Annotated in this window: 47 protein-coding genes and 3 pseudogenes; 13 read left to right on the top strand and 37 right to left on the bottom strand. The window is 63.1% G+C overall.

The genetic code is table 11. From position 1 onward, the window contains the following. Positions 1-29 precede the first annotated feature (29 nt). Positions 30-482: an Lrp/AsnC family transcriptional regulator gene (locus tag PM2_RS21175; RefSeq protein ID WP_016715700.1), complete on the top strand. Its 453-nt coding sequence runs from the start codon at positions 30-32 to the stop codon at positions 480-482. Between the two features lie 294 nt (positions 483-776). After that, positions 777-2,189 (top strand): purine-cytosine permease family protein, encoded by a 1,413-nt coding sequence (locus tag PM2_RS21170; RefSeq protein ID WP_028699612.1) that lies wholly within the window; start codon positions 777-779, stop codon positions 2,187-2,189. Between the two features lie 63 nt (positions 2,190-2,252). On the opposite strand, the pseudogene PM2_RS21165 reads toward PM2_RS21170, so the two are convergent. From PM2_RS21165 to glnT, 5 genes and pseudogenes are all read right to left on the bottom strand, one after another. Then, a pseudogene (locus PM2_RS21165) lies at positions 2,253-3,067 on the bottom strand (ammonium transporter). A gap of 57 nt (positions 3,068-3,124) precedes the next feature. After that, positions 3,125-4,450: an FMN-binding glutamate synthase family protein gene (locus tag PM2_RS21160; protein WP_028699613.1), complete on the bottom strand. Its 1,326-nt coding sequence runs from the start codon at positions 4,448-4,450 to the stop codon at positions 3,125-3,127. Positions 4,451-4,465: 15 nt separating this feature from the next. Beyond that, complete coding sequence (locus PM2_RS21155; RefSeq protein WP_025754498.1) at positions 4,466-5,140, bottom strand: GltB/FmdC/FwdC-like GXGXG domain-containing protein; 675 nt, start codon at positions 5,138-5,140, stop codon at positions 4,466-4,468. Positions 5,141-5,167: 27 nt separating this feature from the next. Continuing rightward, on the bottom strand, positions 5,168-6,073 hold the full coding sequence (locus PM2_RS21150) for a class II glutamine amidotransferase (protein WP_016715696.1): 906 nt from the start codon (positions 6,071-6,073) through the stop codon (positions 5,168-5,170). Positions 6,074-6,138: 65 nt separating this feature from the next. After that, positions 6,139-7,474 (bottom strand): annotated as a pseudogene (glnT, locus tag PM2_RS21145) (type III glutamate--ammonia ligase). Between the two features lie 346 nt (positions 7,475-7,820). Here glnT and PM2_RS21140 point away from each other — a divergent pair. After that, a complete protein-coding gene (locus PM2_RS21140; protein ID WP_016715694.1) occupies positions 7,821-8,414 on the top strand; it encodes a helix-turn-helix domain-containing protein in 594 nt (197 codons plus the stop codon). Between the two features lie 59 nt (positions 8,415-8,473). Continuing rightward, positions 8,474-8,779: a hypothetical protein gene (locus tag PM2_RS21135; protein WP_028699614.1), complete on the top strand. Its 306-nt coding sequence runs from the start codon at positions 8,474-8,476 to the stop codon at positions 8,777-8,779. A 100-nt stretch (positions 8,780-8,879) separates the two neighbouring features. Here the strand turns inward: PM2_RS21135 and PM2_RS30255 are convergent, their stop codons facing one another. From PM2_RS30255 to PM2_RS21130, 3 genes and pseudogenes are all read right to left on the bottom strand, one after another. After that, positions 8,880-9,485 carry a hypothetical protein gene (locus tag PM2_RS30255; protein ID WP_230852993.1) on the bottom strand — a complete coding sequence of 202 codons (606 nt, stop codon included), beginning with the start codon at positions 9,483-9,485 and terminating at the stop codon, positions 8,880-8,882. Between the two features lie 33 nt (positions 9,486-9,518). After that, positions 9,519-9,752 (bottom strand): annotated as a pseudogene (locus PM2_RS32115) (RHS repeat-associated core domain-containing protein); the annotation flags it as partial. A 207-nt stretch (positions 9,753-9,959) separates the two neighbouring features. Then, positions 9,960-10,835 (bottom strand): LysR family transcriptional regulator, encoded by an 876-nt coding sequence (locus PM2_RS21130; RefSeq protein WP_028699616.1) that lies wholly within the window; start codon positions 10,833-10,835, stop codon positions 9,960-9,962. A gap of 111 nt (positions 10,836-10,946) precedes the next feature. On the opposite strand from PM2_RS21130, the gene PM2_RS21125 reads away from it, so the two are divergent. Beyond that, complete coding sequence (locus PM2_RS21125) at positions 10,947-12,008, top strand: YeiH family protein (protein ID WP_016715693.1); 1,062 nt, start codon at positions 10,947-10,949, stop codon at positions 12,006-12,008. Positions 12,009-12,156: 148 nt separating this feature from the next. After that, positions 12,157-13,530, top strand: coding sequence for a nucleotide 5'-monophosphate nucleosidase PpnN (ppnN, locus tag PM2_RS21120; RefSeq protein ID WP_016715692.1), 1,374 nt, complete (start codon positions 12,157-12,159; stop codon positions 13,528-13,530). Positions 13,531-13,569: 39 nt separating this feature from the next. Here ppnN and PM2_RS21115 read toward each other — a convergent pair whose 3' ends face one another. Continuing rightward, the gene (locus tag PM2_RS21115; RefSeq protein ID WP_028699617.1) at positions 13,570-14,715 is read right to left on the bottom strand and encodes a GGDEF domain-containing protein; all 1,146 of its coding nucleotides are present in this window, start codon (positions 14,713-14,715) and stop codon (positions 13,570-13,572) included. A gap of 326 nt (positions 14,716-15,041) precedes the next feature. Beyond that, positions 15,042-16,370, bottom strand: a complete 1,329-nt coding sequence (gene pssA, locus PM2_RS21110) for a CDP-diacylglycerol--serine O-phosphatidyltransferase (RefSeq protein WP_028699618.1) — start codon at positions 16,368-16,370, stop codon at positions 15,042-15,044. 181 nt (positions 16,371-16,551) lie between these two features. Here pssA and cahR point away from each other — a divergent pair, with 181 nt between their 5' ends. Continuing rightward, on the top strand, positions 16,552-17,559 hold the full coding sequence (gene cahR / locus PM2_RS21105) for a transcriptional regulator CahA (protein ID WP_028699619.1): 1,008 nt from the start codon (positions 16,552-16,554) through the stop codon (positions 17,557-17,559). Between the two features lie 69 nt (positions 17,560-17,628). Here the strand turns inward: cahR and PM2_RS21100 are convergent, their stop codons facing one another. The 3 genes from PM2_RS21100 to katG all read right to left on the bottom strand — a co-directional run bounded on the left by PM2_RS21100 (position 17,629) and on the right by katG (position 22,702). Continuing rightward, entirely contained in the window at positions 17,629-18,963 is a 1,335-nt protein-coding gene (locus PM2_RS21100; protein WP_016715688.1) for an MFS transporter, read from the bottom strand. A 117-nt stretch (positions 18,964-19,080) separates the two neighbouring features. After that, a complete protein-coding gene (gene creA / locus PM2_RS21095) occupies positions 19,081-20,292 on the bottom strand; it encodes a creatinase (protein ID WP_016715687.1) in 1,212 nt (403 codons plus the stop codon). Between the two features lie 154 nt (positions 20,293-20,446). Next, complete coding sequence (gene katG, locus PM2_RS21090; RefSeq protein ID WP_016715686.1) at positions 20,447-22,702, bottom strand: catalase/peroxidase HPI; 2,256 nt, start codon at positions 22,700-22,702, stop codon at positions 20,447-20,449. Positions 22,703-23,050: 348 nt separating this feature from the next. Between katG and PM2_RS21085 the strand changes: the two genes are divergently transcribed. Further along, positions 23,051-23,953, top strand: a complete 903-nt coding sequence (locus PM2_RS21085) for a LysR family transcriptional regulator (protein WP_016715685.1) — start codon at positions 23,051-23,053, stop codon at positions 23,951-23,953. A gap of 42 nt (positions 23,954-23,995) precedes the next feature. Here the strand turns inward: PM2_RS21085 and PM2_RS21080 are convergent, their stop codons facing one another. Next, complete coding sequence (locus PM2_RS21080; protein WP_016715684.1) at positions 23,996-24,874, bottom strand: DMT family transporter; 879 nt, start codon at positions 24,872-24,874, stop codon at positions 23,996-23,998. A 247-nt stretch (positions 24,875-25,121) separates the two neighbouring features. On the opposite strand from PM2_RS21080, the gene PM2_RS21075 reads away from it, so the two are divergent. Then, positions 25,122-25,946 (top strand): aldo/keto reductase, encoded by an 825-nt coding sequence (locus tag PM2_RS21075; RefSeq protein WP_016715681.1) that lies wholly within the window; start codon positions 25,122-25,124, stop codon positions 25,944-25,946. Between the two features lie 97 nt (positions 25,947-26,043). On the opposite strand, the gene PM2_RS21070 is transcribed toward PM2_RS21075, so the two are convergent. From PM2_RS21070 to PM2_RS21050, 5 genes are all read right to left on the bottom strand, one after another. Then, positions 26,044-28,140, bottom strand: coding sequence for a putative bifunctional diguanylate cyclase/phosphodiesterase (locus PM2_RS21070; RefSeq protein ID WP_016715680.1), 2,097 nt, complete (start codon positions 28,138-28,140; stop codon positions 26,044-26,046). A gap of 163 nt (positions 28,141-28,303) precedes the next feature. After that, the gene (locus tag PM2_RS21065) at positions 28,304-28,798 is read right to left on the bottom strand and encodes a GNAT family N-acetyltransferase (RefSeq protein WP_016715679.1); all 495 of its coding nucleotides are present in this window, start codon (positions 28,796-28,798) and stop codon (positions 28,304-28,306) included. A gap of 116 nt (positions 28,799-28,914) precedes the next feature. Next, complete coding sequence (catA, locus tag PM2_RS21060; RefSeq protein ID WP_016715678.1) at positions 28,915-29,850, bottom strand: catechol 1,2-dioxygenase; 936 nt, start codon at positions 29,848-29,850, stop codon at positions 28,915-28,917. 43 nt (positions 29,851-29,893) lie between these two features. After that, on the bottom strand, positions 29,894-30,184 hold the full coding sequence (gene catC / locus PM2_RS21055) for a muconolactone Delta-isomerase (protein ID WP_016715677.1): 291 nt from the start codon (positions 30,182-30,184) through the stop codon (positions 29,894-29,896). 21 nt (positions 30,185-30,205) lie between these two features. After that, entirely contained in the window at positions 30,206-31,327 is a 1,122-nt protein-coding gene (locus PM2_RS21050; RefSeq protein WP_016715676.1) for a muconate cycloisomerase family protein, read from the bottom strand. A gap of 135 nt (positions 31,328-31,462) precedes the next feature. Between PM2_RS21050 and catR the strand changes: the two genes are divergently transcribed. Beyond that, complete coding sequence (gene catR, locus PM2_RS21045) at positions 31,463-32,335, top strand: HTH-type transcriptional regulator CatR (protein WP_016715675.1); 873 nt, start codon at positions 31,463-31,465, stop codon at positions 32,333-32,335. A 113-nt stretch (positions 32,336-32,448) separates the two neighbouring features. After that, positions 32,449-32,640, top strand: a complete 192-nt coding sequence (locus tag PM2_RS30795; RefSeq protein ID WP_028699620.1) for a hypothetical protein — start codon at positions 32,449-32,451, stop codon at positions 32,638-32,640. On the opposite strand, the gene PM2_RS21040 is transcribed toward PM2_RS30795, so the two are convergent. From PM2_RS21040 to PM2_RS20970, 15 genes are all read right to left on the bottom strand, one after another. After that, positions 32,637-33,470 (bottom strand): helix-turn-helix domain-containing protein, encoded by an 834-nt coding sequence (locus tag PM2_RS21040; RefSeq protein ID WP_016715672.1) that lies wholly within the window; start codon positions 33,468-33,470, stop codon positions 32,637-32,639. The two genes, PM2_RS30795 and PM2_RS21040, sit on opposite strands and share 4 nt — an antisense overlap. 53 nt (positions 33,471-33,523) lie before the next feature. Then, the gene (locus PM2_RS21035; protein ID WP_028699622.1) at positions 33,524-34,936 is read right to left on the bottom strand and encodes an aminotransferase; all 1,413 of its coding nucleotides are present in this window, start codon (positions 34,934-34,936) and stop codon (positions 33,524-33,526) included. A 34-nt stretch (positions 34,937-34,970) separates the two neighbouring features. Beyond that, complete coding sequence (locus tag PM2_RS21030) at positions 34,971-36,074, bottom strand: polyamine ABC transporter substrate-binding protein (protein ID WP_016715670.1); 1,104 nt, start codon at positions 36,072-36,074, stop codon at positions 34,971-34,973. A 116-nt stretch (positions 36,075-36,190) separates the two neighbouring features. Beyond that, positions 36,191-36,892, bottom strand: a complete 702-nt coding sequence (locus PM2_RS21025) for an NAD(P)H-dependent oxidoreductase (protein ID WP_016715669.1) — start codon at positions 36,890-36,892, stop codon at positions 36,191-36,193. Between the two features lie 43 nt (positions 36,893-36,935). After that, the gene (locus PM2_RS21020) at positions 36,936-38,114 is read right to left on the bottom strand and encodes a pyridoxal phosphate-dependent aminotransferase (RefSeq protein WP_016715668.1); all 1,179 of its coding nucleotides are present in this window, start codon (positions 38,112-38,114) and stop codon (positions 36,936-36,938) included. Between the two features lie 24 nt (positions 38,115-38,138). Then, positions 38,139-39,368, bottom strand: a complete 1,230-nt coding sequence (gene alr / locus PM2_RS21015; protein WP_016715667.1) for an alanine racemase — start codon at positions 39,366-39,368, stop codon at positions 38,139-38,141. Between the two features lie 34 nt (positions 39,369-39,402). Further along, positions 39,403-41,010, bottom strand: a complete 1,608-nt coding sequence (locus PM2_RS21010; protein WP_028699623.1) for a 5-guanidino-2-oxopentanoate decarboxylase — start codon at positions 41,008-41,010, stop codon at positions 39,403-39,405. Further along, positions 41,003-43,120: an acetate--CoA ligase family protein gene (locus PM2_RS21005; RefSeq protein WP_016715664.1), complete on the bottom strand. Its 2,118-nt coding sequence runs from the start codon at positions 43,118-43,120 to the stop codon at positions 41,003-41,005. The genes PM2_RS21010 and PM2_RS21005 overlap by 8 nt, the downstream gene beginning before the upstream one ends. An 18-nt stretch (positions 43,121-43,138) precedes the next feature. Further along, positions 43,139-44,299 carry an acyl-CoA dehydrogenase family protein gene (locus PM2_RS21000; protein WP_016715663.1) on the bottom strand — a complete coding sequence of 387 codons (1,161 nt, stop codon included), beginning with the start codon at positions 44,297-44,299 and terminating at the stop codon, positions 43,139-43,141. A 32-nt stretch (positions 44,300-44,331) separates the two neighbouring features. Continuing rightward, positions 44,332-45,126, bottom strand: a complete 795-nt coding sequence (locus PM2_RS20995) for an enoyl-CoA hydratase/isomerase family protein (RefSeq protein WP_028699624.1) — start codon at positions 45,124-45,126, stop codon at positions 44,332-44,334. Positions 45,127-45,286: 160 nt separating this feature from the next. Then, positions 45,287-46,693, bottom strand: a complete 1,407-nt coding sequence (locus PM2_RS20990) for an amino acid permease (protein WP_028699625.1) — start codon at positions 46,691-46,693, stop codon at positions 45,287-45,289. Positions 46,694-46,889: 196 nt separating this feature from the next. Next, positions 46,890-49,142: a hybrid sensor histidine kinase/response regulator gene (locus PM2_RS20985; protein WP_028699626.1), complete on the bottom strand. Its 2,253-nt coding sequence runs from the start codon at positions 49,140-49,142 to the stop codon at positions 46,890-46,892. Next, positions 49,139-49,915 carry a substrate-binding periplasmic protein gene (locus tag PM2_RS20980; protein ID WP_016715659.1) on the bottom strand — a complete coding sequence of 259 codons (777 nt, stop codon included), beginning with the start codon at positions 49,913-49,915 and terminating at the stop codon, positions 49,139-49,141. The genes PM2_RS20985 and PM2_RS20980 overlap by 4 nt, the downstream gene beginning before the upstream one ends. Next, entirely contained in the window at positions 49,912-50,628 is a 717-nt protein-coding gene (locus PM2_RS20975; protein WP_016715658.1) for a response regulator, read from the bottom strand. Before PM2_RS20975 ends, PM2_RS20980 begins: the two co-directional genes overlap by 4 nt. A 72-nt stretch (positions 50,629-50,700) precedes the next feature. Then, on the bottom strand, positions 50,701-51,345 hold the full coding sequence (locus PM2_RS20970) for a TetR family transcriptional regulator C-terminal domain-containing protein (protein ID WP_028699627.1): 645 nt from the start codon (positions 51,343-51,345) through the stop codon (positions 50,701-50,703). 102 nt (positions 51,346-51,447) lie between these two features. Here PM2_RS20970 and PM2_RS20965 point away from each other — a divergent pair, with 102 nt between their 5' ends. After that, complete coding sequence (locus tag PM2_RS20965) at positions 51,448-52,194, top strand: enoyl-CoA hydratase-related protein (RefSeq protein WP_016715656.1); 747 nt, start codon at positions 51,448-51,450, stop codon at positions 52,192-52,194. A gap of 11 nt (positions 52,195-52,205) precedes the next feature. Here the strand turns inward: PM2_RS20965 and PM2_RS20960 are convergent, their stop codons facing one another. Genes PM2_RS20960 through PM2_RS20950 form a run of 3 tightly spaced genes read right to left on the bottom strand, consistent with a single transcriptional unit; the run spans position 52,206 to position 56,360 of the window. Next, a complete protein-coding gene (locus PM2_RS20960; RefSeq protein WP_028699628.1) occupies positions 52,206-53,261 on the bottom strand; it encodes a lipocalin-like domain-containing protein in 1,056 nt (351 codons plus the stop codon). Beyond that, positions 53,251-55,695 carry an FtsX-like permease family protein gene (locus PM2_RS20955; RefSeq protein ID WP_028699629.1) on the bottom strand — a complete coding sequence of 815 codons (2,445 nt, stop codon included), beginning with the start codon at positions 55,693-55,695 and terminating at the stop codon, positions 53,251-53,253. The genes PM2_RS20960 and PM2_RS20955 overlap by 11 nt, the downstream gene beginning before the upstream one ends. After that, positions 55,695-56,360 carry an ABC transporter ATP-binding protein gene (locus PM2_RS20950; RefSeq protein WP_016715653.1) on the bottom strand — a complete coding sequence of 222 codons (666 nt, stop codon included), beginning with the start codon at positions 56,358-56,360 and terminating at the stop codon, positions 55,695-55,697. Before PM2_RS20950 ends, PM2_RS20955 begins: the two co-directional genes overlap by 1 nt. A 417-nt stretch (positions 56,361-56,777) precedes the next feature. Between PM2_RS20950 and icmH the strand changes: the two genes are divergently transcribed. Continuing rightward, positions 56,778-57,581 (top strand): type IVB secretion system protein IcmH/DotU, encoded by an 804-nt coding sequence (gene icmH, locus PM2_RS20945; RefSeq protein ID WP_042132377.1) that lies wholly within the window; start codon positions 56,778-56,780, stop codon positions 57,579-57,581. The last annotated feature ends 90 nt before the right edge of the window (positions 57,582-57,671 follow it).

The following is a 57,671-nucleotide window of genomic DNA, read 5'->3' as shown; positions in this document are numbered from 1 at the left end:
GTGGTTCAATTACTGGAAGATCCTTCTCAATGGACAGGACCGATCGAAAGATTCTTGCCGAGCTACAAAAAGACGGTCGCCTCTCGGTGACCGAACTGGCCGATCGCGTGGGGCTCAGCCTCTCGCCCTGCCATCGGCGCCTGAAGGCACTGGAGGCGTCCGGGGCGATTCTGGGCTATCACGCCCGCCTGGCGCCGAGCGCTGTGGGGCTGAACTTTGCCGCGCTGGTATTCGTGACCCTGCGCGAAGTCACCCGCCAGCCGGTGGCGGACTTTGAAGCGGCAGTGGCCGAGATCCCGCAGATTGTCGAGGCGCAGCGGCTGTTTGGTGACCCGGACTACCTGCTGCACGTGGTGGCAAAGGACTTGCCGGCGTTTCAGAAGCTGTATGACGAGAAGCTGACCAGCATTCCCAATGTGAAGCGGTTAAGTTCGACCTTGGTGATGAAAGAGGTGATTCAGGATCGGTTGTTGCCGATGTAGCTGTTTTGCCTGCGCCCTGAAAACGGGCGCAGCGCACCAGCACAGCCCACTAAAATCAGCCCGCCAGACCACAAACCCCTCTACTACAAGCCCTCCCGCCAACTGGCACCCTCCTTGCTACCGTCCACCGCTTAAGCTTTTGTCAGCCTTAGGTTTTTTAAGGTTTATGGGTACATATTTACTAATTTCTCGTTATCCCCGCGCCCCGCATCATCCCTCCAACAAGAACGCGTCGCCCTTCGCCGGCACGCCCCCGGGCAGTTCCCGATGCCCTACCTTGCCTTGGAGTCAGTCATGACCAGTGCAGCCAATTCGGCACCCCTCATAGAAAAACACACGATCGGCTACGTACCGCCGCAAGACCGCCACGGAAAGGTAAGGGATCTGTTCACACTGTGGTTCGGCGGCAACATCGCGCCGCTGCCCATCGTTACCGGCGCGCTGGGCGTGCAGTTGTTCCACCTGAACCTGGTGTGGGGCATCATCGCCATCCTGGTCGGCCACCTGGTTGGTGGTGTGTTGATGGCACTGCACTCGGCCCAGGGCCCGCAAATGGGCATCCCGCAGATGATCCAGAGCCGCGCCCAGTTCGGTACCCTTGGCGCGCTGCTGGTGGTGGTGATCTCCGGGGTCATGTATATCGGTTTCTTCGCCTCCAACATCGTGCTCGCCGGCAAGTCGCTGCATGGCGTGGTCGACGCCGTGCCGGTACCGGTGGGCATCGTCATCGGTGCGCTGGGCTCGGGCATCATCGGCATCATCGGCTACCGCTTCATCCACGTGCTCAACCGTATCGGCACCTGGGTGCTGGGCATCGGCATCGTGGTGGGCTTCGGTTACATCTTCACCCACGTGCAAAGCGACGACTTCCTCACCCGCGGCGGCTTCAACCTGGCCGGCTGGCTGGCCACCGTGTCGCTCGCGGCGCTGTGGCAGATCGCCTTTGCGCCCTATGTGTCGGACTACTCACGCTACCTGCCGGCGGATGTGAAAGTCAGCTCGACCTTCTGGACCACCTACCTGGGCTCAGCCCTGGGTTCGAGCCTGTCGTTCATCTTCGGCGCCGTGGCGGTACTGGCGATCCCGGCCGGCATGGACACCATGGACGCGGTCAAGCTGGCCACCGGCACCCTTGGCCCGGTCATGCTGGTGCTGTTCCTGCTCAGTGTCATCAGCCACAACGCCCTCAACCTGTATGGTGCTGTGCTGTCGATCATCACCCTGGTGCAAACCTTCGCCTACCGCTGGATCCCAACCGCCAAGAGCCGCGCGATACTTTCGCTGATCGTGCTGTCGGCCTGCTGTGTGGTGGCGGTGTTCGCCTCGGCAGACTTCATCGGCCACTTCGTCGACATGGTGCTGGTGCTGTTGGTGGTGCTGGTGCCATGGACGGCGATCAACCTGATCGACTTCTACGCGATTCACAAGGGGGACTACGACATCCAGTCGATCTTCCAGGTCGATGGCGGTATCTACGGCCGTTACAACCCGCAGGCGCTGATCGCCTATGCCGTGGGCATCGTGGTGCAGACCCCGTTCATGAACACGCCGCTGTATGTCGGGCCGATTTCCGAGCACATCAACGGGGCTGACCTGTCCTGGCTGGTGGGCTTGGCGATTACCTCGCCGCTGTACTGGTGGCTGGCTTCGCGTGACAGTGCCTACCGTCGTCGGCAGATGAGTGCAAAGTTGGCCATGGGGCACTGATTCAGCCTGTGCTGGCCTCTTCGCGGGCAACCCCGCGAAGAGGCCAGCACAGACCACTTGCCATCAGAGGTTGTACGCCCGCTCATTGTGCTCCGCCAGGTCCAGCCCCTGCTCTTCCTCTTCCCGACTGGCCCGCAGGCCCACGGTCAGCTTGATGGCCCCAAGAATCGCCCAGCTCACCACGAAGCAGTAGACGAAGGTGAACGCCACCCCCTTCAACTGCACCAGCGCCTGCCCTATCGGCGATACGCCCTCCACATAACCGCCCAACCCCGGTGCAGCAAACACCCCGGTCAGAATCGCACCGACCATCCCGCCCACGCCATGCAGCCCGAACACGTCCAGGCTGTCGTCATACCCCAATGCCTGTTTCAGCCGGGTCACGGCACGAACCAGGCCCCCATGAACAGCAACGACGCACTGAACTTCATGCGCTCGGCAAAACCACCGGCAATCAGCGCTGGGGTGATGATGGCGAACGTCAGCTGGAACACCGCGAACACACCTTCCGGGATCGTGCCCACCAGGCTGTCGTGGCCGATGTTCAGCATCAGCGCCTTGTCCAGGCCGCCGATGAAGCTGTTGAAGGTCAACTGCCCCTCGACCATACCCGTGGTGTCGACCACCAGGCTGTAGCCAAACAGCACCCAAAGGATGCCGATCACACCCGCTACGGCAAACAGTTGGGTGAACACCGAAAGGAAGTTCTTCGCCCGTACCATGCCACCGTAGAACAGCGCCAGGCCGGGTATGCACATCATCAGCACGAACATCGCGGCGCAGATCATCCAGGCGGTGTTGCCGGTGTCCAGGGTGGGTTGCGCGGCATAGGCCAGCGGTGTCAGTGCGAACAGCACAACAGCAAGGGCAAGCTTCATAGAGTCACTCCTGTGCAATGAAAACCGCCGGCTGGCAGCCGGCGGTGTCGGGGTAGATCAGTACTGCGCCTGGCCCGGTACCCACGCAGTCCCCGCCAGCGGCACCCGTGCCATCGCCGCCGCTTCCACGGTCAACGCCACCAGGTCCTCCGGGTCCAGGTTGTGCAGGTGCGACTTGCCACACGCCCGTGCCATGGTCTGCGCTTCCAGCACCAGTACGCGCAGGTAGTTGGCCAATCGGCGCCCGGCCTCTTCCGGGTTCAGGCGCTTGGCCAGCTCCGGGTCCTGGGTGGTGATGCCGGCCGGGTCGCGACCGTTCTGCCAGTCGTCATAGAAGCCGGCCGCCGAGCCAATCTTCTTCAGTTCGCTGTCCAGTCGCGAGTGGTTGTCACCCAGGGCGATCAACGCCGCCGTACCAATGGCCACCGCATCGGCGCCCAGTGCCATGGCCTTGGCCACGTCGGCACCGTTGCGAATGCCACCCGATACAATCAGCTGCACCTTGCGGTGCATGCCCATTTCCTGAAGGGCCTGCACTGCCTGCGGGATGGCCGGCAGAATCGGGATGCCGACGTGTTCGATGAACACTTCCTGCGTCGCCGCAGTCCCCCCCTGCATGCCGTCGAGCACGATCACATCGGCACCGGCCTTCACTGCCAGCTTGACGTCGTAGTACGGGCGGCTGGCGCCGATTTTCACGTAGATGGGCTTTTCCCAGTCAGTGATTTCACGGATCTCGGCAATCTTGATCGCCAGGTCGTCCGGCCCGGTCCAGTCCGGGTGGCGGCAGGCGCTGCGCTGGTCGACACCAATCGGCAAGGTGCGCATGCCGGCCACCCGTTCGGTGACTTTCATGCCCAACAGCATGCCGCCACCGCCCGGCTTGGCGCCCTGGCCGAGGACGATCTCGATAGCATCGGCCTTGCGCAGGTCATCCGGGTTCATGCCATAGCGCGACGGCAGGTACTGGTACACCAGGTGCTGCGACTGGCCGCGTTCTTCCGGGGTCATGCCGCCGTCGCCGGTGGTGGTGCTGGTGCCGGCGATGGTCGCACCACGGCCCAGCGCTTCCTTGGCATTGGCCGACAGCGCGCCGAAGCTCATGCCGGCGATGGTCACCGGGATTTTCAGGTGGATCGGCTTTTTCGCAAACCGGTTGCCCAGCACCACATCGGTGCCGCACTTCTCGCGGTAGCCTTCCAGCGGGTAGCGCGACACGCTGGCACCCAGCAGCAACAGGTCGTCGAAGTGCGGCACACGGCGTTTGGTGCCACCACCGCGAATGTCGTAGATGCCGGTTTCGGCGGCACGCTGAATTTCCTGGATGGTCAGGCGATCGAAGGTGGCCGACTCACGCAGTACCGGGGGGAATTGTTCGCTCATGGCAATGCTCCTGGATCAGTACGCGCTGGCGTTGTCGACTTTGAAGTTGTACAGCTGGCGGGCCGAGCCGTAGCGTTTGAAATCGGCGGCCTTGTGCTCCAGGCCTGCCTTGTTCAGCAGCTCCTGCAACGCTGTAAGGTGCTCGGCGCGCATTTCTTTTTCGATGCAGTCCGAGCCCAGCGACTGCACCGAGCCTTTGACGTAAATCTGCACCTCGTACAGCGAGTCGCCCAACGCATCGCCGGCATCACCACACACCACCAGGCGCCCGGCCTGGCCCATGAAACAGCTCATGTGGCCGATGCTGCCGCCCACCACGATGTCCACGCCTTTCATGGAAATGCCGCAACGGGCACCGGCATCACCCTCGATCACCAGCAGCCCGCCATGGGCGGTGGCGCCAGCGGCCTGGGAGGCACTGCCCTTGACCCGCACCGAGCCAGACATCATGTTTTCGGCCACGCCCACGCCCACGTTGCCATGCACGGTCACGCTAGCCTGCTGGTTCATGCCGGCGCAGTAGTAACCGGCGTGGCCCTCGATATCCACCGCCACGGCCGCGTTGATGCCCACGGCCAGGTTGTGCTTGCCGTCGGGGTGGGTCACCCGCCATTCGTGGTCTTGTACCTCACCGTGCAGGGACTGGTTGAGCACGCGCACCGAAGTGCTGGAAAGGTCGATCGTTTTCATAAGGTTCTCCAGAGGTTCGGTGGCAGGTCAGGCGCTTTCGCGCTCCCAGACGTACAGGGTGGCCGGAGCCGGCTCCCAGACCTTGGCATGCTCGATACCCGGCAGGCTGGCCAGTGCCTGGTATTCCGAGGCCATGGCCACGTAGTCTTCGGTCTCGGCTAGCACTGCCGGCTTGCAGGCAATCGGGTCGCGGATCACGGCAAAGCCGTTGCGGGTGCCGATGGCGAAGGTGAAGAAGCCGTCCAGGTCTTCCAGCGCGCCATCCAGGGCCTGGGCCAGGGTATCGCCCTGCTGCAGGCGCCAGGTCAGGTAGCCGGCGGCCACTTCGGTGTCGTTATCGGTTTCGAAACTGATGCCTTCGCGCTTCAGTTCCTGGCGCAGGCGGAAGTGGTTGGACAGCGAGCCGTTGTGCACAAGGCACAGGTCGGCACCGGTGGAAAACGGGTGGCTGCCTTCCATGGTCACGGCGCTTTCGGTGGCCATGCGGGTATGGCCAATGATGTGGCTGCCCTTCATGCCGGCCAGGCCGAAACGGCTGGAGATTTCAGCCGGCAGGCCCATACCCTTGAGGATTTCGATGCTTTGCCCGGCGCTCATGATGCGCACGGCCGGGGCCAGTTCGCTCAGTGCCTGGCGGGCAGCCGCTTCGCTGGTATGCACTTTGAGTACCGCCGCGCTGGCATTCTGGAACCCGTCAAGCGAGCAGCCCAGGCGCCCCTCCAGCTGGCCCATCAGGGTGGCCCAGTCGTAGTTGATATCCGTGGCTTGCAGGGTCAGCTTGACCCAGCCATCCGCCACCTCGTCGCCGTAGATGGCAAAGCCTGCGCTGTCCGGGCCACGGTCGGTCATGGCTTCGAGCATGGGTTCGAAGAGTTTGCCAAGCTGGGCCTCCAGCTCGGGCTTTTTCAGGTACAGACCTACGATTCCACACATGGTGATGCTCCTTACTAGGCAGTGGGCGGTCGCTGTCGTATTGGCCGCCCAGAGGATTGGGGCGGTCAGAAGAACTCGGTGTAACGCTGGATTTCCCAGTCGGAGACATGGCGGCAGTACTCCACCCACTCCATGCGCTTGAGCTTGATGAACTCGTCGACAATCTCGGCGCCCAACACCTCGCGGAACAACGGGTCGGCTTCGAGCGCGTCGGCGGCTTCCTTCAGCGATTGCGGCAGGGTCTTGATGCCGCGTGCAGCAATTTCTTCGAGGCTGAGGTTGTAAAGGTTCTCGTTGCACATCTCGCCCGGCTCCAACTGGCGGTCGATGCCATCGAGCCCGGCGGCGATGATCGCGGCGGTAACCAGGTACGGGTTGCAACCGGCGTCCGGCAGACGGAACTCCAGGCGGCCATACGGGATGCGCACCATCGCCGAACGGTTGTTGGCACCCCAGGCCACGAAGGCCGGCGCCCACGTCGAACCCGACAAGGAACGCCCCACCACCAGCCGCTTGTAGGAGTTGACCGTTGGCGCCGCAAAGGCACACAACGCCGGGCCGTGGGCCATCAAGCCTGCGGCAAAGTGGTAGGCCAGCTTCGACAGGCCCATGCCGCTGCTGTCGGACGCGTCGTGGAACAGGTTCTTGTTGGTGCGGCTGGCCAGCGAGAGGTGGAAGTGCATGCCATTGCCGGCACGCTTGGGGTCGGGCTTGGGCATGAACGAGCAGATCATCCCCAGGTCGTTGGCGATTTCACCGGCGGCCATGCGGAAGAAGGTAAAGCGGTCGGCCGACTCCATGGCGTCGCTGTAGGTGTAGTTGATCTCGAACTGGCCGTTGGCGTCTTCGTGGTCGATCTGGTAGATGTCGAAGCCTACCGGTTGCAGGGCCTCGGTCAGGCGCTCGAGAAACAGCCGCGAGCGCGACAGGCCCTTGTAGTCGTAGCAGGGCTTGTCGAGGTTGTCGGAGGCATCCACCAGTTGCAGCTTGCCGCCTTCGTCACGGCGGAACAGGCTGAATTCCGGCTCCAGGCCGGTGTTCAAGGTCCAGCCCTTGTCGGCCAGGCGTTGCACCTGTTTGTTGCAACACATAGCGGCTGTCGTAAGGCCAGGGCTGGCCGTTGACATGCCCCACGCACACCACCCGGCCGTACCCCGGCTGCCACGGTACCGGGATCAAGGTGGAAAGGTCGCCACGGGCCATGAAGTCCGGGCCGTGCGGCTCCATGCCCATGCCGCAGATGGCGAACCCGGCAAAGCCGGCGCCCTCCTCGGCCACCATCTTCAGGCCCGAGACCGGCACCGATTTGGTCTTCGCCGAGCCATGAATATCGACGAACTGCGCCAGCACGTACTTGATGCCGTGCTGGTCGAGGGTGCGCTGGGTTTCTGCTGGCAACATGGGTTGAACACTCCTGGGTAAGGGGCAATGATTCCGCACGAGAAACTTACTTTCCTTACAGGAATGCAATGCACTTGCCAACTCTGTCCACAGCGCCCTTGTGTATCGCCTGATCTGGCCTCATCGCGGGTAAGCCCGCTCCTGCAAAAATGCACCGCAGCCCCTGTAGGAGCGGGCTTGCCCGCGATGAGGCCCGCACAGGCCACTCAAAACCCAGGCTGATATTTATGCTCTATTTATGGGAAACTTGTTTTCACCCGAGGAAAGAAGCAGTCAACGCAGCTGCTTTTCGCACTTTCCCAGTGCGAAATCTTTATTCTTGAACTGAAACCGTGCAGGACATTCGATGTCGACCGAAACCGAACCGCGCCTTCGCCTGGAGCAGTACCTAGGCCTGCAGATCAAGCGCCAGCGCCAGGCCCAGTCCCTCAAGCTCGCCGACGTGGCGCGCATCGCCGGCATCAGCCAAGGCATGCTGAGCAAGATCGAGAACGCCCAGGTGTCCACCAGCCTCGACACCCTCAGCCGCCTGTGCGATGTACTGGGCATGCCGATGGCCAAGCTGTTCAGCCAATATGACCAGCCCGACGGCAATGCCTTGCTGGTGAAGGCCGGCGAAGGGCTGGAGGTGGTGCGCCGCGGCACCGAGAAGGGCCACACCTACCATTTGCTCAATCACGCCAGGGGGCCGAAAAAGAACTTCGAGGCGTACATGGTGAGCATGGATGACGCCAGCGAAGAGTTCCCGACCTTCGCCCACCCGGGCACCGAATTCCTCCACCTGCTGGAAGGCGAACTGGTGTACCGCCATGGCAACCAGCTCTATCACATGCATGCCGGCGACAGCCTGACCTTCGACGGTGAAACCCCGCATGGCCCCGAACAGCTGGTGCAGGTGCCCATCCGCCTGTTGTCGATCATGAACTACGGCGAAGAGTAACGCGGCGTAGCAAGGCAACTGCCGATATCGCGAGCAAGCAAGCACACGTCGCCCGCAAGATGGTTACCGCCGGCCTTGTGTTGGTGGTACCGACTTTCGACCTGCTGGACAAAGGCACCATCGGCCTGCACTGGGGCTTGGCGTTCGCCCTGCTGACCGTGGCCAACCGTCGCAACGGTTCGAGCATGAACGCCACGCAGGTGGCCTTCTGGCAGAACGTTGGGGTGGCCGCGTTGGTGGCGCCGTTTGCCTTCACCCACCTGGGCAGCACCCGCCTGGCAGGCAGCGACTGGGTCAACCTGGCTGTCGCAGTTCCTGTTCGTCAAGAGCCTGGAAGGGTTGGAAGCGCGCAAGGCATCTGCTGAGCAAGCGAATACCAGCCGATGCGCGCATTGAACAACTTTTTAGCGCGGCTCAACGCATGCCGCGCTTCTTCCATGTAGGCGAGAAGGCAAGCGTTTCTGGTTAAGGACGTCGAGGGGGAGGCGATGGAGCTGCTGGTGGACTGTACCTTTCAAGCACACTATCAAACTTGTCAATTTCCCTTAGACAACGTATGTCCCACATTTCTTTCCAGACTTCTGGCCATGCAGAGTTTGCAAGAGACGGTCTTTCGTGCTGAGCGGCGGGAAGATAAAAAACCTCCAGACTTTCTTTACCAACCTCATAAGTTTTATAATTTTTGAGCCCGCGAGCAGGCTGGTAACCCCCAACACCCAAGATAAAGACATCCCTGCTCACCGCATACTTACCAGCCGGCAAAGATACAATAGCATTCCCATACACAAAATCCGCAGTGAAGCTACTCGTCTCAAACGAGTACTTGAGGTCCCAACGATTGTACGCATTGTGTGGATTTTGTTTCTTATATAACCGCGCAACAACAGCGTCACCCGGAACGTTGCCTCCGTTCATTTTTCTAGCCGCTAGCCTGAAATGCTCAAGCTGAGGGCGCAAACTCTTCGGGAGCTTTGCAGCCCCCAAGGCTCGACCATCCAGAATATGACGATCTATGCGTGCTTGCGCCGAAGCACCGTACCTGCTTTGTCCAGAAGGATCGACATAATTCACTGGATCGCCAGCGCAATAGGCGTACGCATTGACTCCGCCGCCTCCAAACGGGCTCAAGCTATCAGGACTGGTAAAACGACAGACGGAGGGACTGTACATACGCCGACCATTTCCTAAACGAATCAAGCCACTTACCGCGTCACGGCACTGGCCGACGAATCCGACAATGGGCGAATGGTATGACTCACTGGAAAAACCGTAAGGCGCGTAGGGTTGACCATGACTCGGGAGATTCTGTAACCCAGCCTTTAGAAGACTGCACTCCATCGTAAACTACTCCAGATTTCAAGCACCGTATGCCTTCACCTTAAATAGATACGGGTGCTGTGAACACTGACATTTTTGACAGGCTACCTGGTGGCATCGACCCTCGTGATGGTGCTATCAGGTAGCGGACTTCGGGACCTGGCAGCACGTCCCCCACCTAATACAGAAAGATCTTCAAGGTGAATAGACTTCACCCGTTTCGGTCCCTCACAGATCAACACACAACTCAAGAAACCGCGCGGCCGCCCGTGACGGGGTGGCCGCATGCGGCACCAGAATGGAAAACCGCCGCACCAGCGCCTGCGGCGTAACCTGCAGCCGGTGCAGCGCCCCATCTTCATGGCGAATGGACATCGCCGACACAAAGCCAACCCCCATCCCGGCCCGCACCGCCTCCTTTACCCCTTCTACCCCGGCAATCTCCAGCGCCACGCGCATCGCCACACCCTCACGGGCAAACGCCCGCTCGACGATTTGCCGCACACCCGAGCCGCTTTCGCGCAGCACCAATGGGCAGGCTCCCAGTGACGCGAGCGTCTGCTGATCACTGCCAGCCAAGGGGTGACCCCGTGGCACGATGGCTACGATCTCGTCCTCACGCCATGCCGTCACTTCCGTGCCCAGCGGCAGCTCCTGTCCCGGCGGTCCTTCAATCAGGGCGATATCGACACTGTCCAGGGCGGCAACAATTTCCGCCGTGTTGCCATGTGAAGTGCTGACCAGCACGTCTGGATAGCGCCCGTGGAAATCGGCAATCAAGTAAGGCAGCAGGTAGCTGGCCGGCGTGGTGCTGGCACCGATGCGCAAGGTCCCGCGCTCCAGCCCGCGCATGGCTTCGCGCAGCGCCTGCGCCTGACGAAAGGTTTCACGCAGGCGCTCGGCATGGGCCAGCAGTTGCTCGCCAGCCGCCGTCAACCGTACACCACGGCCGGCACGTTGATAGAGCGGCTCGCCAAACGCCTCCTGCAACAGCTTGAGCTGGCCGGACACCGCCGGCTGCGACAGATGCAGGGCCTGGGCCGCATGGCTGATGTTGCCATGCTCGGCAACGGTGGCGAACGTTATCAGCTGTTCTGGGGTCATGAATAAAAAATATCAGCTATTCGGATATTTGCCATCCTAAATTACGATTTTTTATAAGCTTATAACCAGATTAACGTAGGCCTTGTCGAAACACCTTTCCGGAGGACTCACATGGCCACGGTTCCGTCCAACCCTGCTTTTGCACCTACCCTCTCTACCCGAGGGCGGCTCAATGGCATCCTGTTCGTGGCGTTGTTCGCGCTCGCGGTCACTCAGCTGGCCGCCATGCCCGCCATCGCCAACCTGGGCATCAGCCCGCTGATCGTCGGTATTGTCGCCGGTGCGCTGTATGGCAACGCGCTGCGTGACGGCGTACCGGCTAGCTGGGCGGCGGGTATCAACTTTTCTGCGCGCGGCCTGTTGCGCATCGCCGTGGCCTTCTTTGGCCTGCGCGTTAGCCTGCAGGAGATCGCCGAAGTCGGCTGGTCGGGGCTTATCGTGTCGCTGCTGGTGGTATCTAGCACGCTGTTGATCGGCCTGTGGTGCGGCATGAAACTGTTCAAGCTGGACCGCGATACCGCCTTGCTGACGGCCGCCGGTAGCGCCATCTGCGGCGCCGCTGCGGTGCTGGCCTTCGAATCGGCACTGCGCAGTGCCCCGCACAAGAGCGCCATGGCAGTCGGTAGCGTGGTGCTGTTCGGCACCTTGTCGATGTTCCTGTACCCGCTGGCCATCAACGCCGGCTGGCTGCACCTCGACACGATGGGGGCCGGGTTGTTCCTGGGCGGCACTGTTCATGAAGTGGCCCAGGTGGTTGGCGCCGCCAGTAACGTAAGCCCTGAAGCCACCCATATCGCAACCATCGTCAAGATGACCCGGGTCATGTTGCTGGTGCCGGTATTGTTGGTGGTAGGCCTGTGGATCAGCCGTTCGCGTAAAGCCGGCCAAGCGCAGGGCAATGGGCGTATCGCCATGCCCTGGTTCGCCTTCGGCTTCCTCGCGCTGGTGTTGGTGAACTCGTTGCAGGTGCTGCCTGGTAGCGTGACCCAGGCGGTGAACAGCCTGGACACCTTTGCCCTGACCATGGCCATGACGGCACTGGGGATGGAAACCCGCTTCAGCCAGATCCGCCAGGCTGGGCCGAAGGCGCTGGCGACCGGGGCGATTCTCAACCTGTGGCTGGTCGGGGGTGGTTTGGCGATTACACTCGGCGTGCAGAAGCTGTTGGGCTGACTTGAGGCCGGGTTGGCTTTTTCGCGGGTAAAAACGCGAAGAAGCCAACCCGGCCTCAAGCTTTTTCACTAGCCCTCTCGTTGCCGCCCACATTTCTCGGTATGGTGTTGTCAAAGAAGGATGTTTTACCCGCACAGGAAAGACTTAGATGCCTCAACGCAATGTCATCAATGCATCCGTCAGCCCCAAAGGCAGCCTGGAAACGCTGTCACAACGTGAAGTGCAGCAACTGAGTGAAGTCGGTACCGGTAGCCTTTACACCCTGTTCCGCCAGTGCGCCCTGGCCATCCTCAACACCGGCGCCCATGTCGACAATGCCAAGACCATTCTCGAGGCCTACAAGGACTTCGAGGTAAAAATCCACCAACAAGACCGCGGTGTTCGCCTGGAGCTCTTGAATGCCCCGGCCGACGCTTTCGTCGATGGCGAAATGATCGCCAGCACCCGTGAAATGCTGTTCAGCGCCCTGCGCGATATCGTCTACACCGAAAGCGAACTGGCCAGCCAGCGCATCGACCTGGAAAGCTCCCAGGGCATCACCGACTACGTCTTCCACCTGCTGCGCAACGCGCGCACCCTGCGCCCGGGCGTGGAGCCGAAAATGGTGGTGTGCTGGGGCGGCCACTCGATCAGCACCGAGGAATACCAGTACACCAAGAAGGTCGGCCACGAGCTTGGCCTGCGTAAACTGGACGTCTGCACCGGCTGCGGCCCTGGCGTGATGAAGGGGCCGATGAAGGGCGCCACCATCGCCCACGCCAAGCAGCGCATGCACGGCAGCCGTTACCTGGGCCTGACCGAACCGGGCATCATCGCCGCCGAAGCGCCCAACCCTATCGTCAACGAACTGGTGATCCTGCCGGACATCGAGAAGCGCCTGGAAGCCTTCGTACGTGTCGGCCACGGCATCATCATCTTCCCAGGCGGTGCCGGCACGGCCGAGGAGTTCCTGTACCTGCTCGGCATCCTCATGCACCCGGACAACCACAACCTGCCGTTCCCGGTGGTACTCACCGGCCCGCGCAGTGCCGAGCCTTACCTGCAGCAGTTGCATGCCTTTGTCGGCGCAACCTTGGGTGAAGCGGCGCACCGGCTGTACGAAATCATCATCGACGACCCGGCGGAAGTTGCCCGGCACATGGTCGAAGGGCTCAAAGAGGTCAAGCAGTTCCGCCGCGAGCGTAACGATGCCTTCCACTTCAACTGGCTGCTGAAGATCGAGGAGAGCTTCCAGCGCCCGTTCGACCCGACTCACCAGGCCATGGCCGAGCTGGACCTGCGCCGCGAGCTGCCGCCCCATGAACTGGCAGCCAACCTGCGCCGGGCGTTTTCCGGCATTGTTGCGGGTAACGTGAAAGACAAGGGCATCCGCCTGATCGAGGAGCACGGGCCGTACCAGATCCGTGGCGACAGCGCCGTGCTGGACCCACTGGGCCGGCTGTTGCAGGCCTTCGTCGACCAGCACCGGATGAAGCTGCCCGGCGGCGCGGCATATGTACCGTGCTACCAGGTGGTGACCTGATAGCCCATACCATCGGGGCCGCTTGGCGGCACCGATCGTCTATTGGCTAAGGTCTGCCATCGGCCGCTCTACAAACCGGATACTGTCCCGCCCACTGCGTTTGGACTGGTACAACGCCACATCCCCCTGCTCGATCAACGCCGCCAGGCTGGCCGGTGGCTGGTCGAACAGGTTGGCACCGATACTCAAGGTGACGGCCTGCGGTGTAGGTACGGTCTTGCTGGCGTACTGCTGGAACTGTTCACGCAACAGCCCACCCAACTCCATGACCCGCTCACTGCTCGCCCCGCACAGCAAGATGACGAACTCATCTCCGCCCAAACGCGCTGCCAGCGAGCGCTCGGGCAGCACCGTGCGAATGAGTTCGCTCAGGGCAATCAGCAAGCGATCACCCGCTATGTGCCCATGCAGGTCGTTGACCAGCTTGAAGTTGTCGATGTCGATCAGCATCAAGGCCCCGGGTTGAGCCGGGCTCACTTCCTTGAAGAAATGCCCGGCCCGCACTTCCAGCGCGCGCCGGTTGTAGAGCGCAGTCAACGGGTCGCGCGCGGCCAGCCGGGCAATCCGCTCCTCGCGTCTATAACGCACGGTGCCGGTCATCGACAAGGCAATCAGCATGATCGCCATCGCCCCTTCGACCAGGGAAATCTGGATGATCAGCCCGCCAAAGGTGGCCAGATCAATCAAGGTGCCCGGCGTGATCGCAATGACCGCCTTGGCCACGTAGAACAGCCCGTGGAGCAGCAACACATAACGCAGCTGCACCGCCCCCACGCTCAGCGACTTGCCGTGCGGCCGTAACAGGAAGCTGGCCTTCAACGTCAGCGCGGCCACCAGCAGCGAGTTGACCATCAACATCACCTTCGACCACTGCGCCCCCACGGGCAGCAAAAGCAAGGCGAACCACACGACCACAACCAATAACCAGGCCCGAGACAAACGGTCTTGGGTAAAACGCAACACGCCCATCAGGAAAAACCAGTGCGCAACCACCAGCAAGCCATTGGCGAACCAGATGCCGATGAACAGCAAGCCGATCCCACGTAGCAAGGCCAGAACACAGCCGACAGTAATGGTGGCAAAACCTGCACTCCAGAACAGCAAAGAGGTTTCGCGGACGCTGCGCCACTCAATCGCCAGGTACAACGCAGCTGCTGCTGCCAGGGCGACCGAGATGGTCAGCATCGTGGGTGGATCTAGCGCCATATACGCATTGGCCTATCTGGTTAACGAAGAAAAGGCCCGATTGTATGCACTCGTGATGACTTTTCAGAGGGGCCTTGCACGGTTGCCTGCAAATGATAGCCCAGCCCCTGTCCATGGTCGTGCGCAAGCAATATCATATTGACATCAAGCGGTCGTGTTCACCACTCAAATCGCGATGCATTCACCCGATAAAACGCACCCGTTGCCCGCCCGTGAGCACTCAGACAAGCACAGGCTTAGCTAAGGTCGCCGAGCCGGCACGGTCCCTGTAGGCGCGGGCATGGCTTTTGGAAGGGTGCAAGGGCTCAGAGCACCCGCTTGATCAACGGCTCCAACCGGCTATAACGCAACCGCCGCAGGAACTTGCGCACTTCCTTGGGGTGCTCGGCCTTGACCCCCAACGCGTCGGCCGAGCCGATTTTCGGCGCAAACCGGCGCAACTCGGCCAGCTCCGCCTCTCGTGGCGCCAGCCACTGCCCCTGCGGGTCATCGATGAGCAGGCCGTTCTCAAGGTCCAGGTTGAACCCGCGCGGATTCAGGTTGTTGCCGGTCAGCAGCGAATAGCGCTGGTCGACCCACACGCCCTTGGCGTGAAAGGTATGCCCGGGATCGTTCCAGATCCGCACTTCCAACTGGCCACGGGTAATGGCCGCGTGGCGGCGCCGGGCGAAGCCTCGCAGGTTGTCTTCATACAGATAAGGCAAAGCGCCACTGGCACTGAACGGCTCACCGGGGGCGATGTAGAAGTCGTTGGCCGTGCGGTCACCCACGATCAGCTCAACGTGCACGCCCCGCTCCAGCGCATGATCGAGCTCGCGCATCACCACCCGTGGCGGGTTGAAATACGGCGTGCTGATGATGATGTGCGTGCGCGCCGCCGCTAGCAGGGCGCACAGCGCCCGGTTCAACGGGTTGCCACGGCCCACGCCCAACAGTGGCACCACCCGCAACCCCTCCCCAGGCACGGCGGCCGGTGCCTCGTACGCCATGCGCCGCAACCGCGCACGCAAGCGCCGGATGTCGCCGCGCAGGCTACGGGTGGCGGGTGGTGCGGGCAAGTCGAGGCGTGGTGTGGCGGTGTGGTGCAGCAGGCGCGCTACCAGGCCGACCATGGCGTCGGCCAGCGCTGGCGACTGGAACAGGTGATAGCGGTCCAGGCGATAACGGTCGAAGCGGTGCAGGTACACGTTGTTCAGGCTGGCGCCGGTGTAGATCACACAGTCGTCGATGATGCTGCCCTTCAGGTGCAACACACCGAACAACTCACGGGTCTGCACTGGCACCCCGTGAATGACGATATCCAGCCCGCGCAACTGGCGCTGGGCCTGGTACCAGGCGGCGTTACCCGGCTGGCGACCGGCCCCGAGCAGGCCACGGCGGGCACGGAACCAGTCGACCACGATAGTGATTTCCAGGCCCGGCCGCTCGGCCTTGGCCTGGTACAAGGCATCCAGCACTTCCTGGCCGGCCTCGTCTTCCTGCAAGTACAACGCAACGATGACGATGCGCCGGGTTGCGGCGCGGATGCGCTCGAACAGGCAGGCGCGGTAGGCCTTGGCATCGGGCAGCACCTGGATCGACTCGGGCGACATGGCGTAGCCTGGCAATGCCGCCAGCATGGATTCGGGGTTCACGAACGATCACCTTCTCTGTGCAATCACTGTCGGCCCTGCCAGCCGGCGGGGCCATTCCTGGTCGCTGCGCCGGGGGTGTAAGATCGACCCGGCAACGACCTATAAAAACAAGAACCACGCGAGGCTGTATTTTCTCACTGCCCCTGACGAACTATGCCTCAGCTTGCACAGGAACAGCGCAATGGTCCACCCCGCTTCTGCAACCCCATCGCCGTCTATTGTAAAGAGTTGTTCCGCGAAGACCTTCGGCTTTCTGATTTTGCCCAATTTCACCACCATCGGCCTGGCCTCGGCGGTAGAAACCTTGCGCATGGCCAACCTGGCCGCGCGCAAGCCACTGTTTCGCAGTGTGCTCATCGCAGCAGACGATGCGCCAGTGACGGCCAGCAACGGCATGCGCGTCTTACCCGACTACAGCATCGCCAACGCGCCCGCACTGGATACCCTGCTGGTGGTGGGTGCCAACCCCATCGACCGTAGTCGTGGTAACCGTCCGTTGATCGACTGGTTGCGCCAGCTGGCCCGCCAACACATGCCGTTGGGCGGTATCTGTACCGGCAGCTACCTGCTGGCCAAGGCCGAACTGCTAAAGGGCTACCGCTGCACCATCCACTGGGAAGACTTGCCGACATTGCAGGCACACTTCCCCGGCATCGTGATCTCCAGCCAGCTGTTCGAACTGGACCGCGACCGCTACACCTGCTCGGGCGGTGTGGCAGCCATGGACATGATGCTGCAACTGGTAGCCCGCGAGGCTGGCGGCCAGGACATCGCGGCCAAGGCGGCCGAGCTGTTGCTGTGCGACCGCATGCGGGGCGAGCGCGAGCGCCAGCGGGTGCCGCTGCGCACCCTGTTGGGCAGCGCCCAACCCAAGCTGAGCCAGGTGGTGGCGATCATGGAAGCCAACCTGGAAGAACCGCTAGGGCTGGAAGAGCTGGCCAGCCTCAATGAAGTGACCGTGCGCCAGTTGGAGCGGCTGTTTCACAAGTACCTGCAGCGTACGCCCAGCCAGTATTACCTGGAGTTACGGCTGTCGAGGGCGCGGGAGTTGCTGCTGCGCAGCGATGTGCAGGTGCGAGAGGTGGCACTGGCTTGCGGGTTCAGTTCGCCGGCGCATTTTTCCAAGAGCTATAGCCGATTCTTCGGGTTGTCGCCGCTGGGGGAGCGGCGGCAGGCTTCGCTGCATTAATTCAAGTTTTTGTATTGCTTTTACCGGCCTCTTCGCGGGTTTACCCGCGAAGAGGCCGGTACAGGTCAACTAATCTTCAAGAGCCGAGTGCGCCGTTTCCCGACACATCAGCATGGCCACCAGCGCGACCAGTGCCGCCGCCAGCAAATACCCCGCCGGCGCCAGCTTGCTGCCGGTCACCTGGATCAGCCAGGTGGCAATGAACGGCGCAGTCCCGCCAAACAGCGCGTTGGCCAGATTGAAGCTCAGGGCAAAGCCACTGAAACGCACCCGGGTCGGGAAAATCTCCGCCAGCAGGCACGGCAAGGTCCCGTCGTTCATCGCCAGTATCGCCCCGAAGCAAATCTGGATCGCCAGAATCACCACCAGCGGCTGCCCATCGAGCAGGCGGAACAACGGCACGGTCAGCCCCAGGAACAACAGCGACGCCACCACCAGCATGGTCTTGCGGCCAAACTGGTCGGACAAACGCCCCATCAGGAAAATCAAGCCGATATAGGTGGCCAGCGACACCGTCGAGGCAATGAACGAATCCCGCTCGCTCATGCCCATTTCAGTGGACAGGTAGGTCGGCATGTAGCTAAGCAGCAGGTAGAACGCCACGGCGTTCAGGCAGGTAACGCCAATGCCGATACCCAGGCTGCGGCGGTGCTGGCTCATCAGTTCGCGTATTGGCGCCCGCGCCATGCAGGCTTTGTTTTCCAGGCGCTGCTCCATCTCCAGAAATTTGGGGGTGTCCTGCAGGCTCATACGGATATAACGCCCTACCAGGCCAAACGGCGCCGCCAGCAGGAACGGCAGCCGCCAGCCCCATTCATGCAGGGCTTCGCTGCTGAGCAGCTCGTGCAGTACCGCCACGAATGCCGCACCAAACAGCAACCCCGCTGCGGTGCTGGCCGGCACGATGCTGGTGTACAAGCCGCGCCGTCCAGGCGGTGCGTATTCAGCCAAAAACGCGGCGGCACCGGCGTACTCGCCCGAAGCCGAAAAGCCCTGCACCAGCCGGATCAGCAACAGCAGGCAGGGTGCCCACAGGCCGATTTGCGCATAACCGGGCAACAGGCCAATGCAAAAGGTGGATACCGACATGATCAGGATCGACCACGACAGTGCGTTGCGCCGGCCATGGCGGTCGCCGAAATGGCCCCAGACAATGCCGCCCAGTGGCCGCACCAGGAACGACAGGGCAAACACTGCAAAGGTGGCCAGCAAGCCGGTGGTCTTATCGGTTTGCGGGAAGAAGGTGGCGGCGATGATGGTGGCCAGGTAGCCGTAGGCGGCGTAGTCGAACCACTCGACGAAGTTGCCCATGAAACTGGCCCGGGCGGCCTTGCGCAGGGCCTGGCGTTCGGCACTGAGCGCGGGGCCGTCGACGGTGGATGGGTCAAGTGTGGTGCTGGACATGACGGGTACCCTCTGGTTCTTTTAATTGGAGGCAGGGTCTGGTGGTCATACAGTGATTTTTTTGTTGTCTGGGCTGGCCTCATCGCGGCTGAAGCCGCGACGAGGCACCACCGATGCTTACTTGCGAATGATGTTGTGCTCCGGCCCATACGGGAATCGGGTGATGTTCTCAGCGCCGTGGTCATTGACGATCAGGATGTCATGCTCGCGATACCCGCCCGCCCCCGGTCGCCCTTCAGGCAGCATGATCATCGGTTCGATCGACACCACCATGCCCGGCTCCAGCACCGTATCGATGTCTTCGCGCAGCTCCAGCCCGGCTTCGCGGCCGTAGTAGTGGCTCAAGGTGCCGAACGAGTGGCCATAACCGAAGGTGCGGTATTGCAGCAGGTCGTGGCGCAGGAAAATCTCGTTCAGTTCGCGGGCGATATCGCTGCAGCGCATGCCTGGACGTACCAGCTTCAACCCGGCCTCGTGTACCTCGACGTTGGCCTGCCACAGGCGCAGGTACTCGTCCGGGCAATGGTCGAGGAACAGTGTGCGCTCCAGCGCGGTGTAGTAGCCAGCGATCATCGGGAAGCAGTTGAGGCTGAGGATTTCACCCTTGCCCACGCGGCGGCTGGTTACCGGGTTGTGCGCACCGTCGGTGTTGAGCCCGGACTGGAACCAGGTCCAGGTGTCCATCAGCTCGGCATCGGGGAAGCGCCTGGCAATTTCCCGTACCATCGCCTGGGTGGCATGCAATGCCACTTCATATTCAGGCACTTGATCGCGCAGCGCCTCTACCACCGCCGCACCGCCGATATCGGCCACCTGCGCGCCATGGCGAATCAGCGCTTGTTCCTCGGCCGACTTGATCATGCGCATGCGCATGCAGGGTGCACCGATGTCTACCAGCTCAGCCTTGGGGTAGCAGGCGGCGAGCTTGCCGTGGTTCTGCAGGTTGAGGTGGTCATGCTCCACGCCAATGCGCGAGGCCAGCGGCAGGGCCTGCTGGATGGCGACGAAGAAGTTGTCGCGCTGCCAGTCGGTGTAGACGATGTTGTCAGTGCCCACCGTGCGCCGCCAGGGTTGCCCGCCGTCGATGTTGGCACTGATCGAGACCACCTTGTCCTGGGTGATCACCAGCGCATAGGGGCGGCCGAACGAGCAGTAGAGAAAATCGCTGTAGTAGTTGACGTTGTGGTACGACGTGAAGATCGCCGCTTCGATGTCCTGCTCGTCCATGTAGGCCCGCAGCCGGGCATGGCGGGCCGCATATTCCTGGGCCGAGAAGGTTGGCTGCACCTTGTCGCCATTGCGGATTTTCAGGGTCTTGGGCATTTGCATGGTCGGGGTTCCTTGTCGTTGTGAGCACGCTGTTCAGGCTTGCCGCCTGAGAAGCATTGCAACAGAACCGACGAGGACGCTTTTGTATCTATCCGACCTGGAATTGGCGGGATGGCCACTGCAAAGGGGGCGCGATGCGCCCCCGGAAACACTGCTACTTCAGGTCAAAGCGATCCAGCTCCATGACTTTCTGCCACGCGGCCACAAAGTCCCGGACGAACTTGTCACCCCCATCACTGCTGCCATACACCTCACTCAGCGCCCGCAACTGGGCATGCGAACCAAACACCAGGTCAACCCGGCTACCGGTCCACTTCACCTGCCCGGTCTTGCGATCGCGGCCTTCGAAGCTTTCGTTGTCTGCCGAAGTCGCCTTCCATTCCACGCCCATGTCCAACAGGTTGCGGAAGAAGTCATTGCTCAAGGTGCCGGGCTTGTCGGTGAACACGCCCTGCTTGCTGCCGCCATGGTTGGCGCCCAGCACGCGCAGGCCACCGATCAGCACAGTCAGCTCCGGCGCGGTCAGGGTCAGCAACTGGGCCTTGTCCAGCAACAGCTTCTCGGCCTTGACGCTATAGCGAGCCTTGGTGAAATTGCGGAAACCATCGGCCAACGGTTCCAACACGGCAAACGATTCGACATCGGTCTGCGCTTGCGACGCATCGACACGGCCCGGGCGGAACCCCACGCTGCCACTGTAGCCGGCATCCTTGGCGGCCTTTTCAACGGCGGCGGTACCCGCCAGCACGATCAGGTCGGCCATCGAGACCTTTTTACCGCCATTGTTGAAGTCGGCCTGAATCTTCTCCAGCGCCGCCAGCACCTTGTCTACACCCTGGTTTGCAGCCCAGTCCTTCTGCGGCGCCAGGCGCAAGCGGGCGCCATTGGCACCACCGCGCTTGTCGGAGCCACGGAAGGTCGAGGCCGATGCCCAGGCGGTGGAAACCAGCTCGCCCACGCTCAAGCCCGAAGCTAAAACCTTGGCCTTGAGGGCCGCGATGTCTTGTTCACTGACAGTGGATGCCTCAGTTTTGGGCAACGGGTCCTGCCACAGCAGCTCTTCATTGGGCATTTCCGGGCCCAGGTAACGCGCAAGCGGGCCCATGTCGCGGTGGATCAGCTTGTACCAGGCGCGGGCGAAAGCATCCGCCAACTGCTCAGGGTTGTCCTTGAAGCGGCGAGCGATCGGTTCGTAGATCGGGTCGAAGCGCAGCGCCAGGTCGGAGGTGAGCATGGAAGGCGCGTGGCGCTTGGCCGGGTCATGGGCATCCGGCACGGTGCCTGCCCCCTTGCCCTCCTTCGGCCGCCACTGGTGGGCACCGGCCGGGCTCTTGGTCAGTTCCCAGTCGAAGTTGAACAGGTTGTTGAGGTACTCGTTGCTCCATCGGGTGGGGGTCGAGGTCCAGGTCACTTCCAGGCCGCTGGTGATGGTATCGCCACCCTTGCCGCTTCCGAACTTGTTGGCCCAACCCAACCCCTGCAGCTCCAGGCCTGCAGCTTCCGGCTCCGGGCCGACGTTGTCGGCAGGGCCGGCACCGTGGGTCTTGCCGAAGGCGTGGCCACCTGCAATCAGTGCCACGGTTTCTTCGTCGTTCATGGCCATGCGGCCGAAGGTCTCGCGGATATCCTTGCCCGAAGCCACCGGGTCGGGGTTACCTTCCGGCCCTTCCGGGTTCACGTAGATCAGGCCCATCTGCACGGCGGCCAGTGGGTTTTCCAGGTTGCGCTCGGCCGACAAGTCGCGGTTCTGCTCTTCGCCATGTTTGGCCGGCTCGGCCACCAGGTCACCCTGGCCTGGCGGCTGCGCCTTGACCTGGTCCTTGCCGTAGCGGGTATCGCCCCCCAACCAGACCTTTTCCGAACCCCAGTACACATCTTCATCGGGCTCCCACACATCGGCACGCCCGCCCGAGAACCCGAACGTCTTGAAGCCCATGGATTCGAGGGCGACGTTGCCGGTAAGCACGATCAGGTCGGCCCAGGAAATCTTGTTGCCGTACTTTTGCTTGATCGGCCACAGCAGGCGCCGGGCCTTGTCCAGGCTGACGTTGTCCGGCCAGCTGTTGAGTGGGGCGAAACGCTGCTGACCGGAGCCTGCGCCACCCCGGCCATCGCCAATGCGGTAGGTACCGGCGCTGTGCCAGGCCATGCGGATGAACAGCGGGCCGTAGTGGCCGAAGTCGGCAGGCCACCAGTCCTGCGAATCGGTCATCAAGGCGGTCAGGTCTTTTTTCAGGGCCTGGAAGTCCAGGCTCTTGAACGCCTTGGCGTAATCGAAGTCCGGGTCAGGGCTGGACTTGGACGAATGTTGGTGAAGAATTCTCAGGTTGAGCTGGTCAGGCCACCAGTCACGGTTGGTGGTGCCGCCACCTGCGGTTTGATGGAACGGGCATTTCGATTCGTTCGACATCTGCGGGTACCTTTGGGTCGGTTATCCAGATTTCCGGTCTATGCCAGGTGTTCTTTCAGCCGAGCGTGTGGGCTCGTGCTACCCCTCATCAGGTCTACACGGGGCTTGCGAAGCTGTCACGGCGGGCAGGTGCGGTCTTGCATGCAGGTGCTGACACACCGCCCGCTCGCGGAATTCGCGGGGCCAGGGGAAAGACTAGCCGAGCTTGGGCAGACTTCTAATAGAGTGGCTGTTAGGGGGTGATAGGCTGGCTCTGTCAGGCGTTGGCAGGCACATCCATACAAGGCAAGCAGGCCGCCCACATGCTTCAATACACCGCCAAGCCCTTACCCCCGGAACCCGAGCCCAATGAACCGCAACGACCTGCGCCGCGTCGACATGAACCTGCTGGTGCTGTTCGAAGCCCTGATGATCGAACGCAACCTGACCCGCGTGGGTGAAAAGCTGTTCATCACCCAGTCCACCGTCAGCGCCGCCCTCGCCCGCCTGCGCGAGCTGTTTGACGACCCACTGCTGATCCGTAGCGGCCGGGCCATGGAGCCCACGCCAAGGGCCATGCAGATCTTCAGGGAGCTGGGCCCGGCCATGGACGTGATTTCCGCCGCCATCAGCCGAGCCCGCGAGTTCGACCCGGCCAGCAGTTGCAACGTGTTCCGCCTGGGCCTGTCGGACGATGCCGAGTTCGGCCTGTTCCCAGCGCTTCTGCAGGCCCTTCGCGAAGAGGCCCCGGATATCAGCGTGGTGGTACGGCGTGCCAACTTCCTGCTGATGCCCGGCTTGCTGGCCAGCGGTGAAATTTCGGTCGGTGTGAGCTACACCACCGACCTGCCGGCCACCGCCAAGCGCCGCAAGCTGCGTAACATCGGCGTGCGGGTGCTGCGCGCCGACGACCGCCCAGGCCCGCTGACCCTCGACGAATACTGCGCCCGCCCGCATGTGATGGTGTCGTTCTCCGGCGACATGAGCGGCAATATCGACCTGGACCTGGCGCGCATCGGTCGTTGCCGCAAGGTGGTGCTGGCAGTGCCGCAGTTCGGCAGCCTGCGCGCCCTGCTACGCAATACCGAGATGATCGCCACGGTGCCGGACTACGCCGCCTGCGCCCTGGCCGACGACGGCAGCTTACGCGCCGACCCGGCGCCGTTCGATATCACCGAGGCAGAGCTGTCGATGGTGTGGAGCGGTGCCCAGGACAACGACCCCGCCGAGCGCTGGTTGCGCGAGCGTATTTTGCAGTTTATGGCTCGGTAGGTGCTTGGCTGAAGAAGTTTGGCGTTTGTGAGATCGAGCGCCTCATTTACGCCGCTGCATCCACGCCGCCCCCAGCCCACTGAGGCAAATCACCGAAATACCCACCAGACTCAAGGTATCCGGCACCTGGCTGTAGATCACGAACCCGAGCAACCCGGCAAACACGATCTGGCAGTAGCTGAACGGTGCCAGCAACGCTGGCGCCGCATGGCGGAAGGCCTGGGTCAGCAGCAGGTGCGCCGTCATGCCAAAGCCCCCCAACGCCAGCATCAGCAGCGCATGGTCCCAACGCGGCATTTCCCAGAAGAACGGCACCAGCGCACTCAACGCCAAGGTGTTGCACAGCCCCGCATAGAAGTTGCTGGTGGTCGGGCTGTCGTGCGCCGCCAGGATGCGCGTCAGCAGTTGGTAGAAGCAGAACCCCAGCGCCGAACCGAACGGGTACAGAATGGCAGGGGTGAACATTGCTCCCCCCGGGTGTACCACCACCAGCACGCCGATAAAGCCCAACACCACCGCCACCCACTGCCCCACCGTCACCCGCTCTTTGAGCAGCGGCGCCGACAGCGCGGTGACCAGCACCGGGGCAAGAAAGTTGACTGCCGTGGCCTCGGCCAGCGGCAGGTATTGCAGGCCAGCGGTAAACAACAGGCTGGTGCTGAGCAGGCTCAATGCACGTAGCGTCTGCAACAGCGGCCGACGGGTGCGCAGCACGTTCATACCCGACTTGGGCAGAAAGATGCCGGCCATCAGCAGCGTATGCACTAAATAGCGTGCCCACACCACCATGATGATCGGGTACAGGCCGCCAAGAAACTTGGACAAGGCATCGTGGCTGGCAAACAGAAACGTCGCCACCACGACGAGGGTGATGCCACGCAGAGGTTGGTTGACGCCGGACAGCGGTGTGCTGGAACTCATGGCTCTCTCGATGACGGCGCGCCAGCAGGCAGCGCCCAGGGAAGGCCGCACAGGCATGGCCTGGCGGATGCAACAGTTCGGATTCTAGAAGAGATGGCGCAGCATAAGGAAGTTCAATTGCCGCTTGTCCAGGACGACTGCAAATTCTGTTCGCTGATCGACCACTTTGTGCCCCGCACGCATGGCCCGTGCCGTGCTGATCGCCGACCATCGACGGCGAACCCTGCACACCCTACAAGGAATTTACATGCAAAGGCTCACCACCCGTAACGGCCTGGCCCTGCCCGCAATCGGCCTGGGCACCTGGCCGATGACTGGCACCGAGTGCACCCAGGCCGTGCGCCAGGCGCTGGACGTGGGTTACCGGCACATCGATACCGCCACCGCTTACGACAACGAAGCGGCTGTCGGCCAGGCCCTGCGCGACAGCGACGTGCCGCGCGAGCAGATCCACCTGACCACCAAGGTGTGGTGGGACCGCCTGGAACCCAAGGCCATGCGTCAGTCACTGGAAGACAGCCTGCGCGCGCTGGGCACCGAGCACGTCGACCTGTTCCACATTCACTGGCCCGGCCAGGACTGGGACCTGGCCCGCAGCATCGAAACGTTGGTAGCGCTGCGTGACGAAGGCAAGGCGCGGCACATCGGCGTGGCCAACTTCCCGCTTGGGCTGCTGCGCCAGGTGATGGAAACCCTGGGCGCACCGTTGTCGGCGATTCAGGTGGAATACCATGTACTACTTGGCCAGCAACCGCTGCTTGATTACGCGCGCCGCCATGACCTGCTGCTCACCGCCTACACCCCACTGGCCCGTGGCCAGGCAGCGGCGCAGCCGGTCATCCAGGAAGTTGCCCGTAAGCATGGTGTGCTGCCTGGCCAGGTGGCACTGAAATGGCTGCTGGACCAGGACGGCGTAGCGGCGATCCCCAAGGCCAGTAGCCGCGAAAACCAACTGGCCAACCTGGCAGCGCTGGACGTGCAACTGGATGACGAAGACCGTGCGGCGATTGCCGGGTTGCCGAAGGATCAGCGCGTAGTGAGCCCGGCGTTTGCGCCGGACTGGAATAGCTGAAATTCATAAGCGCGACACAGGCCTTGTGGGAGCGGGCACGCCCGCTCCCACAAGGATTGCACAAGTTTTTAGATTTTGAGTAAGACCGCGTAAGCAGTCAGCCTGGCGTAATGACCTGCTTCAACCGCTCGCTCGCCGGTGCCGGCCGCCCGTACAGGTAACCCTGAAAGTGCGAACACCCTTCCGCCGCCAACCGACGCATCTGCTCTTCCGACTCCACCCCCTCGGCCGTGGTCTTGATCATCAGGCTGTTGGACAGGTCGGTAATGGCGCGAATGATCGACATTGCTTCGCGGCTGTCGCACATGTCGTGCACGAACGACTTGTCGATCTTGATCCGGTCGAACGGAAACGACCGCAGGTACCCCAACGATGAGTAGCCGGTCCCGAAGTCGTCCAGCGAGATGGACACACCCAGGTCTTTCAGCGCACGCAAGGTGCGCACGTTTTCTTCGCTGTTGCCCAGCAGTACCGATTCGGTAATTTCCAGCTCCAGCCGCTGCGGCGGCAGGCCTGAGTCGGCCAGCGCCAGGGCGACGATATGGACAAGGTTGCCATTTTTGAACTGCACGGCCGACAGGTTGACCGACACGGTCTGTTCGCTGTCCCAGCTGGCCGCCTCCTGGCAAGCCAGGTTCAGTGCACGCGTGCCCAGTTCGTGGATCAGCCCGGTTTCTTCAGCGATGGGGATGAAGTCCATGGGCATGACCATGCCACGGGTCGGGTGCTCCCAGCGCAGCAACGCCTCGTAACCGGTAACGCTGCTGGTCTGCTGGTCGACCACCGGCTGGTAGTGCAGCTGCAGCTGGCCCAGATGCAGCGCGGTACGAAGGTCGGTTTCCACTAGGCGGCGCTGGCGGGCCGCGACGTCCAGCTCGACGTCGAAACACTCGTAGCGGTTGCGGCCATTGCGCTTGGCCTCGTACAGCGCCATGTCGGCATAACCGAGCAATTGCTCGGCCTGGTCGTTGTCATCGGGGGCGATGGCAATGCCGATGCTGACCCCCACAGTGAACTGGTGCCCCTCGATCTGGAACGGCGGGCAGATGGCGTTGATCAACCGCTGCGCGGTGTTGCATGCGGCATCTCGGCCATCCAGGCCGGTCAGCACCACGGCAAACTCGTCACCACCCAGACGCGCCAGAGTGTCGTGCTCGCGCAACTCGCGGCGCAGGCGTTTGCCCAGCTCGCGCAGCAGCTTGTCGCCAAAGGCATGGCCCAACGAGTCGTTGATGTTCTTGAAATTGTCCAGGTCCAGGCACAAGGCAGCGGTCAGCTTGGCGTTTTCGCTGCCGCGCACCAGGGCCTGTCGCAGGCGTTCGTTGAACAGCGTTCGGTTGGGCAACCCGGTGAGCGCATCATGGTGCGCCATGTGGTGGATCTGCGCATGGGCGGCCAACTCTTCAGTGGCGTCCTCGGCGACGAACAGCACGTAGTCAGCCTGGCCCTCGCGGTTCTGGCTGAGCAAGGTGCGGCTGCGAAGGGTGCGCGGGCCGCGGGCCGTGTCGACGCGGGTTTCGGCGGCATGGCCCTTGGTACTGCGGGCACCACGCGCCAGTTGCTGCTCAAGGTAGCCGGCCGCTGCGGGGGCAAGGCAGTCACCGGGCAACTGACCGATCATGCTGCGCCCCGGCCCGCCGAACAGGCGCTCGGCCTGCTGGTTGGCCAACAGGATGCGCTGGCTTTCCAGGTCCTGGACGATGACGCTGGCAGGAATGTTGGCAATCACCGAATCCAGAAACTGAGACAGCTTGGTCATTTCCTGGCTGTACTGCTCGGCCAGTTCCTTGGCCTTCAGCAGCTCCTGCTCCTGGTGGTGGCGCTCGGAAATGTCGCGGGTGACCTTGGCGAACCCCACCAGTTGCCCGGCATCGTCATGCACCGCTTCGATGACCACATGGGCGTGAAAGGCAGTGCCATCCTTACGCAGGCGCGAACCCACTTCTTCAAAGCGCCCGGTGCTGCGCGCCTGCTCCAGGTTCAGCGCCGGCAGCCCGGCTGCACGCTCGGCATCGGTGTAAAACAACGAGTAATGCTGGCCGACAATTTCATCGGCATGGTAGCCCTTGGCACGTTGGGCACCGGGGTTCCAGTTGGCGACAATACCCTCGGGGGTGAGCAGGTAGATGGCATAGTCCACCACGCTCTGGATCAACAGCCGGTACATGATGTCGGGGTTTGCAGCTAGCGACATGAACTTTACCTGAACCCTCGAGGGGCATGAGAAGGGACCCCGGCACACTGTGGCCGGGTCTTGGTATGCGTTGATGGCATTATGCCGCTCATGACGATTTTGTGAAGCGGTTCACAAAAATCTCGCTATTCCCCTTCAAGGACGAACGAAGACAGATAAAGCCTCAATGGCGGGCGCCACTCACCAGGAAATTCAGCAAGTCAGGCTCATCGTCCAAGGCAATCGCCTGTGCCGGGCGCGACAGGTTCGCCAGCACAGCCTTGCAGAACGCCACAGCGGGCGGATCCTGTGCGTAGCAGCGCAGCAACCAGTCGCCCTCACCGCTCAACAGCTGCAACGCCACCGCCTGCCCAATACCCTGGCGGCGGTATTTCTTCAGGATGAACAGGTCGGCCAGTTCGAGGGCATCGAGGCCCGGCAGCTCGCTGCGTTCCACCAGTACGAAACCGGCGATGAAGCCGTCCGCCAGCACCAGGTAGGCGCCCCAACCGTCGTCCTGCCAGTAGCGCTGCAGGTGCTCGTCGTGGATGTAGAAGCGGCCATCCACTTCGACATCTTCCTGCTCCCAGTCGGAGGACTCGTAAGAGTAGAACTGGTAAAGGTTACGGATGAGCGGGGCCTGGTCGGCGGTAGTCGGTAACAGTGCAATCGGGAGCATGGTGCGGGCTCGGGGTAAAAGGCCGATTCTAGATGACAAGCGGCCGACAGCAAAAAGCCCAGGCCCTCCCCGCACGGAAAGGCCCAGGCCAAAACACTGTGAATCCAGGCTAGAACTCAGCCCTCCTGCAACGCACGCGGCCGATGGCTGCGCGCTTCGGCCTCCGGCGCTGCAGCCGCCTGCAGGTGGAAGTCGAACGCCAGTTCGGCAAAGCGCTCGCCCTGAACACCGCGATCACGCGCGGCAGCGGCATCTTCGACAAAGCGCAGCTCGCCAATCAACCCGTCACGGGTGGCGTAGGCGAAGTCATCCCACAGGTACTTGTCGCCCTCGAAGTTGATCTGCGTGGTCAGGTGGCGGTACCCAGGTGCCGAGATGAAGAAGTGCACGTGCGCCGGGCGCTGGCCGTGGCGGCCGAGCAGGTCCAGGCATTCCTGGGTCGGGCCATGCGGGTCGCAGCCGTACCCCGACGGCACGATGGAGCGCGCACGGTAGCGGCCCTCGGCATCGGTGATGATGCGGCGGCGCAGGTTGTATTCGGACTGAGTCGAATCGAAGTACGAATAAGTGCCCTGGGTGTTGGCGTGCCAGAGATCGACGGTGGCACCGGCCAGCGGCTTGCCGTCGGCATCGAACACCTGGCCCTGAAGGAACATCACCACACCCGGATCGGTGCCGTCATCCATGCGCGCTTCGCCTTGCGCCAGCGGCGCACCGGCCACGTACAGCGGGCCTTCGATGGTGCGCGGTGTGCCGCCACCCAAGCCGGCTTCGGCGTCCTTGGCGTCTTGCAGCAGGTCGAGGAAGTGCTCGATACCCAGGCCTGCGGCCAGCAGGCCCGCCTCGTTACGGCCGCCCAGGCGGTTGAGGTAGTCAATGGCGTGCCAGAATTCGTCTTCGGTGATTTCCAGGTCTTCGACCAGGCGCGCGGTGTCCTGCAGGACGCGCAGGATGATCTGCTTGAAGCGTGGGTTGCCCTCGGCATGGTCAAGGCCAGCTACCTTGTTGAAGAAGGCTTGAACATCGGCAGTGTGGGAAATTTTCACGGTCATCGTGCTTACCTCGTATTGTTCTTGTCGGGTAGTCAGGTGCGAATCAGCGGTCGTCGCTGTGGATCGACGAAGGGTGCCGGCACAGGCCGTTCACCTCGATGTCCATGTACGGGAACAGCGGCAGTTGCATCAGGGTATCGTGCAGCGCTTCGACGCTGGGCACATCGAACACGCTGTAGTTGGCATAGTGCCCGGCAATGCGCCACAGGTGGCGCCAGGTGCCCTCGCGCTGCAGGCGCTGAGCCAGTTCTTTTTCATCGGCCTTGAGCTTGGCTGCCTTGGCCGGGTCCATGTCGACCGGCAGTTTCACGGTCATCTTCACGTGGAACAGCATGATTTTCTCCTTGCTTGCTGATCAGCGACGGGCGAAGCGCGCCAGGCGCTGTTCGTCCAGGGTCAGGCCCAGGCCTGGGGTACGGGGAATATGCAGCTGGAAGTCGCGGTACTGCGGCGGCTCGTTGACGATTTCTTCGGTCAGCAGCAGCGGGCCGAACAGCTCGGTTCCCCAGGTGAGTTGGCGCAGGGTAAGGAAGGCATGGGCCGACGCCAAAGTGCCGATCGAACCTTCGAGCATGGTGCCGCCATACAGGGCGATACCGGCGGCCTCGGCGATTTGCGCGGTGCGCAATACGGCACGCGGGCCGCCGTTCTTGGCGATTTTCAGGGCGAAGATGCTGGCCGCGCCGTCGGCGGCCAGGCTGAAGGCGTCCTCGACGCTTTCGATCGACTCATCGGCCATGATCGGCGCCGGGCTGCGCTGGTTCAGGCGCACCTGGCCACCCCGGTTGATGCGTGAAATCGGTTGTTCGATCAGGTCGATACCGTTGTCGCCCAACACCTGGCAGGCGCGAATGGCCTGGGATTCGTCCCAGTACTGGTTGACGTCGACGCGCACGCTGGCGCTGTCGCCCAGCTCACGCTTGATGGCCACCACGTGCTTGAGGTCTTGCTCCACCGGGTTGGCACCGATCTTCAGCTTGAACACGCGGTGACGGCGAATTTCCAGCATGTGCTGAGCTTCGGCGATGTCGCGGGCAGTGTCGCCACTGGCCAGGGTCCAGGCCACTTCCAGGCTGTCACGCACACGGCCGCCCAGAAGCTCGCTGACCGGCAGGCCCAGGCGCTTGCCCTGGGCGTCGAGCAACGCGCTTTCGATACCCGACTTGGCAAACGTATTGCCCTTGGCCAGCTTGTCCAGCCTGAGCATGGCAGCGTTGATGTTGTCTGCCGCCAAGCCGATCAGCGCAGGCGCCAGGTGCGCATCGATATTGGCCTTGATGCCCTCGGGGCTTTCGTAGCCATAGGCCAGGCCACCGATGGTGGTGGCCTCGCCGATACCTTCCACGCCATCGCTGCAGTGCACGCGCAATACCACCAGGGTCTGTTGCTGCATGGTGTGCATTGCCAGCTTGTGCGGGCGAATGGTCGGCAGGTCGACGATAATTGCTTCTATGCGTTCAATCAGCGCGCTTGTCATTGTAGCCAGGTCCCGTCAGGTCGGGCTGCCAGTGGCAATCCCGAATGGTGCATTTACTTGCGTGTTCAAGGATTGCGCGAGACCCTGGTGACCGTCCAATATCAAATGAATCTCCCACCATACCCTGGAGGTCTTGTGGAGCTGCGCCACCTGCGTTACTTCAAAGTCCTGGCCGAAACCCTCAATTTCACCCGCGCCGCCGAGCTGCTGCACATTGCCCAGCCACCACTGAGCCGGCAGATCAGCCAACTGGAGGACCAGCTCGGTACCCTGCTGGTGGTACGCGAACGCCCGCTGCGGCTGACCGAGGCGGGTCGCTTCTTCTATGAGCAGACCTGCACCGTGTTGCAGCAATTGCAGAATATCAGCGACAACACCCGGCGTATTGGCCAGGGCCAGCGCCAGTGGCTGGGCATCGGCTTTGCCCCCTCGACCCTGTACAACGTGCTGCCGGAGCTGATCCGCGAGCTGCGCCAGGACAGCGAGCTGGAACTGGGCCTGAGCGAGATGACCACGCTGCAGCAGGTAGAAGCGCTGAAGAGCGGGCGCATCGACATCGCCTTCGGGCGTATTCGCATCGATGACGCGGCCATTGCGCAACAGGTATTGCGCGAAGACCCGCTGGTGGCCGTGCTGCCCAAGGGCCACCCGCTGGCGGGCAGCCCGCTTAGCCTTGCCCAGCTGGCGAGCGAGGCCTTCATCCTCTACCCGGCCAACCCCCGGCCCAGTTATGCCGACCACGTACTGGCGCTGTTCGCCCAGCACGGCATGAGCATCCGCGTCAGCCAGTGGGCCAACGAACTGCAAACCGCCATCGGCCTGGTGGCGGTGGGCGTGGGGGTGACCCTGGTGCCGGCGTCGGTGCAACAGCAGCACCGTACCGATATCGAGTATGTCGGGTTGCTGGATAGCGGCGCGGTCAGCCCGATCATTCTTAGCCGCCGCAAGGGGGATGTTAGCCCGGTCGTGCAACGGTGCCTGACATTGATCGAACGGCAGGCACTGTAGGTAAGCCACAGGGTATGTGATCGGCTCAGATAGGTGGTTGAGTGCGCCGTCGGTAGGCCACCAGCAAGAACACGAACCACAACGGCATCACGCCATTGGGCGAGGTATAGGACGTGGCGATCATCACCGCCGCCGTGATGATGAGTAGCACGATGGCGACGATCTTGATGCAGCGCCATGCCAATGGCGAGCCTGAACACCTGATCAGCGTGTTCGAGGACATCAGCGCCGAGCGTCAGGAACATGAACGGCTGCAGGCATATATTGCCGCGCTGGAAACTCGACTGGCCAAGATCAGTCTCTAATTTTCGAGGGGGTCGCCGCGCAACCAGTCGATGAACCGTGCAAACAACTCGGACTGGGAGTTGATCTCCAGCTTCAGGTACAGGTTCTTGCGGTGCATGCGCACCGTCTCAGGCGAGATACCCAGCTCCAGCGCGGTCGACTTCACCGAATGCCCTCGCAAGATCATGTGTGCCACCTCGCGCTCGCGGTCGGTCAGCACCTGGCAGCCAAAGCTGTCGAACGCCGCCTGCAAGCCGCCGCGCTCAACCGATGCAGTGCCAGGCTCCAGGTTGTGTCGGGCATAGCGCCCCAGCAGTTCGCGCACCATAGGCTCCAGCGCCCGCAGCAGGTTGATCTGCCCGGCACTCAGGGGCGTACCGCTGCAACCCTGGAACAGGCTCAGCGATAGCTTGCGGCCCGCGCAGAGGTCGACGATGTAGTAGCTGTCTTCGCTGCAACCGGTGCCCAGGTAATAGGCCTTGTAGTAGTCGCTGTCGAAGAAGTTGTCGGGGGCGATTTCCTGTAGGTGGTAAAAGCCTTCGGCCAGGCCGCCTTGCACGGCCAGGCAGAACGGGTCGAGCAAGTAACCGGCACTGAAGTAGCGTTCCAGCACCGCGGCGCGGTGCCGTTCGGGAATGCCTTGCTGGTATAAAAGCTGCGGCGCCCGCCCCTGGCACTCCAGGCTGATCATCATCGATTCCACCTGCACCAGCTGGCCGATGGCAGCGGCTACATGCTCCAGCGCCTCAGGCGTTTCGCTATTGGCCAGCGCACGCTGCAACGCCGCATGCCATTGCTGCAGCGCGCCCATGGTGAGGGTAAGCGGGGTGTCGGGGGTGGCCTGGGTCATGCCCGGCAGTCTAGCCTGCCAGGCACGCCCCCGCACAGCCCTTTGCGCCAGGTTCATCGGCCCCGGTACAGGCCAAGCGCGGTGAGTTCGCGCGCGGTCTCGATGATGCACTGGCGCAGGGTCTCGACGATTTCATCCACCTGCGCATGGGTGATGATCAACGGCGGCGACATCACGTTCAGGTGCATGATCGGGCGTACCAGCAGCCCCTTGGCCTGGGCCTTGCTATGGATGCGTTCACCAATGTTCACCTCATCCGGGAACAGCGCCTTGCTGGCCTTGTCGGCCACGAACTCGACGCAGGCCATCAGCTTCATGCAGCGCACATCCCCCACCAGCGGCAAGTCGCGCAGGCTTTGCAGGCGTTGTTCCAGATAGCTGCCAACGTCCTTGACGTGCTCCAGCAACTGCTCGCGCTCGATGATCTCGATGTTCTTCAGCGCCGCCGTGCAGCACACCGGGTGACCGCTGTAAGTGAAACCATGGGTGAAGCAACGGCCCTTGCCCGGCTCGGCGATAACCTGCCAGATGCGCGCGGAGAAAATGCACGCGCCCAGCGGCAGGTAGGCAGAGGTCAGGCCCTTGGCGGTGGTGATGATGTCGGGGGTTACGCCAAACAGTTCTTCGCTGGCGAAGAATGTGCCCAGGCGCCCGAACGAGGTCACCACCTCGTCGGCGACGAACAGGATGTCGTAGGTCTGGCACAGCTGCCACATGCGTTCGAAATAGCCCTTGGGCGGAATGATCACCCCGCCCGAACCCATGATCGGCTCGGCGAAGAACGCTGCCACGTTGTCAGCGCCCAACGAGAGGACCTTGTCCTCGAACTCGGCCACGAGGAAGTCGAGGAACTCGGCCTCGTCCATGTCGTCCGGCGCGCGGTACGGGTTGGGGTTGGAGACGTGGTGGATCAGGTCATGGTGATAATCGAACTCCGGCACCCGGTCGGCGGCCTTGTTGCCGATCGACATGGTAAGGGTGGTAGAGCCGTGGTAAGCGTTGTAGCGGGCAATGATATGTTTCTTGTGTGGCTTGCCGCGGCAGTTCTGGTAGTACTGGATCAGCCGGTAGGCGGTGTCGACAGCGGTCGATCCGCCGGTGGTGAGGAACACATGGTTCAGGTCGCCGGGGGCCAGCTGCGCAAGTTTCTGGCACAGCTCGATGGCCACGTCGTTGGCCATGTCGGAGAACGGGTTGGAATAGGCCAGTTGGCGCACCTGGTCGGCGATAGCCAGGGCCATCTCCTCACGGCCCAGGCCGATGTTGGTGCACCACATGCCGCCAACGGCATCGAGGAAGCGGTTGCCGTGGGTGTCGCGAATGTACGCGCCCTCGCCGGCGACGATGTTCAGTGCGCCTTGCTCGCGGTGCTCGTCGAACACATGGTAGCCGTGCATGTAGTGGGCCTTATCGGCTTCCACCAGCGGGTCGTGGGCGATGGCGAACGCTTTGCTTGGGGTGGCCATGGGCAGCTCCTTGGCGGGAATCGTTGGGCAGTGTTCAGAAACCGGTCTTGACCGTGTTCCAGACCCGGGTGATGGCACGCATGTCCTTGGGGCTCTGGGTTTTCTGCGCGAACAGGCGTTCGCGGGTGGATGAATCGGGGTAGATGGCTGGGTCCTGGCGGATGTCGTCACGCACCAGCGCAGTGGCAGCAGCGTTGCTGTTGGCGTAGTGGATGTAGTCGGTGACCTTGGCCATGGTCTGCGGCTGCAGCAAAAACTCGATGAAGCGGTGAGCGTTGGCTGCATGGGGCGCATCCTTGGGGATGTACAGGTTGTCGAACCAGATCAACGAGCCCTCCTGGGGGATGAAGAACGACAGCTTGATGTCCTTCTTCGCTTCCACCGCGCGGGCCTGGGCGGTGGCGTAGTCACCGGACCAGGTCAGTGCCAGGCAGACATCGCCGTTGGGCAGGCTGGTGAGGTAGTTGACCGAGTCGAACTTGCGAATATAGGGGCGGATGCTCAGCAGCAGTTGTTCGGCGGCCTTGAGATCGGCCGCAGATGCGCTGCGCGGGTCCTTGCCCAAGTATTGCAGGGCCAGCGGGATGACTTCGGTGGGCGCGTCCATCAGGGTGACGCCACAGTCGGCGAAGCGCGAGACGATCTTGGGGTCGAACAGCATGGCCAGCGAGCCGATGGGGGCGTCGGGCATGCGCGCGGTGATCTTGTCGACGTTGTAAGTGACTCCCGAACTGCCCCAGGTGTAGGGCGCCGAGTACTTGAGGCCTGGGTCGTAGCCCTGCAGGTTGTCAACCACTTGCGGGTCGAGGTTGTGCCAGCTGGGCAGTTGCTGCTTGTCCAGCGCCTGGAACACCCCAGCACTGATCAGCGGGGGTACCAGGGATGCGTTGAGCATGACCAGGTCGTAGCCGGAGCGGCCGGTGAGCAGTTTGGTCTGTACCGTTTCGTAGCCGTCGAAGGTGTCGTAGATGACCTTGATGCCGGTGGCCTTCTCGAAGTCGGCCAGGGTGGTTTCGCCGATGTAGTCGGTCCAGTTGTACAACCGCAGCGTGTTACCGCTGTCCACCTCTGCCGCCTGGGCGAGGCTTGCGCCAGACACCAGCAGCAGACCACCCATCACCTTCAGTACCTTGCGCATGGCAACTCCATCGTGTGAATGCTCCGGATCGAGCCGATGGGTTCACTATCGGGGGATTTGCAGAGGGGGGACATACCCCGAATGTGTGGGTGGTCGTTTTTAGTGCTGCGCACAACTTAAGGCAGGGGGTACAAAGCCTCATCAAACTGCGCCAACCGCGGGAACACCAATGGCTGGTCGTCCGAGAGTTGCTCCAGGCGCTGCCGATACTGCTGCAAGAAACCCTGCCGCGCTTCGTCGCTGATGTACGGCACATGCCACGCCACGAACGGCGGCAACACCTCGAACCCCACGTAGGCCAGCGTACCCCGCAGAATCGGCCGCAACATGTCTTCCAGCGGCCCATGAATCGCCCCTTCGCCAAACATGTGCTCGCGCCCGCCCAGGGTCACGGTCACCAGCGCCTTCTTGCCCGCCAAACCACCTTGGTCGTAGAAGCGCTTGCCGCCATAGCACACCCCCGACACCAGCACCCGGTCGATCCAGCCCTTGAGCATGGCCGGCGCCGAGAACCAGAAAATCGGGAAGTTAAGCACCAGCAGGTCAGCCCACAGCAGCTTGTCCAGTTCCTGCTGGATATCCGCAGCGATGGCACCGCGCTTGACCCCCTGGCGTTGCTCCAGTGCATACACCAGGTATTGCGGGTTCTCGCGCTGGGTGAAGTCTTCGGCACTGGCCACCGGGTTCCAGCCCATGGCGTACAAGTCGCTGACCTGCACCTGGTGGCCCTGGGCACGAAAGGTTTCCACGGCCTGGTCGCGCAGTGCGGCGGTAAATGATTGTGGCTCGGGGTGAGCGTGGACGATCAGTACATTCACTCGTGTTCTCCTTGCACAAAACAGGTTGTTTTGCCGCCGTCGCTTAGCCTTGCATCAGCTCGCCGGCACAGCGGGCGATGCGCTGGCAGGCATCGACGAGCGCCTCGTTGCCCAGCACCAGCCCCAGGCGAATATGCCCGGCGGCGCTGGGGCCAAAGGCTTCGCCGGCCAATACCGACACGCCCTGGCTGTCCAGCAGGCGGTCGGCAAAGGCCTGGGCACTGAGGCCGGTTTCGCGGATATCAACCATCACGAACATGCCACCATCGGGCTTCAACGCCTTGAGGCCCGGGCAGCCAGCCAGTTGCTCGCACACCAGGTCACGGCGCTGGCGATAGGCCTCGCGCATGGCGTCCAGTTCGGGCAACTGCTGCTCCAGCGCCACCACCGCAGCGTCCTGAATGAAGTCTGGCGAGCCATACAGCATGCACAAGGCGAGGTTCTCCAGGTGCGTGGCCAGTTCAGCCGAACCGACTACCCAGCCCACCCGCCAGCCCGTCATGGCATGCGACTTCGACAGGCTGTTGAGGGTGGCGGTGCGTTCGGCCATACCCGGCAGGCTGGCTGGGCTCACATGTTCACCCTCGTACAGCAGCTCGCTGTACACCTCGTCGGAAATCAGCCACAGGTCACGGGCGATGCACAATTCGGCGAGTGCTTCCCAGGTCGCACGGGGCAGGCTTGCACCCGAGGGATTGTGCGGGCTGTTCAGGGCCAGCGCGCGGGTGCGCGGCGTGATGCGCTCGGCCACGTCTCGCGGGCAAACACGAAAGCCGTTCTCCGGCTTCACCGGCACCGGTACCACCTTGGCACCACAAGCACCGAACACGGCCTCGTACGTGACATACATGGGCTCGGCAACGATCACCTCGTCGCCCGGATCCAGCACGCACTGGGCCACGCAGTACAACGCGCACTGGGCACCCGCCAACACGGTCACCTGGTCTGCGCTGACCGCCTGGCCGCTGCGCTGCCGGTGGCGGTTGGCAATGGCCTGGCGCAGGGCCAGCTTGCCGCGCACATCGGCGTAATGGGTGTGGCCCGCACGCAGGCTGGCGATGGCCGCGTCAACGATCGGCGCGGGCGTGTCGAAGTCCGGGTCACCTACCGAGAGCAGCAGGATGTCCTTGCCCTCGGCCTGCAACGCCAGGGCGCGGTAGTGGATGTCCCAGGCCGCAGCCCCGTCGCCGGCGATGCGTTGGGTGAGCGTGGCGTAGCGCATGGCAATCTCCCTTCAATGGCGGTTTCAGTCGACGAGGATCTTCGGGTTGGAACTGCCCCACACGGTGTACAGGTCGGCGAGCAACGCGCCATTGATGTCTTCCATTTCGGCCTGGGTGATTTCGCCCCCGGCCTGCTTGCCGAACAGCACCACTTCGTTGCCCCCCTTCACATCCGGGAAGTCGGTAACGTCCACCATCAGCGTGTTCATCGACACCTTGCCCACGACCGGCACACGGTGGCCGTTGATCAGCACATGGCCCTTGTTGGTAAACGCCCGGCGGTAACCGTCGGAATAGCCGACAGTGATATTGGCCAGCCGAGCGTCACGAGCCAAAGTAAAGGTACGGTCGTAACCGACGGTATTGCCGGCCGGGTAGCTGTGCACGGCAGCCACACGCGACTTGAACTGCATGGCCCGCTGGTACTCGGTGTGGCTCGGCACGGTGTCACCGAACAGCGCGCCACCGGTGCGCACCATGTCCAGGCGCGCTTCCGGCACCTCCAGCGTAGCGAACGAGTTGGCGGCGTGCAGGGTGAGCTTGCTGCGGTCCAGCTTGGCGTGCTTGATCAGCCAGTCGGTTTGCTCGTTGAACGCTGCCAGGCCCTTGCGCACATCGTCTTTGTCTTCCACGGCGAAGTGGGTCATCAGCGCGACCAGCTTGAGGTGCTTCTGGTCGGTTACCTGCAGCGCTTCGCCACGGCCGGACCAAGTGGTCATCTCTACCCCGTTGCGGCTCATGCCGCTGGAATTGAGGGCCAGGTGGATGCGCAACGGCTTGCCATTGCGCTCGGCGATGGCGTCGAGTTGGCGGGCGAATTCGGCACTGCCCACCAGTTCTTCCATGTCGTACTGCAAGGCGTCTTCCACTTCGCTGAGGCTGGCCAGGCGTACCCGCACCAGTTGCCCGGTGAAGCCACTGGCGCGGACCACGCGGGCCTCCTCGTTGCTGGCCACCGCCACGCAGGGCACGCCCTGGGCAATGATCGACGGCATCACCAGGCCGACACCGTGGCCATAGGCATCGGCCTTGAGCACGGCACACAGCTTGGACTTGCCGGCCAGTTCGGCCTGCAAGGTGCGGATGTTGTGTTGCAGGGCGCTGGCGCTGATTTCGACCCAGGCGTTGCTGTTTTGCACGGTCAAGGCGGTGGTGCCGTTGTCCATCGACAGCGGCGGCGCAGCGTACAGCGGAGCCTGGCCAGTGATCAGCAGGGCCAGGGAGGCGGCCAGAAGGGTACGGCGAAATGGCATGGTGGTTTCTCTTGTTATGGGTGTTGTGCGCGGTTTAGCGCACACAGGTGTGTTTGAGTTCGATAAAGGTCACGCCGGGTGTGGCGAAGCCAATGGCCAGGTCGGCCTGCAGCGCGTCCAGGTCTCGCGGCTGGCGCACCGCGCAACCAAAGGCGCGGGCCAGGCCGACGAAGTCCGGATTGCGCGGCAGTACGCCGACCGGTTCGATGTCCAGGCCGAGCATGTCGTCACGGATCTGACCGAGGGCGTCATTGTTCCACAGCAGTACGACCAGCGGGCGGTCCAGTTCTTCGACCGCAGTGGCCAGTTCCTGGGCGGTGTAAAGAAAACCGCCGTCGCCCACCAGCACCAGGCCCGGGCGGTGATCGGTGGCGAGCATGCCGCCGATGCCGGCCGGCAGGCCGTAGCCGAGGGTGCCGTAGCCGGTGGGGTGCAGCCAGCTGCGTGGCGCCCGGCTGGCGAAGGCGTAGTTGCCGGTGTAGGCCAGCTGGGTCATGTCGCTGCTGATGAACGCGTTGTCGGGCAGCACGGCGGCAATGCGGTCCAGAATGGCCTGGTGCGTGGCCTGCAGTGGCGCATGCCCGTTGCGGATGGCCTGGCGCAGGTTGGCCACAGCCTCGTGGGCCTGAGCCGGTTCGCGGGCGAGCTCCGGCAGGTGGTCGAGCAAGCCGCACAGGGTTTGCCGGGCATCGCCGTGCAGGGCCATGGCACAGGGGTAGAAGTCGTTGAACTTGCGCGGGTCGATGTCCACGCGCAGCAGTTCACCCGTGATCGGCAGGCGCTCGCGCCAGAAGTCGGTGTCGGCCATTTCGGTGCCCACGGCCAGCACCACATCGGCCTCGCTGATGAGTTGCCAACCGGGCTCCACGCACAGGCTAGAGCCGGCATTGAGTGGCGCGTCCGGTGGCAGCAGGCCCTTGCCGGCCACGCTGGTGAACACCGGTGCCGCCAGGCGAGTGCTCAGCTGCGCCAGTGGCTCGGCAGCGTGCAGCGCCCCCCCGCCGGCAATGATCATCGGCCGCTTGGCCGCCGCTAGCTTCAGGGCCGCCCGGTCGAGGGTTTCCCGGCACGGCTGGCCACGGCCGGGCCGACGCACCACCTCATTGCTCCAGTCGCGGCTTACCGGCGCGGCCAGCACGTCCAGCGGCACCGAAATGTGCACCGGGCGCGGCCGTTCGCTGTCGAACACTGCCCAGGCGCGGGCGATCAGCTCGGGCAGGTCTTCGCCGCGCAGGGCCACAGCAGAAAACGCGGTGATCGGCGCTGTCATGGCGCGCTGGTCCTGGGTTTCGTGCAGGCAACCCCAGCCCTTACCCAGGCTGGCGGTGTGGTTGACGCTGGAAATCACCAGCATCGGGATAGAGTCGGCATAGGCCTGGCCAATGGCGGTGGCGGCGTTGGTCACGCCCGGGCCGGTGATGACAAAGCACACCCCAGGCTTGCCACTGACCCGCGCGTAGCCGTCGGCCATGAAACCGGCGCCCTGCTCGTGTCGGGTCAGCACATGGCGGATGCCACTGCCCGGCAGGCCACGGTAAAGCTCCAGGGTATGCACGCCGGGGATGCCGAACACGGTCTCCACGCCGTAATTGGCCAACAGCCGTACCAGCGCCTGGCCGGCAGTCATGCTGTGGTTATTCATGTCGTTCTCCTTGCGCCTGGCCGAGGCGGATCAACGCGTCGACCGCAGTGGTGCCACGGGCCCCCACCATCAATGGGTTCACATCCAGTTCCAGCAGGTGCCCGGCGTTTTCGCAGGCGTAGTCGGCCACCGCGCGGATGGCTGCAACCAGGGCGTCGAGGTCGGCGGCCGGGCGACCACGGAAGCCTTGCAGCAGGCTGGCGCTGCGCAGGCTCAGCAGTGCGGCACGGATGGCACTGTCGGTGGTGGGCAGCAACAGGCTGACGCTGTCTTTGAGCAGTTCGACCAACACGCCTCCGGCCCCCATCACCAGCGCCAGGGCGAAGTCGTGTTCACGCTTGATGCCGACGATCAGCTCGGCCAGCGGCGGCTCGGCCATGGGTTCGAGCAGTACCTGGTCGAATGCTACGTGCGGGGCGTAGGCGGCGATGCGCTGGCGCATCTGCACCAGTGCGGCTTCCAGGGCAGCAGCATCGCGCAGGTTCAGCGCCACCGCACCGGCCTCGGTCTTGTGTGGCAACTGCGCGCTGACGGCCTTCAGCACCAGCGGGTAACCCACACGTGCGGCGTCTGCCACGGCGCGTTCGGGCGTGCTCAGTACACCCGCTGGCACCGGCAAGCCAAAGGCGCGCAGCGCTTGCTTGGATTGCCATTCGTCCAGCAACCGGTTTTCGCCCGTGAGCGCCTGCGGGCACAACGGTACGCGTGCGGCCTCGCCCTGCTCCAGCAGCCGCTGGCGGTTGCGCTGGTAACCGACGATGCAGCCCCACGCAGCCAGGCCGTCTTCCACGCCCTGCAAGGCAGCGATGCCGCGGGCATGCAGGCGCTCACGCGCGCTGGCGGGCAGCAGCTCGGGGAAGGCCGAGGTGACGAAGCCGATCTTGCCGTGGCGCGCCAGCGCATCGCAGTAAAGCCTTAGCAGCAGGTCGCATTCCTTGCGCTCGCCGGTAAAGGCCGCCGGGTAATCCAGCACCAGCATGGCAGCACCGGCCGGCCCGCTCAGGGTGCTATCGAGCATGCGCTGCAGGGCCGCTTCATCGCCCCAGATGGCTGTGGTGAAATCCAGCGGGTTGACCAGGTTGGCATAGGCTGGCAGCACGCGGGTCAGTGCCGTCACCTGCTCTGGTTCAAGCGTTGGAAGGTTCAACCGGTTTCGCTCGGCATAGTCGGCAATCAGCCCGGCATCACCGCCTGAGCAAGCCAGTGCGATCAGCTCACCGTCTGCCGGCAAGTGCCCGCAAGCGGCGGCCTTGAGGGTTTCGACAAAGCTGACCGGGCCACTGACACGGATCACCCCCAAGCGCTGGAACAGGCTGTCGTACAAGGCATCGGAGCCGGACAACGAGCTGGTGTGGCTGAGCGCCAGTTCAGCACCGATCTGCGACACGCCCGTTTTCAAGGCAATGATCGGCGTGCCCTGTTGCAGCGCTTTGTGAGCGGCGCGCGCGAAGCCCTGCACGTTTTTCAGGCCTTCCAGATGCAGGCCGATCGCCGTTACCCGTGGGTCGTCAAGCAGCACGTCCATCAACTCGGCCACACCCAGTTGCGCCTGGTTACCGACCGAGGCCATGTAGGCCACCGGCAGCGAGCGGTCGCTCATGGACAGGTTGTAGGCGAAGTTACCGCTTTGGGTGAGAATCGCCACGCCCTTCTCCACCTGTTTACCGCCATGGGCCACCGGCCACAGGGCGGCCCCGTGCAGGTAGTCGAGCAGGCCGTAGCAGTTGGGGCCGAGCAAGGCCATGTCGCCAGCAGCGTCAAGCAGGCACTGCTGCAACTGGCGGCCCTCCTCGCCACACTCGGCAAAGCCCGAGGCATAGCAGATGGCGCCACCGGCCCCGCGTGCAGCCAACTCGGCCACACACTGCAGGGTCAGCTCGCGGTTGGTGGCGATGAAGACCGCGTCCGGGGCATAGGGCAAGTCGGCCACCCGCGCTACGCAAGGGATGCCCTCCAGGCTTTCGTGCTGCGGGTTGACCAGCCACAGCTCGCCACCAAAGCCCCCTTCCGCGCAGCGCTTGAGCGCCCGCGCCATGCTGCGCCCACCAACGAAGGCCAGGTGCCGGGGCGCCAGCAGGCGCTTGAGGTTGTCACGAATCGATTGCGACATGTGCGTTCTCCAGGCCGGTCAGCGCAGCAGCGGGCGCAGCAGTTCACGGGCGATGATGTGCCGCTGGATTTCCGAGGTGCCCTCCCAGATGCGCTCGATGCGCGCATTGCGCCAGATGCGCTCGACCGGCCCTTCATCCATCAGGCCCATGCCACCGAAGATCTGCACGGCTTCGTCGGCCACCTTGCCCAGCACTTCACTGGCGAACAATTTGGCCATGCCAGCCTCGCCATCGGTCATGCTGCCCTGGTCCATCTTCCAGGCAGTGTGCAGGGTGAGCATTTCGGCAGCGCGGATCTGCGTGGCCATGTCGGCCAGCTTGAACGACACACCTTGATAGCTGCCAATGGCCTGGCCGAACTGCTTGCGGTCGGCGGCCCATTGCAGCGACAGGTCGAGGGCGCGCTGGGCCTGGCCTACGCAGTTGGCGGCAACCATCACCCGGCCGGCGGTGAGCCAAGCGTTGGCTACTTCCCAGCCTTTGTCGACTTCACCCAGCACCTTGCTGGCCGGTACCCGGCAATCGTCGAAGAACAGCTCATAAGTGTGATAGCCGCGGTTGCTCACGCACTTGGGGCCACGACGGATGGTCATACCCGGCGTACCACGGTCGACCAGGAAGGCCGTGACCGCGTTGCGCTTGCGCCCGTTGTGCTCGTAGGTGTCGGTGACGGCAAAGACAATGGCGAAGTCGGCATGGCCCGCGTGGCTGATGAAGTGCTTGCTGCCATTGATGACAAAGTCATCGCCCTGGCGCACGGCGCGGGTCTTGATGGCGTTGGCATCAGAGCCGGCCCCCGGCTCGGTGAGGGCGAAGCAATCGGTTTTCTCGCCCTGTACGCAGGGCAGCAGGTAGTCGTTGATCTGCTCGTCCTTGCAGGCCATGAGGATTTTCGACGGCCGGGCAACGAACACATGCAGCGCCCAGGACACCTTGGACAACTCGCGTTCGATCAGCGCCTGGGACAGGTAGTCCAGGCCGCCGCCGCCCACCTCCTCCGGCATGTTGAACGCGTAGAACCCGGCGGCGATGGCCTTGCCACGAATGTGCGCGGCCAGTTCCGGAGACACGGCATCGGCTCGGTCCACCGCTTCCTCATGGGGCAGCAGCTCTTTGGCAACAAAGCTGCGTACCGCTTCCACCAACATTTCTTGTTCTTGGGTCAGTTGGAAATTCATCTGCGAAGGTCCTGGTCAGGGTCGGTATCAGGTTACTGGCCGGTGAAACAGGGGGCGCGACGTTCAACCGAAGCTTGCAGCGCCTCGGCGCCGTCCTGGCTACGGCCACACAGCAGGCCGGCGTGGCGCTCGGCTTCCAGCTGTTCGGCCAGGGTGCGCCGGGCGCCATCGCGTATAAGCCGCTTGGTTTGCGCGTAGGCGAATGTCGGGCCGTTGGCTAGGCGCCCGGCCAGTTCGGCGGCTACGGCGGGCAGTTGTTCGTCAGGGCACACTTCGCTGACCAGCCCGGCTGCCAGGGCGCGTTCGGCGCCCCACAGTTCATCGAGGAACAACAGGCGCTTGGCCTGTTCGCTGCCGATCAGCCGAGGCAGGTGCCAGCTGGCGCCGGCATCGGGGCTGTAGCCCATGCTGGTGTAACCGGCCTTGAAGCGCGCCGAGGCGGCGGCGATACGCAGGTCGCAGCACAGGCTGAGGTCCATGCCCCCGCCCACGGCGGTGCCGTTGATGGCAGCGAGGGTGGGTTTGTCGAGGCTGTGCAAGCGCAACATCAGGGCGTGGGCGGTTTCGGTCCAGCCATAGGTTTCCAGGGTGCCTGCAGCCTCGGCGGCGGCCCACTCGGCCAGGTCGGCACCGGCGCAGAAGCTGCGGCCGCTGCCAGTCAATACCACCACGCGTACGGCCGGGTCGCCGTTGTGGCTGTCGAGCAAGGCGTGCAGCTGGTTGAGGGTGGGGATATCCAGCGCGTTGCGCTGCTCTGGGCGGTTGAGGGTGATCCAGGCAACGCCGGTTTCGACCTTGCTCAACAGAGACGACGACGGGGTGGTCATGTGGGCCTCGGTATTGTTGTGTCTATTTGAGGGGCTGACGAGGGAGATACTAAACGAGTGTTCAACAAGGCGGGATGGGCTGTTACAACTTCGCACAACTTGGTCTTCGACGTTACACACCCCCTGCTATTGCAGGGGGTGTGCGGCATGGGCTGTCGGTTCAGACGCCGGGCGCGCTGGGTGCCAGGGCCCCTTGCCGACGACGATTTACAAAGAAATACGCCGCATAGCACAGGGCAATGAAGCCAAAGCCCCAGTACAGCGACGGCCGCTGGGTTTCATCCAGCGCCAGGAACACGAACAGCGAACTGCACAAGGTGATGCACAGCAGCGGCACCAGCGGGTACAGCGGCGCCCTGTACTTCAAGCCTTGCAGTTGCCCACCTTCACGCAGGTAGGCTCTGCGGAAGCGGTATTGCGCCAGGGCAATGACGATCCAGGTCACGGTGCCGGACATGCCGCTCACCGCCATCAGCACCATGAACAGGGTGTCGGCGGCAATGAAGCTGGTCATCAACGAGATCAACGCAAAGCACAGGGTGATGCTCAGCGCCCGCAGCGGTACACCACGCTTGCTCAGCGGCGACAGGCTTTTCGGCGCCATGCCACTCTTGGACATGGCCCACAGAATGCGTGTGGACGCATACAGCCCGGAGTTGCCCACCGACAGGATGGCGGTAAGGATGACGAAGTTCATCAGGTCGGCGGCGTAAGGGATGCCGACCATGTCGAACACCTGCACGAACGGGCTTTCCATCAAGCCGGCCTGCTCGTACGGCACGATGGCCGACAGCGCGGCAATCGCCAGCACATAGAAGATCAGCACACGGAACACCACGTTGCGCACGGCCCGTGGGATGCTCTTTTCCGGGTGCTCGGTCTCACCGGCTGCCACCCCCATGATTTCACACCCCTGGAAGGCATAGACCACGGTCATCATCACGGCGAAGACTGCCGACAGGCCGTGTGGGAACAGCGACTCGCCCACCAGGTTGTCCAGCATCGGTGCCGGTGCCCCGCTGCTCAGCGGGATGGCGCCGAAAATCACCAACAGGCCAATGACAATGAAACCGAGGATGGTCGCCACCTTGATGCCCGAGAACCAGTACTCCGCCTCGCCAAAAGCGCGGGTGGCCAAGGCGTTGAGGCCGAACAGCACGACCACGAACAGCGCCGACCAGTACCAGATCGGAACCTCGGGGAACCAACGGGTCATCAGCATGCCGGCGGCGGTGAACTCCAGGCCCACAGTAGTGGCCCAGCTCATCCAGTACACCCAGCCGATCATGAAGCCGGTGGCGGGGCCGATGAACTTGGTGGCGTGGGCTTGGAACGAGCCGGACACCGGCATCTGCACCGACAGCTCGCCCAGGCAGACCATCACCAGATACATCAGCAAGCCTGCCACCAGGTAGGCCAGGATGGCGCCCACCGGGCCGCCCTGGTTGATGGTCACGCCCGAGCCCATGAACAGGCCGGTGCCGATCACCCCGCCCAGCGACAACATGAAGATGTGACGGCTTTTCAGTGCGCGGGTGAGCTGGATCTTCTCGTGGGTGTCAGTCATGGTGCACCTCGCCATTGCGGCCGGTGCGCGGGGTGGTGTGAAGGAAGGGCTGAGCACTAGGGCATGTCATTGTTCTTGTCTCCAGTAAGCCTCATGGACCGCGTACAGCACGGTTGCCATGGATTATTGGAAACAGATGTAAGACGCCGTTGTACGAACGGATCGAAGATGTAAAAAGTCGTAAGTTTTTTGTACGTCAGCCCTGGATCAGCTGTTCCAGGGTGGCGCGGGCCTGGCCGAGCTGGCTTGCCAATGGCTCACCAAGCGCCTTCAACGCCTGTTCGTCGTGCTGCCGGGCCGCCTCTTCAATGCAGCGCAATAGCGCGGCCAGGCCAGAAAAGCCCAGGGAGTCGCAACTGCCGGCCAAACGATGGGCCAGGTGCAGCACTTCGGTAACGTCCTGGGCCAGCAGCGCCTCGGCCAGTGCCGTGGCGTGCTGTTCCAGTGACTGGCGCAGCACCTTCAGCAAGCCCTGCAGTTTCTGCTCACCCAGCAGCGAACGGTGGGTGTCCAGCAGCGACCAGTCCATGTCTGCGTCAGTGCCAATCACTTCGCTGGGCGGCACTTCGGCCAACGTTTTGCGCAGGGTCTCCAACCGCAACGGTTTGGCCAGTACCCCCTGCATGCCGGCCGCCAGATAACCCGATACCTGCCCCGGTTGCACACCGGCCGTCAGCGCCAGAATCCGGCTGGTGCGGTTCGGTCCGGGCGAGGCACGCAGCCTCTGACACAGTTCCACTCCACTCATGCCCGGCAAGTGTACGTCCAGCAGGATCAGGTCAAAGCGCCGTTGCGCGCAAACCTGGAGTGCCTGCCCGGCGTCTTCGGCAAAGCTCACCCGATGGCCATCGCGCAGTAGCAACCCTTTCGCCACCTCGCGGTTCAATGCCACGTCTTCGACCACCAGGATATCCAGGCTGGGCATGGGCGGCATGGCGGGTGACCGGCCCGGCACGGGTTGCCCACGGGCCATTTCGACCTCGAACCAGAAGCAACTGCCCTGCCCCGGCACGCTGTCCAGGCCGATGCTGCCGCCCAGTTTTTCCACCAGGTGCTTGCAGATCGCCAGGCCCAGGCCGGTGCCACCATAGCGACGGGCCACGGCCTCGCTGGCCTGGACGAAGCGGTCGAAGATTCTCGCCTGCATGGCGGGCTCGATGCCGATGCCATTGTCACTGACCGACAGCCGCAAGCGCTGCGCGTGCTCGCTACTGGCAAGCACCCGCACCCCAAGCTGCACCTGGCCGTGCTCGGTGAACTTGATGGCATTGGCCAGCAGGTTGCTGAGCACCTGACGCAGGTACTGCTCGGCACCGTGCTGATACCCGGCCAACGGCTCATCGATATGCAGGTGCAACGTGTCGCCGTTGTCCCTGGCCATGGGCTCAAGCAGCGTCAACACTTCCTGGCACAGTTGGCGCAAGGAAAAACCCACCAGCTCGGCCCGGCTCTCGCCTTCTTCGAGCCGGGCGAAATACAGCACTTCGTTGAGAATCGCCAGCAGCCCCTCGCCGGCCTTGTACAAGGCCTCGACGCGCTGACGGTCAGGCAACTCCAGCCGCCCGCCGCGCAACAATTCAGCCATGCCCAGAATGCCGTTAAGCGGCGTACGCAGCTCATGGCTCATGGTCGCCAGAAAGCGCGACTTGGCCAGGTTGGCAGCCTCGGCCTCGTCCTTGGCCCGAGCCAGGCTGGCCGTACGCCGCTCGACCATAGCCTGCAGTTCGTCGCGCTTGTCCTGCAGTTCAAGCCGATCACGCTCGCGGCGCTCGATATCGCTGAGGATGGCGCGGCGCATATCGTCCAAGGCATTGGCCACCGTGTCGATTTCATCCGGGCGCGATGAAGGGCGGCGGCCCAGGCGCAGCGGCTCTTGCCACTGGCCGGCGCCAATACGGCGAGCGAACTCGGCCATCACTTGCAGGTGGCGGGTGACCAGTCGGTAGAAAAGCCCAGACAGCGCCACCGCCAACCCGCACAAAAACACACCCATCCACAGCAGGCTGGTCAAGCCGGTGGCATACAGCCGCTGATGCACTGCCCCCAAGTCAATGGTCACTTCCAGCTCACCCAGGTGCCTGGCAGGCCCCGAAGGGGGCTGAAAGTCGAGCGGGAAGCGCTCGACACGCAGCGGCCCTTTGGGCTCGGCCGCCCCTCGCTGCAGTTGGAAGTCGTCGCTGACCAGGCGCACCCGGGCCACATCGGAAAAGTCCACCAGGCCGCGCAGCTGGGTGTCCAGTTGCGCTTCGTCCAGGTCCCACAAGCTGCGCTCCAGGCTGGCCAGGTAGCCGGCACGGATCAGCGCCATGCGTGCGTCAATGTCGCGCATCTCGCGGCGGTACTCGAAGTACAGCTGCGCCCCGCTGGCCAGCACGGTAAAGCAAAGGCTGAACAACAAGATGAACAGCAGCAGGCGGCGCAGCAGGCCGTCAGCGCGCAGCGGGATCATCGGGCATCCGCCGGCAGGTTGATCATGTCCCTGTAGGTGACTTCGCTCTGCTCCAGCCAGCGCGCGATCTCTCCGGCCTGGTTCATACGCTGCAACTGCGCGTCGATTTCGTCCATGTGCCGGCTCAGGGGTGATCGCCGCGATACCGCAACGCGCAGGTAGTCCACGCTCAGGGCGCTGGGCAATACGCGGATATCCTGCGCCCCAGGCAGGTGCTCGATGAACAGTTGACCGGTGCGCCGCTCCTGGATCACATAATCGATGCGCCCACGGATCAGCTTGCCGAAGTTCTGCTGGCTGGAAGACACCCGCTCGATGTTCTGGTGGCGGGCCACAAAGCGATCGAATTCGGCGCCGTAGCTTTCACCGTACAGCAGGCCGCCACGGTAGCCCGCAAGGTCCTCCACGCGCTGGAACCGAACCGGCCGAAGGCGGTTGTAGAACACCGCCACCTCTTCGCGTACCACCGGCTCGGTGGAAAAACGCATGCGCTGGTCACGCTGGTCGCTGTTGTAGGCCAGTACCACGTCCACCCGCCCGGCGGCGGCGTCCATCAGGCAGCGCTTCCAGTTGCCCAGCACCACCGTCTGCACGTCGTAGCCCATGCGGGTGAACAGCTCGCGCACCACGGTCGGCGCCAGGCCGCGCACCTGGTGGCCATCGCTCCAGGAGATCGGCGGGTACACCGGGTAGTCACAATAGCGCACCGTCTCGGCCGCACCAGCGTGCGCGGCGAGCATCACCAGCGCCACCCCCAGGGCGCGGGGGGTCATGCGGCCACGCTGGCGGTGAACAGGTAGCCGGTACCGTGGATGGTGATGATCAGTTGCGGCTCGGCCGGGTCGTCGTGCAGCTTGCGCCGCAAGCGGCCGACCAGCACGTCGATGGAGCGGTCGTTGGGCACCCACTCACGGTTGCGAATCTGGTCCATCAACTGGTCACGGCTGAGGGTATGGCCGCTGTTGCGTAGAAACACGCTGAGCAACTGGAATTCACCGTGGGTGAGCAGGGTTTGCCCCCCGCGCGCGTCAATCAGGCGGCGACGGTCGGTGTCCAGCGCCCAGTCGGCAAACTGCTTCAGCGACTGCGCACAGGCCGGCACGGGATGCACTTCGCGAGCATGGCGCACGCGGCGGATCAGGTTTTTGGCGCGCGACACCAGCTCACGGGGGTTGAGCGGTTTGATGACGTAGTCATCGGCACCGCATTCCAGGCCGACGATGCGGTCGATGTCGTCGTTGCGCCCTGTGATGAGGATGATGCCCACCTCCGAGCGCACCCGCAGCTCGCGGGTCAGGGTGAGGCCGTCCTTGCCGGGCAGGCGGATATCCAGCAGCACCAGGTCGACATCCTGGCTGCCGAGCAGGGCTTCGGCTTTTTCTGCCGTATCAGCGCAGTGTACGTCGTAGCCTTCCTGGGAAAGATAGGCCTGCAGCAAGTCACGAATAAGCGGATCGTCATCGACGATCAATACCCGAGGCGTCATGCGTGTCGTCTCTTTTTATTGGTGTTGTTCTACACACTCGCGCCAGCAGCGTACTCGTTACTGAACAGGCGATCAACAGCCCTCGGGCAGGCTGAAACGGCGCCGACCACCGGCTTGCAGGCCATCGACCCAGGCTTCGCAGATAATCACGCCCTGCTCGGGCGTGAAGGTGCCGGGGTTGAGCCCCGACTCCAGCCACAGGCCGTCCAGCAAGGCGCTGAGGCTGATGGCGGCGAGGTCGGCATCGAAGCCCTGCCAGCCCTCGTCTCTGGCGAGCGAGGCCAGCAGCTGGCTCAGCTCCTTGCGGTACTCGCCATAGGAATGGTCGTGCACCTGGTTGATTGCATCAGCTGTCTTGACCGCGCCCCAGAACGCCAGCCAGACGTCAAGCAGTTGCGGGTCGAGCAACTCTGCGCAGAACGAAGCGCGGAAAAACGCCGACAACCGCTCGCGGGCATTGGGCGCGGCCTGGGCCATGGCTTCACGCAACAGGCCCATCACCCGCCCGGTAACCGCCAGGTAGGCCTCGGCCACCAGTTCGTCCTTGCCGGCGTAGTGGTGGCTGATCAGCCCTACCGAAACCCCGGCCTCGGCCGAGATCTTGCGGATCGAAGCCCCCTGGAAGCCATGGCGCTTGAGGCACACCAAGGTCGCCTCGACCAGGTTGGCTTTGCGCAATTCCGGCAGCATGCGGTGGTAGCGGGCTTCCTGGTTCATGGGCGGCTCTCGGTTCGGGGGCTGGACTGAACGACTGTACAACAAGCCGGCGTGCGTGATAAACCCTTGGCTCTCCTGCCTACAACAACAAAAGCGGCTGCCATGAACGACCTGATCATACGCGACCTGGACCAGGGTCTGCTGACCCTGGCCTTCAACCGCCCCGACAAGCTCAACGCACTGAATACAGCCATGTACCAGCAGCTGGGCGACCTGTTGTTGGCGGCCAGTGAAGACCCGAACGTAGAGGCAATCATCATCACCGGTGGGCCGCAGTGCTTCACTGCGGGCAACGACCTGCGCGATTTTCTCGACAACCCGCCCGGTGATCTGAACAGCCCGGTATTTCGCCTGATGCGGGTAGTGATGGGCCTGGACAAGCCGCTGATCGCGGCAGTCAGTGGCGCGGCCATCGGCATTGGTGCCACCTTGCTGTTGCATTGCGACCAGGTACTTGTCAGCCGTTCGACCAAGCTGCGCATGCCGTTCGCACCACTGGGTGTGTGCCCGGAGTTTGGCTCCAGCCTGCTGCTGCCTCGCTTGCTTGGCCAGGCCCGTGCAGCCCGCTTGCTGCTGGGCAATGAAGGGCTCAATGGCGAACAGATGGTGGCTTGGGGGCTGGCCAACGAGCTGCATGAGGATGGCGAACAATGCCTGGCCGCAGCCCGCACGCTGGCGCGGCAGCTGCAAGGCTACCCGCAGGCGGCGCTGCGCATCAGCAAGCGGCTGCTCAAGGACAGCCAGCGCGCCGAGCTGGAGGCGACGGTGGCGCGGGAGAGCCGGTTGTTTATCGACTGTTTGCGTACCGAGGAAGCGCGGACCGTGTTAAGGGGCCTGATCAAGGATTGAATGGGCTGAGGCTAGTATCCGGTCATCTCCAGATACCCACGCCCACCCGCACTTCCCGTCAACCGCACCGGCCCTTCCCAATACCCAAACCGCGTATCCATCCACGCCTGCGGTTCCACTGCATCCACGTGTATATCTACCCCGTGCGCTGGTACCTGCACCCGCCAGCGCGTTGGCACCTGCTTGTCATTTTTCTGAGTCACCGAAGCAAGCGCCTGCATCTGGATCTGCTCCCCATGAAGCGCCACGACGTCACCCTGCGGCCCCACCCAGGTCCCGGCGCGATACACCTCACCCTGCGCCTCGCGCACCTGGAACAGCATCAGCTTGGCACCACTGTCCAGATGCAGGGAAAACCAGTCCCACCCAGTCTGCCCGGCAGCCAGCGGCTGGCTGCTCCATTCCCGGTCCAGCCAGGCTTGGCCAGTGACAGCCATGCACAGGCCGTCACGCTCCACCTCCCCCTGCACGCGGTAAAAAGGCTGGCTGTAATAATAGGAAGCTTGCCCCTTGCCGGATTTCTCGCTGTAACCCTGATCGCCGTGCAGCACCAAGGGCCGGTCACTGCGCAGGTGCAAGTCATAGTGGAAACCTTCGCCACCTGCGACCATTCGCAGGCTTTCGATACCTCCCCTGCCCTGCAACGCCCAGTCATTGATCCACGCCCGAAACGGCAGGGCCTGCACGCCGGCCTGGCCGATACCACCGCGCGCCAGGGTTTCGCCAGACTGATGCCCACCCGGGCCGGTCAAAGCCGCGTGCCCCATCCACAGGTTCGGGCTGTTCCAGTCTGCGGTTTCCGGGCCGGGGCGCAGTGCCGAGCGGAACAACGTCCACTGCGCGCCCCAGTCGCGCCCCTGGGCGTCCTTGAGGTTGGCGGTGACATACCACCACTCGATGCGAAATCCCTCATGAGGCCCGTGGTCACGAGGGAACGCCAAGTGATGCCCGCGGGTTACCTGGCTGAACCCGACTGCCTGCTGCCCAAGCCCGGCATAGCCTTGTGGCGCCGGTTGATCACAAGCGCACAGCAGGCCGCACAGCAACAACCACGCACTACGCTTCATCGGCAAACGGCCTCAACAGTTCGCGGGGCTGGCGGCGCGCCAGTTGCCACAGCGGCCAGGCGCTGGCCAGCAGGCTGGTCAACAGGCCCAGCACAGCCAGTTGCAGCAGTTGCGCAGGAAACACGTAGAGCGGCAAACGCCAGCCGAACGCCTGCACATTGACGATCGCCACCAGGCACCATGCCAGAAACACCCCCAGCGGAATGGCCAGCAATACCGTGAAACTGCTTAGCATCAGCGTTTGCCCCAGGCTCAGCCAAACCAGTTGCCTGCGTTGCACGCCCAGCGCCCACAGTGGTGCCAACTGGCCGAGCCGGGTTTGGCCCAACGTCAGCAGGTTGATGAACAACGCCACCCCGGCCACACCCAGGGTGAGGCTGTTGAGTGCGGCGGTGGCGGCGAAGGTGCGGTTGAACACCTCGGTAGACCAGCTTTTCAGGCGTACCTGCTCCACCACGCGGCTGTCGTCCAGGGCGAAGTGCTGTTGCAACGCGGCCTTGGTGACAGGCACTTGGTTGGCGGGCAGGTCAACACTCAACCCCGTCAGCGTCGCCTGTGGCCAATGCGAACGCAACCAGCCGGCATTCACCAGCACATGGCCCTTGGGGTTGCCGTAGTCGGCATAGACCCCGACCACCGTCATGGCCTGCGAAGACAGCGCAAGGCGGTCACCCAAGTGCAGCTTCAAGCGCCTGGCCAATTGTTCACTGAGCATCACGGCCTGCCCACTGGACAGTTGCTCCCAGGCGCGCGGCTGCTGCTCAAGCAACGGCCAACGTTTGAGGTAGAGGGGGTGATCGACGATACCCTGGACCTGCACTGGCCACCCCTGCAACCGGGTTTCAACACGCCAGCCAGGCAGCACTGCGATGACCGCAGATTGCTGGCCAAGCCATTCGGCAATTTGCAACCCTTGTTCGGTATCCCTGGGGGTGACATACAGGTCGGCAGACAGACGCATGTCCAGCCAGCCAACGAACGTCTTGCGAAAGCCTTCGGTCATGCTGCCCACGCCGACACTGGCCGCCAGCGCCAGCAACAACGCCATGAGCGCCAGGCTCAGGGCCGGCAGTTGCTGGCGGCTGTCGGCCACAAACCATTGCGCCAAGGGCCCCCGACAAAACCGCGTCAACCCACCAAGCCCGTGGTCGAGCAAGGCGGGCAACAGGAGTGCCGACGCCAGCAACAACCCGGCCAGCATGGCAAACGCGCAAGCCAGGCTGTTACCCAACACGCCAAACCCCAAGGCCAGCAGCAACAGCAAGCCTGCTGCGCAAGCCTGGCGCCTTGACCACAACCCCTGTGCCAGCCGCCAGGCCTGAGGCTGCGCCAGCGCCAGCAATGGCAGCCGGGCTGCACGCAACACGCTACCCAGCCCTGCCAGCAATGCCCCCAGCACACTCACCAGTACACCCGCCAGCCACCACCCTGCGGGCAGGCTCAGCGTGCCGGCCACCTGGGCGCCATACAGGCCGCGCAAACTGGCAGCCACATCAGGCAACAACCACGCGGCCAGTACATACCCACTGGCCACACCTGCCAGCCCGCCCAGCAGTGCGAACAGGCCCAGCTCCAACACCAATGCACCCAGCAGCGTGTTCAAGCTGACCCCACAGGCGCGCAGGTTACGTATCAGGCCTCGCCGCTGCTCCAGCGCCAGGCCGATGGCGGCGTGGGCGATGAACAGGCCAACAACGAACGCCAGCAGGCCAAGGGCGGTCAGGTTAAGGTGAAAACTGTCGGTCAGCCGCTGCAATCCGTCGTCGTCCTGCTGAGGTTGCAGTTCGAGCAGGGCCGCGATATCAGCAGGCAACGGCCCTGGCTTGCCGGCCACCAGCAACCGCGACAACTGCCCGGGTGCGTGCAGCAGGCGTTGGGCATGGCCGATGTCGACGACCATTATGCCGGGCGCCAGCGCAGGTTGCAGGACCACGGGGGGAAGCGGTTGCCCTTCGCTGTCGCGCATTGAACCTTCGCCCCATTGGCGCAACGTATCCGGCCCTACCCAGGCTTGCCCGGGTGTGCCGATAAATGCCTGCAGGTCGAATGCTTGGGGCTGCACGCCGGCAATGCTGCTGGTCGGCGGTAGGCTCAAAGGATCGATGCCGATCAGCCGCACACTGCGCACAGGCTCACCCGACAAGCGCAAACGCCCTTCCAGCAGGGGTGTCACCTGCCACCCCTGCTTGCGCAACTGCACGTACAGCCCCTGATCGAAATGAACACCCTTGCGCGGTACAAACTGCGCCTGCATCGGCCCGGCCAGCACGGCACTGGCCCGGGCATAGTCGCTACGTGCCTGGCTGTTCAGTGCCTGTACGCCCGTCCACAAGGCCGTGGCCAGCCACAGCCCGGTGAAGATGCTGACAAACTGCACCCGATGGCGCCGCCAATGGCTGAGCAACGCCAACAGGGCCAGCGACAAGAGCCTCATCACCCGTGCTCTGGCTGAACGCGGCCGGCCTGCAGGTAGCAACGCTGCTGCAAGCGTGCCGCCAGCCGCGGGCTATGGGTCACCATCAGCACACCACTGCCGGCCTCGGCGACCAGTTGCAGCAGCAGGTTCAGCACCTCATCGCTGCTGGCTTCGTCAAGGCTGCCGGTAGGCTCGTCGGCCAGCAGCCACGCCGGGCGCCCGGCCAGCGCACGGCCAATGGCAACCCGCTGTTGCTGGCCGCCAGACAACTGTTCCGGGTAGCGCGCGAGCAAACCTGCCAGGCCCAGGCGTTCTGCCAGGTAGGCCACCCATTGCGGGTCATGCCGGCCGGCGAGCCTTGCCTGGAATGCAAGGTTCGTCGCCACGTCCAGGCTGCTGATCAAATTGTATTGTTGGAACACCAGGCCAATGCCCTGCCGCCGCCACTGCGCCAACGATGACTCTGAACGGCTGTCGAGCGGCGTGCCATCAATCAGGATCCGGCCACTGTCGGCGCGGTCCAGGCCGGCAACCAGGTGCAACAAGGTGCTCTTGCCGCTGCCCGATTCGCCCATCAATGCCAAGCTGCTGCCGCGGGCAAGGCGCAGGTTGACGCCCTGCAGCACAGGCAGCGGGCCTTGGGGGGTGCGGAATGATTTGTGGAGCTGTTCGATGGCGAGCATCGAGGGGCCTTGGTGGGTTGTGGGGTTTGTTTAGGAATAGCAGGTTCAGCGCAACACGCGCCAAGACAGGGGGCTTGGGAACTGACAAAACCGTCTCGACGCTGACGTAATCTTCAGAGATTTGCTGATTTTGTAAGTTCTGACTTTTTGAAAATGACAAGACCAAGCAATTTAAAAAGGAAACTTCCTACATCACTTTCCCAAATTTAGCCGAAATCAGCTTTTTGAATAATTTCAATGATAAAAGCCAGCCATGTTCCTCTAGGATCAACACTGACTACCGTTGCGTTCCGCAAAATCTCAGCCATGGAAAAACCAGGTGCCTAGGGAGAGCGCCATTGGGCTCTGATCTCTAACCTGGCCCCCGTACTAACTGTCGCTTACTTCCAGCCATTGATATGACCAGGAGGTCCACCCTTGCATCAGACACCTGACGGTGATTACGAAAACAGCCAGACCCAAGCCCGTCAATCCCGTTCATTGAGCGAGCTATTCCCACGGGTTGATGCCCTGGGCTTCGACACCCGCTCAAATACAGGCAATCCCCTCCACGACATCGCCTCACCGCTGCTCGGTCTTGTCATTCGCCTGGAGGGCACCGAGCAGTATGACCACATGGAGCAGCTGTACGCCCATGTCAAAACCATGATCCATGGGATGGTCGAGGAAGTGCGCCAACTTGAGCACTGCGACGAAGGCGACCGTGTGGTGTTCTCCTACTGCCTGTGCTGCGTGGTCGACGAAGCCGTGATGGCCACGCCGTGGGGCCGCGACTCATCGTGGAAGGCAGAGTCGCTGCTCAGTGCCATCCACCAGGAAACCTGGGGCGGCGAGAAGTTCTTCAGCGTGCTCGAACGCCTGCTGGAGGCCCCTGAAAAACGCTACGACCTGTTCGTGTTCCTGTTCTGGTGCCTGGCATTGGGCTACCGCGGCAAGTACGCCAACCAGACCAACGGCGATCAGGAGCTGGAGATCTGGATCAAGCGCCTGCGCGACCGCATCGTTGAGCTGCGCGGCACCCGGCCCACCTCCGAACGGTTGACCGATCCGTTTACCAACGTGGCGCCCCGGCACTACCGCATGAACCGTCAACTGCCCTGGTGGACGCCCTGGGCGATCATGGGCGTCTGCTGCACGGGCATCTATCTGTACTTCGCCACCAAACTCAACGGCATGACCCAGCAGGTATTGGCATCACTGCAAACCATGCTTCAGCAATAAATTCAGCGACGTTTTTTGATATGACCCAACAGTCACCGTGCTCAATAGCGCGGCTAGTACGGCTTTGCCAAATAAAGCCATGAGCCTGCA

Origin of the sequence: Pseudomonas monteilii NBRC 103158 = DSM 14164, assembly GCF_000730605.1 — a bacterium.
In the GTDB taxonomy this organism is placed as follows: Bacteria; Pseudomonadota; Gammaproteobacteria; order Pseudomonadales; family Pseudomonadaceae; genus Aquipseudomonas; species Aquipseudomonas monteilii.
This window is presented reverse-complemented; position numbering and strand designations above follow the sequence as displayed.

Excerpts from the sequence above, each read along its gene's own strand:
- PM2_RS21175 (WP_016715700.1), top strand. The coding sequence starts at position 30 with ATGGACAGGACCGATCGAAAGATTCTTGCCGAGCTACAAAAAGACGGT.
- PM2_RS21170 (WP_028699612.1), top strand. The coding sequence starts at position 777 with ATGACCAGTGCAGCCAATTCGGCACCCCTCATAGAAAAACACACGATC.
- PM2_RS21160 (WP_028699613.1), bottom strand. The coding sequence starts at position 4,450 with ATGAGCGAACAATTCCCCCCGGTACTGCGTGAGTCGGCCACCTTCGAT.
- PM2_RS21155 (WP_025754498.1), bottom strand. The coding sequence starts at position 5,140 with ATGAAAACGATCGACCTTTCCAGCACTTCGGTGCGCGTGCTCAACCAG.
- PM2_RS21150 (WP_016715696.1), bottom strand. The coding sequence starts at position 6,073 with ATGTGTGGAATCGTAGGTCTGTACCTGAAAAAGCCCGAGCTGGAGGCC.
- PM2_RS21140 (WP_016715694.1), top strand. The coding sequence starts at position 7,821 with ATGTCGACCGAAACCGAACCGCGCCTTCGCCTGGAGCAGTACCTAGGC.
- PM2_RS21135 (WP_028699614.1), top strand. The coding sequence starts at position 8,474 with ATGGTTACCGCCGGCCTTGTGTTGGTGGTACCGACTTTCGACCTGCTG.
- PM2_RS21130 (WP_028699616.1), bottom strand. The coding sequence starts at position 10,835 with ATGACCCCAGAACAGCTGATAACGTTCGCCACCGTTGCCGAGCATGGC.
- PM2_RS21125 (WP_016715693.1), top strand. The coding sequence starts at position 10,947 with ATGGCCACGGTTCCGTCCAACCCTGCTTTTGCACCTACCCTCTCTACC.
- ppnN (WP_016715692.1), top strand. The coding sequence starts at position 12,157 with ATGCCTCAACGCAATGTCATCAATGCATCCGTCAGCCCCAAAGGCAGC.
- PM2_RS21115 (WP_028699617.1), bottom strand. The coding sequence starts at position 14,715 with ATGCTGACCATCTCGGTCGCCCTGGCAGCAGCAGCTGCGTTGTACCTG.
- cahR (WP_028699619.1), top strand. The coding sequence starts at position 16,552 with ATGGTCCACCCCGCTTCTGCAACCCCATCGCCGTCTATTGTAAAGAGT.
- PM2_RS21100 (WP_016715688.1), bottom strand. The coding sequence starts at position 18,963 with ATGTCCAGCACCACACTTGACCCATCCACCGTCGACGGCCCCGCGCTC.
- creA (WP_016715687.1), bottom strand. The coding sequence starts at position 20,292 with ATGCAAATGCCCAAGACCCTGAAAATCCGCAATGGCGACAAGGTGCAG.
- katG (WP_016715686.1), bottom strand. The coding sequence starts at position 22,702 with ATGTCGAACGAATCGAAATGCCCGTTCCATCAAACCGCAGGTGGCGGC.
- PM2_RS21085 (WP_016715685.1), top strand. The coding sequence starts at position 23,051 with ATGAACCGCAACGACCTGCGCCGCGTCGACATGAACCTGCTGGTGCTG.
- PM2_RS21080 (WP_016715684.1), bottom strand. The coding sequence starts at position 24,874 with ATGAGTTCCAGCACACCGCTGTCCGGCGTCAACCAACCTCTGCGTGGC.
- PM2_RS21075 (WP_016715681.1), top strand. The coding sequence starts at position 25,122 with ATGCAAAGGCTCACCACCCGTAACGGCCTGGCCCTGCCCGCAATCGGC.
- PM2_RS21070 (WP_016715680.1), bottom strand. The coding sequence starts at position 28,140 with ATGTCGCTAGCTGCAAACCCCGACATCATGTACCGGCTGTTGATCCAG.
- PM2_RS21065 (WP_016715679.1), bottom strand. The coding sequence starts at position 28,798 with ATGCTCCCGATTGCACTGTTACCGACTACCGCCGACCAGGCCCCGCTC.
- catA (WP_016715678.1), bottom strand. The coding sequence starts at position 29,850 with ATGACCGTGAAAATTTCCCACACTGCCGATGTTCAAGCCTTCTTCAAC.
- catC (WP_016715677.1), bottom strand. The coding sequence starts at position 30,184 with ATGCTGTTCCACGTGAAGATGACCGTGAAACTGCCGGTCGACATGGAC.
- PM2_RS21050 (WP_016715676.1), bottom strand. The coding sequence starts at position 31,327 with ATGACAAGCGCGCTGATTGAACGCATAGAAGCAATTATCGTCGACCTG.
- PM2_RS21040 (WP_016715672.1), bottom strand. The coding sequence starts at position 33,470 with ATGACCCAGGCCACCCCCGACACCCCGCTTACCCTCACCATGGGCGCG.
- PM2_RS21035 (WP_028699622.1), bottom strand. The coding sequence starts at position 34,936 with ATGGCCACCCCAAGCAAAGCGTTCGCCATCGCCCACGACCCGCTGGTG.
- PM2_RS21030 (WP_016715670.1), bottom strand. The coding sequence starts at position 36,074 with ATGCGCAAGGTACTGAAGGTGATGGGTGGTCTGCTGCTGGTGTCTGGC.
- PM2_RS21020 (WP_016715668.1), bottom strand. The coding sequence starts at position 38,114 with ATGCGCTACGCCACGCTCACCCAACGCATCGCCGGCGACGGGGCTGCG.
- alr (WP_016715667.1), bottom strand. The coding sequence starts at position 39,368 with ATGCCATTTCGCCGTACCCTTCTGGCCGCCTCCCTGGCCCTGCTGATC.
- PM2_RS21010 (WP_028699623.1), bottom strand. The coding sequence starts at position 41,010 with ATGAATAACCACAGCATGACTGCCGGCCAGGCGCTGGTACGGCTGTTG.
- PM2_RS21005 (WP_016715664.1), bottom strand. The coding sequence starts at position 43,120 with ATGTCGCAATCGATTCGTGACAACCTCAAGCGCCTGCTGGCGCCCCGG.
- PM2_RS21000 (WP_016715663.1), bottom strand. The coding sequence starts at position 44,299 with ATGAATTTCCAACTGACCCAAGAACAAGAAATGTTGGTGGAAGCGGTA.
- PM2_RS20995 (WP_028699624.1), bottom strand. The coding sequence starts at position 45,126 with ATGACCACCCCGTCGTCGTCTCTGTTGAGCAAGGTCGAAACCGGCGTT.
- PM2_RS20990 (WP_028699625.1), bottom strand. The coding sequence starts at position 46,693 with ATGACTGACACCCACGAGAAGATCCAGCTCACCCGCGCACTGAAAAGC.
- PM2_RS20985 (WP_028699626.1), bottom strand. The coding sequence starts at position 49,142 with ATGATCCCGCTGCGCGCTGACGGCCTGCTGCGCCGCCTGCTGCTGTTC.
- PM2_RS20980 (WP_016715659.1), bottom strand. The coding sequence starts at position 49,915 with ATGACCCCCCGCGCCCTGGGGGTGGCGCTGGTGATGCTCGCCGCGCAC.
- PM2_RS20975 (WP_016715658.1), bottom strand. The coding sequence starts at position 50,628 with ATGACGCCTCGGGTATTGATCGTCGATGACGATCCGCTTATTCGTGAC.
- PM2_RS20970 (WP_028699627.1), bottom strand. The coding sequence starts at position 51,345 with ATGAACCAGGAAGCCCGCTACCACCGCATGCTGCCGGAATTGCGCAAA.
- PM2_RS20965 (WP_016715656.1), top strand. The coding sequence starts at position 51,448 with ATGAACGACCTGATCATACGCGACCTGGACCAGGGTCTGCTGACCCTG.
- PM2_RS20960 (WP_028699628.1), bottom strand. The coding sequence starts at position 53,261 with ATGAAGCGTAGTGCGTGGTTGTTGCTGTGCGGCCTGCTGTGCGCTTGT.
- PM2_RS20955 (WP_028699629.1), bottom strand. The coding sequence starts at position 55,695 with ATGAGGCTCTTGTCGCTGGCCCTGTTGGCGTTGCTCAGCCATTGGCGG.
- PM2_RS20950 (WP_016715653.1), bottom strand. The coding sequence starts at position 56,360 with ATGCTCGCCATCGAACAGCTCCACAAATCATTCCGCACCCCCCAAGGC.